Source organism: Streptosporangium oxazolinicum (assembly GCF_039537505.1).
In the GTDB taxonomy this organism is placed as follows: Bacteria; Actinomycetota; Actinomycetes; order Streptosporangiales; family Streptosporangiaceae; genus Streptosporangium; species Streptosporangium oxazolinicum.
The window spans coordinates 57672-114325 of the sequence record NZ_BAABAQ010000014.1 but is presented as its reverse complement, the minus strand read 5'-3'; the positions used below and the strand labels follow the sequence as shown (position 1 = coordinate 114325).

The 56654-nt window shown below is 70.6% G+C and carries 51 protein-coding genes and 1 pseudogene (1 of these 52 only partly in view); 29 read left to right on the top strand and 23 right to left on the bottom strand.

Annotated features, from left to right (window positions below; all coding sequences use genetic code 11):
* A protein-coding gene (locus tag ABD817_RS31680) for a sensor histidine kinase (RefSeq protein ID WP_344921936.1) crosses the window boundary here: on the bottom strand, window positions 1-4 show its beginning. The gene continues 1853 nt to the left of window position 1, outside the view; the window shows 4 of its 1857 coding nt (coding positions 1-4); the start codon lies at window positions 2-4; its stop codon lies beyond the left edge, outside the window.
* Window positions 5-180: 176 nt separating this feature from the next.
* Between ABD817_RS31680 and ABD817_RS31675 the strand changes: the two genes are divergently transcribed.
* Window positions 181-840, top strand: a complete 660-nt coding sequence (locus tag ABD817_RS31675) for a response regulator (RefSeq protein ID WP_344921935.1) — start codon at window positions 181-183, stop codon at window positions 838-840.
* Between the two features lie 43 nt (window positions 841-883).
* Here ABD817_RS31675 and ABD817_RS31670 read toward each other — a convergent pair whose 3' ends face one another.
* Window positions 884-1288: a response regulator gene (locus ABD817_RS31670; RefSeq protein ID WP_344921934.1), complete on the bottom strand. Its 405-nt coding sequence runs from the start codon at window positions 1286-1288 to the stop codon at window positions 884-886.
* A gap of 343 nt (window positions 1289-1631) precedes the next feature.
* Between ABD817_RS31670 and ABD817_RS31665 the strand changes: the two genes are divergently transcribed.
* The 16 genes from ABD817_RS31665 to ABD817_RS31590 all read left to right on the top strand — a co-directional run bounded on the left by ABD817_RS31665 (window position 1632) and on the right by ABD817_RS31590 (window position 21527).
* Window positions 1632-2264 (top strand): IclR family transcriptional regulator, encoded by a 633-nt coding sequence (locus ABD817_RS31665; protein WP_344921933.1) that lies wholly within the window; start codon window positions 1632-1634, stop codon window positions 2262-2264.
* 242 nt (window positions 2265-2506) lie between these two features.
* Window positions 2507-3823, top strand: coding sequence for a Na+/H+ antiporter NhaA (gene nhaA, locus ABD817_RS31660; RefSeq protein ID WP_344921932.1), 1317 nt, complete (start codon window positions 2507-2509; stop codon window positions 3821-3823).
* Between the two features lie 185 nt (window positions 3824-4008).
* Window positions 4009-4821 carry a phytanoyl-CoA dioxygenase family protein gene (locus ABD817_RS31655; protein WP_344921931.1) on the top strand — a complete coding sequence of 271 codons (813 nt, stop codon included), beginning with the start codon at window positions 4009-4011 and terminating at the stop codon, window positions 4819-4821.
* Between the two features lie 162 nt (window positions 4822-4983).
* A complete protein-coding gene (locus ABD817_RS31650) occupies window positions 4984-5886 on the top strand; it encodes an AraC family transcriptional regulator (protein WP_344921930.1) in 903 nt (300 codons plus the stop codon).
* A gap of 149 nt (window positions 5887-6035) precedes the next feature.
* Window positions 6036-7205, top strand: a complete 1170-nt coding sequence (locus tag ABD817_RS31645) for a homogentisate 1,2-dioxygenase (RefSeq protein WP_344921929.1) — start codon at window positions 6036-6038, stop codon at window positions 7203-7205.
* A 71-nt stretch (window positions 7206-7276) separates the two neighbouring features.
* A complete protein-coding gene (locus tag ABD817_RS31640; RefSeq protein WP_344921928.1) occupies window positions 7277-8173 on the top strand; it encodes a hypothetical protein in 897 nt (298 codons plus the stop codon).
* Window positions 8173-9309 carry a fumarylacetoacetase gene (gene fahA, locus ABD817_RS31635; protein WP_344921927.1) on the top strand — a complete coding sequence of 379 codons (1137 nt, stop codon included), beginning with the start codon at window positions 8173-8175 and terminating at the stop codon, window positions 9307-9309. The genes ABD817_RS31640 and fahA overlap by 1 nt, the downstream gene beginning before the upstream one ends.
* A gap of 218 nt (window positions 9310-9527) precedes the next feature.
* The gene (locus tag ABD817_RS31630) at window positions 9528-9965 is read left to right on the top strand and encodes an NfeD family protein (protein WP_344921926.1); all 438 of its coding nucleotides are present in this window, start codon (window positions 9528-9530) and stop codon (window positions 9963-9965) included.
* Between the two features lie 4 nt (window positions 9966-9969).
* Window positions 9970-11067, top strand: coding sequence for an SPFH domain-containing protein (locus ABD817_RS31625; RefSeq protein ID WP_344921925.1), 1098 nt, complete (start codon window positions 9970-9972; stop codon window positions 11065-11067).
* A gap of 227 nt (window positions 11068-11294) precedes the next feature.
* Complete coding sequence (gene tdh, locus ABD817_RS31620; RefSeq protein WP_344921924.1) at window positions 11295-12323, top strand: L-threonine 3-dehydrogenase; 1029 nt, start codon at window positions 11295-11297, stop codon at window positions 12321-12323.
* 117 nt (window positions 12324-12440) lie between these two features.
* A complete protein-coding gene (locus ABD817_RS31615; protein ID WP_344921923.1) occupies window positions 12441-13613 on the top strand; it encodes a glycine C-acetyltransferase in 1173 nt (390 codons plus the stop codon).
* Between the two features lie 245 nt (window positions 13614-13858).
* Window positions 13859-15565 carry a S1 family peptidase gene (locus ABD817_RS31610; RefSeq protein WP_344921922.1) on the top strand — a complete coding sequence of 569 codons (1707 nt, stop codon included), beginning with the start codon at window positions 13859-13861 and terminating at the stop codon, window positions 15563-15565.
* Between the two features lie 276 nt (window positions 15566-15841).
* Window positions 15842-17347, top strand: a complete 1506-nt coding sequence (locus tag ABD817_RS31605; protein ID WP_344921921.1) for a S1 family peptidase — start codon at window positions 15842-15844, stop codon at window positions 17345-17347.
* A gap of 331 nt (window positions 17348-17678) precedes the next feature.
* Window positions 17679-19184 carry a S1 family peptidase gene (locus ABD817_RS31600; RefSeq protein ID WP_344921920.1) on the top strand — a complete coding sequence of 502 codons (1506 nt, stop codon included), beginning with the start codon at window positions 17679-17681 and terminating at the stop codon, window positions 19182-19184.
* Between the two features lie 372 nt (window positions 19185-19556).
* The gene (locus tag ABD817_RS31595) at window positions 19557-20510 is read left to right on the top strand and encodes a YVTN family beta-propeller repeat protein (protein WP_344921919.1); all 954 of its coding nucleotides are present in this window, start codon (window positions 19557-19559) and stop codon (window positions 20508-20510) included.
* 108 nt (window positions 20511-20618) lie between these two features.
* Window positions 20619-21527, top strand: a complete 909-nt coding sequence (locus ABD817_RS31590; protein ID WP_344921918.1) for a LysR family transcriptional regulator — start codon at window positions 20619-20621, stop codon at window positions 21525-21527.
* Between the two features lie 146 nt (window positions 21528-21673).
* Here the strand turns inward: ABD817_RS31590 and ABD817_RS31585 are convergent, their stop codons facing one another.
* Together ABD817_RS31585 and ABD817_RS31580 are read right to left on the bottom strand one after the other, a co-directional pair.
* Entirely contained in the window at window positions 21674-22414 is a 741-nt protein-coding gene (locus ABD817_RS31585; RefSeq protein WP_344921917.1) for an aspartate/glutamate racemase family protein, read from the bottom strand.
* Window positions 22414-23994 (bottom strand): NCS1 family nucleobase:cation symporter-1, encoded by a 1581-nt coding sequence (locus tag ABD817_RS31580; RefSeq protein WP_344921916.1) that lies wholly within the window; start codon window positions 23992-23994, stop codon window positions 22414-22416. Before ABD817_RS31580 ends, ABD817_RS31585 begins: the two co-directional genes overlap by 1 nt.
* 344 nt (window positions 23995-24338) lie before the next feature.
* On the opposite strand from ABD817_RS31580, the gene ABD817_RS31575 reads away from it, so the two are divergent.
* Entirely contained in the window at window positions 24339-24959 is a 621-nt protein-coding gene (locus ABD817_RS31575) for a helix-turn-helix domain-containing protein (protein WP_344921915.1), read from the top strand.
* Window positions 24960-25205: 246 nt separating this feature from the next.
* Window positions 25206-25580: a hypothetical protein gene (locus ABD817_RS31570; protein ID WP_329086781.1), complete on the top strand. Its 375-nt coding sequence runs from the start codon at window positions 25206-25208 to the stop codon at window positions 25578-25580.
* 166 nt (window positions 25581-25746) lie between these two features.
* On the opposite strand, the gene ABD817_RS31565 is transcribed toward ABD817_RS31570, so the two are convergent.
* The 3 genes from ABD817_RS31565 to ABD817_RS31555 form a co-directional block, all read right to left on the bottom strand.
* Window positions 25747-26817, bottom strand: coding sequence for a TerC family protein (locus ABD817_RS31565; protein WP_344921914.1), 1071 nt, complete (start codon window positions 26815-26817; stop codon window positions 25747-25749).
* A gap of 668 nt (window positions 26818-27485) precedes the next feature.
* Window positions 27486-28223: an SRPBCC family protein gene (locus tag ABD817_RS31560; protein WP_344921913.1), complete on the bottom strand. Its 738-nt coding sequence runs from the start codon at window positions 28221-28223 to the stop codon at window positions 27486-27488.
* A 1-nt stretch (window position 28224) separates the two neighbouring features.
* Window positions 28225-28854, bottom strand: coding sequence for an ArsR/SmtB family transcription factor (locus tag ABD817_RS31555; protein WP_344921912.1), 630 nt, complete (start codon window positions 28852-28854; stop codon window positions 28225-28227).
* A gap of 53 nt (window positions 28855-28907) precedes the next feature.
* Between ABD817_RS31555 and ABD817_RS31550 the strand changes: the two genes are divergently transcribed.
* Window positions 28908-29234: an ATP-binding protein gene (locus ABD817_RS31550; protein WP_344922104.1), complete on the top strand. Its 327-nt coding sequence runs from the start codon at window positions 28908-28910 to the stop codon at window positions 29232-29234.
* Window positions 29235-29253: 19 nt separating this feature from the next.
* On the opposite strand, the gene ABD817_RS31545 is transcribed toward ABD817_RS31550, so the two are convergent.
* Both ABD817_RS31545 and ABD817_RS31540 read right to left on the bottom strand, forming a co-directional pair.
* Complete coding sequence (locus ABD817_RS31545) at window positions 29254-29790, bottom strand: histidine phosphatase family protein (RefSeq protein ID WP_344921911.1); 537 nt, start codon at window positions 29788-29790, stop codon at window positions 29254-29256.
* A 102-nt stretch (window positions 29791-29892) separates the two neighbouring features.
* Window positions 29893-30267 (bottom strand): annotated as a pseudogene (locus ABD817_RS31540) (ATP-binding protein); the annotation flags it as partial.
* A 504-nt stretch (window positions 30268-30771) separates the two neighbouring features.
* On the opposite strand from ABD817_RS31540, the gene ABD817_RS31535 reads away from it, so the two are divergent.
* A complete protein-coding gene (locus ABD817_RS31535) occupies window positions 30772-31356 on the top strand; it encodes a DUF3995 domain-containing protein (RefSeq protein WP_344921910.1) in 585 nt (194 codons plus the stop codon).
* A 138-nt stretch (window positions 31357-31494) separates the two neighbouring features.
* On the opposite strand, the gene ABD817_RS31530 is transcribed toward ABD817_RS31535, so the two are convergent.
* Window positions 31495-31950 carry an ATP-binding protein gene (locus ABD817_RS31530; RefSeq protein ID WP_344921908.1) on the bottom strand — a complete coding sequence of 152 codons (456 nt, stop codon included), beginning with the start codon at window positions 31948-31950 and terminating at the stop codon, window positions 31495-31497.
* A gap of 224 nt (window positions 31951-32174) precedes the next feature.
* On the opposite strand from ABD817_RS31530, the gene ABD817_RS31525 reads away from it, so the two are divergent.
* The 5 genes from ABD817_RS31525 (at window position 32175) to ABD817_RS31505 (ending at window position 34419) form a co-directional block, all read left to right on the top strand.
* Entirely contained in the window at window positions 32175-33011 is an 837-nt protein-coding gene (locus ABD817_RS31525; RefSeq protein WP_344921907.1) for a helix-turn-helix domain-containing protein, read from the top strand.
* A complete protein-coding gene (locus ABD817_RS31520) occupies window positions 32999-33211 on the top strand; it encodes a DUF397 domain-containing protein (protein WP_344921906.1) in 213 nt (70 codons plus the stop codon). Before ABD817_RS31525 ends, ABD817_RS31520 begins: the two co-directional genes overlap by 13 nt.
* Before the next feature lie 29 nt (window positions 33212-33240).
* A complete protein-coding gene (locus tag ABD817_RS31515; RefSeq protein ID WP_344921905.1) occupies window positions 33241-33444 on the top strand; it encodes a DUF397 domain-containing protein in 204 nt (67 codons plus the stop codon).
* 418 nt (window positions 33445-33862) lie between these two features.
* Complete coding sequence (locus ABD817_RS31510) at window positions 33863-34072, top strand: hypothetical protein (RefSeq protein WP_344921904.1); 210 nt, start codon at window positions 33863-33865, stop codon at window positions 34070-34072.
* Between the two features lie 2 nt (window positions 34073-34074).
* Window positions 34075-34419, top strand: coding sequence for a DUF1036 domain-containing protein (locus ABD817_RS31505; protein WP_344921903.1), 345 nt, complete (start codon window positions 34075-34077; stop codon window positions 34417-34419).
* 161 nt (window positions 34420-34580) lie between these two features.
* On the opposite strand, the gene ABD817_RS31500 is transcribed toward ABD817_RS31505, so the two are convergent.
* From ABD817_RS31500 to ABD817_RS31490, 3 genes are all read right to left on the bottom strand, one after another.
* A complete protein-coding gene (locus ABD817_RS31500) occupies window positions 34581-36521 on the bottom strand; it encodes a GTPase family protein (RefSeq protein ID WP_344921902.1) in 1941 nt (646 codons plus the stop codon).
* A complete protein-coding gene (locus ABD817_RS31495; RefSeq protein ID WP_344921901.1) occupies window positions 36518-38377 on the bottom strand; it encodes an ABC transporter in 1860 nt (619 codons plus the stop codon). The genes ABD817_RS31500 and ABD817_RS31495 overlap by 4 nt, the downstream gene beginning before the upstream one ends.
* Window positions 38378-38636: 259 nt before the next feature.
* The gene (locus ABD817_RS31490; RefSeq protein WP_425583428.1) at window positions 38637-39323 is read right to left on the bottom strand and encodes a response regulator transcription factor; all 687 of its coding nucleotides are present in this window, start codon (window positions 39321-39323) and stop codon (window positions 38637-38639) included.
* A 132-nt stretch (window positions 39324-39455) separates the two neighbouring features.
* Between ABD817_RS31490 and ABD817_RS31485 the strand changes: the two genes are divergently transcribed.
* Complete coding sequence (locus ABD817_RS31485; protein ID WP_344921900.1) at window positions 39456-39821, top strand: iron chaperone; 366 nt, start codon at window positions 39456-39458, stop codon at window positions 39819-39821.
* A gap of 74 nt (window positions 39822-39895) precedes the next feature.
* Here ABD817_RS31485 and ABD817_RS31480 read toward each other — a convergent pair whose 3' ends face one another.
* From ABD817_RS31480 to ABD817_RS31465, 4 genes are read right to left on the bottom strand one after another with little or no spacing between them, the layout of a single operon-like run.
* A complete protein-coding gene (locus tag ABD817_RS31480; protein ID WP_344921899.1) occupies window positions 39896-40486 on the bottom strand; it encodes a hypothetical protein in 591 nt (196 codons plus the stop codon).
* Window positions 40487-40535: 49 nt separating this feature from the next.
* The gene (locus ABD817_RS31475; RefSeq protein WP_344921898.1) at window positions 40536-41801 is read right to left on the bottom strand and encodes an ABC transporter permease; all 1266 of its coding nucleotides are present in this window, start codon (window positions 41799-41801) and stop codon (window positions 40536-40538) included.
* The gene (locus ABD817_RS31470) at window positions 41798-42616 is read right to left on the bottom strand and encodes an ABC transporter ATP-binding protein (RefSeq protein WP_344921896.1); all 819 of its coding nucleotides are present in this window, start codon (window positions 42614-42616) and stop codon (window positions 41798-41800) included. Before ABD817_RS31470 ends, ABD817_RS31475 begins: the two co-directional genes overlap by 4 nt.
* Window positions 42613-43785, bottom strand: coding sequence for an efflux RND transporter periplasmic adaptor subunit (locus tag ABD817_RS31465; protein ID WP_344921895.1), 1173 nt, complete (start codon window positions 43783-43785; stop codon window positions 42613-42615). The genes ABD817_RS31470 and ABD817_RS31465 overlap by 4 nt, the downstream gene beginning before the upstream one ends.
* A 147-nt stretch (window positions 43786-43932) precedes the next feature.
* Here ABD817_RS31465 and ABD817_RS31460 point away from each other — a divergent pair, with 147 nt between their 5' ends.
* On the top strand, window positions 43933-45915 hold the full coding sequence (locus ABD817_RS31460; RefSeq protein WP_344921894.1) for an efflux RND transporter periplasmic adaptor subunit: 1983 nt from the start codon (window positions 43933-43935) through the stop codon (window positions 45913-45915).
* Window positions 45916-46068: 153 nt separating this feature from the next.
* Here the strand turns inward: ABD817_RS31460 and ABD817_RS31455 are convergent, their stop codons facing one another.
* From ABD817_RS31455 to ABD817_RS31440, 4 genes are all read right to left on the bottom strand, one after another.
* Complete coding sequence (locus ABD817_RS31455; protein ID WP_344921893.1) at window positions 46069-47457, bottom strand: ATP-binding protein; 1389 nt, start codon at window positions 47455-47457, stop codon at window positions 46069-46071.
* A 63-nt stretch (window positions 47458-47520) separates the two neighbouring features.
* On the bottom strand, window positions 47521-48228 hold the full coding sequence (locus tag ABD817_RS31450) for a response regulator transcription factor (protein WP_344921892.1): 708 nt from the start codon (window positions 48226-48228) through the stop codon (window positions 47521-47523).
* Between the two features lie 34 nt (window positions 48229-48262).
* A complete protein-coding gene (gene lhgO, locus ABD817_RS31445) occupies window positions 48263-49453 on the bottom strand; it encodes an L-2-hydroxyglutarate oxidase (RefSeq protein ID WP_344921891.1) in 1191 nt (396 codons plus the stop codon).
* Between the two features lie 39 nt (window positions 49454-49492).
* Complete coding sequence (locus ABD817_RS31440; RefSeq protein ID WP_344921890.1) at window positions 49493-50518, bottom strand: NAD-dependent epimerase/dehydratase family protein; 1026 nt, start codon at window positions 50516-50518, stop codon at window positions 49493-49495.
* 327 nt (window positions 50519-50845) lie between these two features.
* Here ABD817_RS31440 and ABD817_RS31435 point away from each other — a divergent pair, with 327 nt between their 5' ends.
* Window positions 50846-51223, top strand: a complete 378-nt coding sequence (locus tag ABD817_RS31435; RefSeq protein WP_344921889.1) for an STAS domain-containing protein — start codon at window positions 50846-50848, stop codon at window positions 51221-51223.
* A gap of 147 nt (window positions 51224-51370) precedes the next feature.
* Here the strand turns inward: ABD817_RS31435 and ABD817_RS31430 are convergent, their stop codons facing one another.
* Together ABD817_RS31430 and ABD817_RS31425 are read right to left on the bottom strand one after the other, a co-directional pair.
* Window positions 51371-55222, bottom strand: a complete 3852-nt coding sequence (locus ABD817_RS31430; RefSeq protein WP_344921888.1) for an SCO7613 C-terminal domain-containing membrane protein — start codon at window positions 55220-55222, stop codon at window positions 51371-51373.
* A 166-nt stretch (window positions 55223-55388) separates the two neighbouring features.
* Window positions 55389-56597: a hypothetical protein gene (locus ABD817_RS31425; protein WP_344921887.1), complete on the bottom strand. Its 1209-nt coding sequence runs from the start codon at window positions 56595-56597 to the stop codon at window positions 55389-55391.
* Window positions 56598-56654: the final 57 nt, after the last annotated feature.

Genomic DNA, 56654 nt, shown 5'->3' with positions numbered 1-56654 from the left:
GCATAGAGACTAAGATACTCGCATGTCAAAGGGGTGATTGGCGGTTCTCCTCCGGCCGTGTTCCGTCCTGGCGGCGCGCGTACGGCCACCCGGAGCAGTCGAGATGCGATTTCTTTGACCCCGCATGACCATTCCTGTAACGAAATCCGGCGGGAAATACATGGGGAAGGGGCGAGAGAGGTGAGCGAGGACCGGATACGAATAGCGCTGGCGGACGACGACGTGCTTTTCCGCGAGGGGCTGGCGAGCCTCATGTCGCGGTCGGGCTTCGAGGTCGTCGGCCAGGCCGGAGACGCGGTGGAGATCCTCGACCTCGTCCGGCTGCACCGGCCCGATCTCGTCATTCTCGACATCCGAATGCCCCCGGCCCACACCAACGAGGGTCTTGACGCGGCGCGGGTGATCCACGAGGAGTTCCCGGAGACGGGGATTCTCCTGCTGTCGGCGCACATCGAGGTGGAGGAGGCGATGGAGCTTCTCGCCACGGGGCACCGGGTCGGCTACCTGCTCAAGAGCCGGGTGACCGGTGTGAACGACTTCGTGGAGACGCTTGAGCGCATCGCCCAGGGCGGCTCGGTCGTCGATCCGAGTCTCGTGCGGGAGCTCATCAGGACCCACCGCAGGGACGATCCGCTGGAGCTTCTCACGGCGCGCGAGCAGGAGGTGCTGTCCCTGATGGCCGAGGGCCGCTCCAACTCCGGCATAGCGCACAAGCTCTGGATCACCGAGGGGACGGTCGAGAAGCACGTGCACAGCATCCTGTCCAGGATGCGGATATCGGGGACGGAGGACGACCATCGTCGCGTTCTCGCCGTACTGACCTTTCTCGACGCCCGCTGAGAGACCCGCTCGACGGTGCTTTGACGGGGCCGGAGCCGGTAGGTCACGGGAGGCGCGCGGGTCCGTTGGGATCCTCTTCCCCGTCGGCTTTTCGGAGAATCTCGCGGATGGCCGCCCCGGAGAGGGCCGACTTCGAGAGGAACGCGACGGCGGGACTGGCCGCGATCATCTCCGCGAGGTCCTTCTCCGCGTACGTCGAGATCAGGATGACGCGCGGAGGAGGGCGGAGTCGCGCGGCCACGAGCCGCCGGGCCACCTCGAAACCGTTCTCCTCACCGAGATCGACGTCGACGAGCGCGACATCCGGCCGGACGTCGTCGATCTGCCGGAGAGCGTCGCCACTCGCGGAGGCCGTGCCGACCACGGTGATCCCCTCCCCTTCGAGTAACGCGCGGGCGGCACTGCGGAAGTGATCACTGTCGTCGACGATGAGACAACGTATGGCCACACGTCGAGGATCCCAGGAAAACGGCTCCCGGACATTGCAGCTAGCGGGAAACCCGGGGGCTTGTCCACACCGGCCTTCCGCTCCGCGCCCGAGCGGTGGGGTTTCCGGCCCTGAGCGACGACGACCGGAGCGTGGTTCCCGTGCGACGGGCTTCCCGGATACCGGGACGCTTCCAAGCCAGCGGGACGTCCAGGGCCACCGGGAACACGGCAGACCTGAGGAACCGGGCGATGACCGGAACACGCTCCCAGCCCAGCGAGGCGTCCAGGGCCACCTGGAACACGGCGAGCCCGAGGAACCGGGCGATAATCGGGACATGCTTCCAGCCCAGCGGGCCTCCTAGATGCCGGCCGAATCCTCGCAGACCCTGGAGCGCGGCCTGCGGCTGCTGCGCCTGCTCGCCGACGGGCGGCGGGGCCGTACCCCCACGGAGCTGGCGGCGGAGCTGGAGCTGAGCCGCCCGGCGGTGTACCGGCTGCTCACCACCCTCCAGAGCGAGGGCTTCGTCCGCAGGGACGGCGACGGGCGGGTCCATCTGGGCTTCGGGGTCCTCGTCCTGGCCCGTGCCGTGCAGCCGCTGCTGCGGGAGGGCGCCCTGCCGACCCTGCGCAGGCTGGCGGAGGAGGTCGGGGCGACCGCGCACCTGACGGTGGCCGAGGGCGACGACGGCCTGGCCGTGGCGGTGGTCGAACCCTCCTGGACGAACATGCACGTCGCCTACCGCGAGGGCTCCCGCCACCCGCTGGGCCGGGGCGCCGCGGGGCTGGCCATCCTCGCCCTGCGCGAGGGCCGTACCGGCTATCTGGTCTCCGAGGGCCAGCTCCAGGAGGGCGCCAGAGGCGTCGCCGCCCCCGTACCCGGCCTCCCCTGGCTGGAGGCGTCGGTGGGCGTGGTCGCCTTCACCCGGCTCGACCCGGGCACCGTGGGTCCCCGGGTCGCCGCCGCCGCCGCGGAGCTGTCCGGCTCGCTGACCTGACGGCCCTTCCACACCGGGGGCTCACTGTCGGGAGCCCGGCACCCGCGCGCCGGGCCCCGGTGAACCCCTGGGTGCTGGGCCCCGGTGAACCCCTGGGTGCTGGGCCCCGGTGAACCCCTGGGTGCTGGGCCCCGGTGAACCCCTGGGTGCTGGGCTCCGGTGAACCCCCGGGTAGGGTGAACGCTGGTGCGCCGGGAAGTCTGGTCGGCAGTGGCTGACCCGACCCCTGAAGTGGAGCACTCATGAGCGGCACCTCACCCGGTACGCCTCGCCTGTTCAGCCGGGGTTCGTGGGACGAGGCCCGCCGCGTCGCGGACATCCTGCGCGGGGAGACCGTCGGCGGAGCGCTGCTGCTGGCCGGTGCGGTGGCGGCGATGATCTGGGCGAACTCCCCGTGGTCGGGATCCTACGAGGCGCTGCGCGCCGTCACGGTCGGACCCGCGGCCCTGCACCTGGATCTGAACCTGGCGGCCTGGGCCTCCGACGGGTTGCTGGCGATCTTCTTCTTCGTGGCCGGGCTGGAGCTCAAACGCGAGTTCGTCGCCGGTGACCTGCGCCAGGCGCGGCGGGCCGCGGTGCCGGTCGCGGCCGCGTTCGGCGGCGTGATCGTCCCGGCCGTGCTGTACCTGCTCGTCACCCTCTCCACCGGCGCCGACGGCGGCGCGGCGAGGGGCTGGGCGATCCCGACGGCCACCGACATCGCCTTCGCACTGGCCGTGCTCGCGGTCATCGGCCGGTATCTGCCCACGGCGCTGCGTACCTTCCTGCTCACCCTGGCCGTGGTCGACGACCTGCTGGCCATCGTCATCATCGCGGTCTTCTACACCGCGAACCTGTCGTTACCGGCGCTGCTGGGCGCGCTGGTGCCGCTGGCGGTCTTCGCCGTACTCGTTCAGCGCCGGGTGCGCGCCTGGTGGCTGCTGCTGCCGCTGGCCGTCGCGACCTGGGCGCTGATGCACGCCTCCGGGGTGCACGCCACCGTCGCCGGGGTGCTGCTGGCCTTCACGGTGCCGGTCGTCCGCAGTGAGCGGGCCGGTGGCCCGGACGCCGGGCCCGGCCTGGCCGAGCGTTTCGAGCACCGCCTGCGACCGCTCTCGGCCGGGGTGGCGGTGCCGGTGTTCGCGTTCCTGTCGGCGGGGGTGAGCCTCGGCGGCCTGAGCGGCCTGGCCACCGCCCTGGCCGACCCGATCGCGGTGGGCGTCGTCATCGGGCTCGTGGTCGGCAAGCCCGTCGGGATCATGATCGCGACCTGGCTGGTGGCCCGCTTCACCCGCGCGGACCTGGACGAGAGCCTGGCCTGGGTGGACGTGGGCGGGCTGTCGGTGCTGGCCGGGATCGGATTCACCGTCTCCCTGCTCATCGGGGAGCTGGCCTTCGGGTCCGGCAGCGAGCGCGACGCCCACGTCAAGGTGGCGGTCCTGACGGGCTCCCTGATCGCGGCCCTGGCGGCGGCGATCATCCTCCGTCTGCGCAATCGCGTCTACCGGCGCATCCACGAGGCCGAGACCGTCGACCGCGACGGCGACGGCATCCCCGACGCCTACCAGCGGCGTCCCTGAGCACGCTCAGGGAAGCGGTTCCAGGAACTCAAGCCGGTTGCCGTGGGGGTCCTCGCTAGGGATCGGCGAGGTCGCCGATCGGCCGGGAATCGCGTTCCAGCGGGCGACGGGCTCGATGGACACCCGACAAAGGTGGTGCGGAAGATGTCGGGTGATCGGGACCGGTGTCGCCGCACGATGGAGGCATGGACGACACGACCTTGGTATCCCGCTTCCTCCGCGACGGCTTCGTGAAGCTGGAGGGCGCCGTCGCGCCGCGCGTGGCCGCGGACTGCGCGCGGCTGCTGTGGCGGGAGACGGGGTGTGACCCGGACGATCCGGCGACGTGGACGCAGCCCGTGCACTGGGTGGCCGGTATGGCGCAGGGGCCGTTCGCCGCCGCGCCCAACTCCCCGTTCCTGCAGCACGCGTACGACCTGCTCGTCGGCGCGGGACGCTGGGAGCCGCGCTACTCGCTGGGCACGTTCCCGCTGCGATTCCCGCACGAGGAGGAGCCGGACGACGCGGGCTGGCACATCGAGGGGAGCTACCTGCCGGAGGGCGAGAACTGGTATTTCACGAATGTGCGCTCCCGGGGCCGGGCACTGCTGATGCTGTTCCTGTTCAGCGAGGTCGGTGAGGAGGACGCCCCGACCCGTATCCGGGTCGGCTCACACCTCGACGTGCCGAAGGTGCTGGAGAAGTACGGGGAGGACGGGGCGAGCGGGCTGACCCTCGCGCCCGATCTGGTGGCGGCGTCCGACCACCGGCCGCTCGCCCTCGCCACCGGCTCCCCGGGCGACGTCTTCCTGTGCCACCCCTTCCTGGTGCACGCGGCGCAACCGCACCACGGGGTGCGGCCGCGCTTCATGGCCCAGCCGCCGCTGATGCCGTCCGCGCCGTACGAGCTGGAGCGGGCCGACGGCGCGTACTCACCCGTGGAGATCGCGATCCGCCGGGGCCTGGGGCAGGACACCCCCGGTCCGGACGGGGACGGCACCGACCTCAGCGCTGGGTAGGCGTACTTCATCCGTTCCTGGAACCGGTGTGGCCCGGTACCCGGGCCGCACCCACATGTGATCGGCACCATCCAGCCGGCAGGAGTGGCCTACGCACCACCCCGGTGATCGTCTCCGGCCGAAGCACTAGCGTGGTGGTCTCCGCGAGGAAGGAGACCCGGCATGCTGGAGCGGCTGAACCAGGCCATGGAGCACATCGAGCGCCGTCTCGACCAGGACGTCGACGTGGAGGAGCTGGCACACATCGCGGCCACCTCGGAGTACCACCTGCGCCGGATGTTCTCCGCGCTCGCGGGCATGCCGCTGTCGGAGTACATCCGGCGCCGTCGGCTCACCCTCGCGGGCGCCGAAGTCCTCGCGGGGCGTGAGACGCTGCTGGAGATCGCGGTGCGCTACGGCTACGGCTCCGGTGAGGCGTTCGCGCGGGCGTTCCGGGCCATGCACGGCATCGGGCCGGGCGAGGCCCGGCGTACCGGCGCCGCGCTCAGCTCCCAGTCCCGGATGACCTTCCGCCTCACCATCGAGGGAAGCAGCAGTATGCGATACCGCCTTGTGGACAAGGCGGCCTTCACCGTCGTCGGGCTCAAGACCCGGGTGCCGCTGGTGCATGCGGGGCCGAACCAGGCGATCATCGACTTTGTCCGCGGGATCGACCCGCAGACCCTGGAGCGCCTGGAGAAACTGTCGGACCAGGAGCCGCACGGCATCGTCGCGATCTGCGACGACCTGGACCCCGGCCGCGCCGAGGGCACCGAACTCGACTACTACCAGGGCGTGATCACCTCCATGGCCACCCCTAAAGCCCCCAAAGCCCCTGAAACCCCCAAAGCCCCTGAAGGCACGACCACGTTGGCCGTCCCGGCCGGCACCTGGGCGGTCTTCACCACCTCCGGGCCGGCGCCACGGGCCATCCAGGAGCTGTGGCGGGACGTGTTCACCGAGTGGTTCCCCTCGAACCCGTACCGCACCCGCACCGGCCCCGAGATCCTGCGCGTCCACCTGTCGCCGGAGAAGACCGAGGCCGACGCCGAACTGTGGCTCCCGGTGGAGCCCGAGCACGGCTGAGTGAGCTGAGTGAAGGGCAAGCCCCGGAGCGGATGCGCCGCGAACCCCCATCACCGGAAGGACGTTTGACATCTCCCCACTCCCTGACAGATGGTTGTTCGTATAGAGGACGCATACGTCCGATAAACGGACAGATCTGGGAGAAGCGGATGCCGTACTACCGGGTCGTGGGGGAGATCCCCCGCAAGCGGCACGTGCAGTTCCGGCGGCCCGACGGCGGGCTGTACGCCGAGGAGCTGATGGGCGAGGAGGGGTTCTCCAGCGACTCGTCGCTGCTCTACCACCGCCACCTCCCCACCGCGATCGTCAAGGCCGAGGCTGTTGAGCCCGACGGGTCGAGAAGGCTCAGCCCCAACGTGCCCCTCTCCCCCCGCCACCTGCGCACCCAGGACCTGCCGACCGGGGGCGACCTGGTCTCCGGGCGCGGGCTGATCGCCGGAAACGCCGACGTCCGCATGTCGTACGCCGCGAGCGAGGAGCCCAGCGGGCTCTACCGCAACTCCATGGGCGACGAGTGCGTCTACATCGCGAGCGGGCGGGTCAGGTTCGAGTCCACGTACGGGGTGATCGAGGCCGGGGAGGGCGACTACGTCGTCGTTCCCACCGGGACGATCCACCGGTGGGTGCCGCTGGGGCGCGTCACGGCCTTCACCATCGAGGCCGCGGGCCACATCCGGCCGCCCAAGCGCTACCTGTCCACGTACGGCCAGTTCCTGGAGCACGCCCCCTACTCCGAGCGCGACCTGCGCACCCCGCAGGAGCCCCTGATCGCCGAGGGCGAGGAGGTGCCGGTGCTGGTCCGCACCCGCGGCGGGCTGACCCGGCTGATCTACCGCGACCACCCGTTCGACGTGGTCGGCTGGGACGGGTGCCTCTACCCGTACGCGTTCAACATCAACGACTTCGAGCCGATCGTGAAGCGCACCCACGCCCCGCCGCCGGTGCACCAGACCTTCGAGGGTCCCAACTTCGTGATCTGCTCGTTCTGTCCCCGGCCGCTCGACTTCCACCCGGACGCGATCCCGATCCCGTACAACCACCACAACGTCGACTCCGACGAGCTGATGTTCTACGCGGGCGGCGACTACACCGCGCGCAAGGGCTCGGGCATCGACGTCGGCTCGGTCTCGCTGCACCCCGCGGGGTTCACGCACGGCCCGCAGCCGGGCGCCGTCGAAGCCGTCATCGAGGCGGTGAGGCAGGGCCACACGCGGACGAGCGAGCTGGCCGTGATGGTCGACACCTTCCGCCCCCTCGACCTGGGCCCGGCCGGGCTGTCGGTGGAGGACCCCGCGTACGCGTGGACGTGGGCCCGTTGACGGACCCAGCCCCGGACGTGACCCCAGACCCGGACACCGTCCCGGGCCCGCCACGGGGTAGGGGCGGAGCCATGAGCGCGGACACGAGACCGGGAGCGGGCGCGACTGTGGACGGCGTGGGCATGGGAACGGCGGCGCTCTTCCGGGCGCTCGTGGACGACGCCGGGCTGTTCCCGCCGACCGGGCTGCCGATGGCCGAGGCCCTGGAGCGGCACAGGAACGACCTGGCGGGCAACGACCCGGTGCTCACCCACCGGTTCCTCTGCCCTGCAGGACGCCTGGCGGAGCTCCGCGACCACCTGACCTTCCCGATCCGGCTCGGCCTGATCCTGGACACCCCCGATGTCCCGCCGATCGAGGACGTCCCCGTCGAGCTGGTCGAGGTGCGGCAGGCGCCGGGCGAGCCCCCCGGGGCCGTGTCGGAGCGGCTGGCCGGACGGCTGCCCGGCGGTGCCCGGCTGTTCGTCGAGGTGTCTCCCGGCGACCGCGCCTCCCTGGTCTCCCTGCCACGCGACGGTACGGGCCCCGGCCTGAAGTTCCGTTGCGGCGGGCTGACCGCCGGAGCCTTTCCCGGCGCCGCGGACCTGGGCGCCCTCATCGCGCACTGCGCGGGGCACGGCGTGCCGTTCAAGGCGACCGCGGGGCTGCACAACGCGGTCCGCCACTTCGATCCCGCGCTGGGCGTCGACCGGCACGGCTTCCTCAACCTGGTCCTCGCGGTCTGCGCGGCCGTGGAGGGCCGCGACCCGGTGCCGGTGCTGAAGCTGACCGACGTCGGCGAGCTGGTACGGCTGGCGCAGGCCGTGCCCGACGACACCTCGGCGCGCGCCAGGGAGTTACTGGTGTCGTACGGGTCGTGCGACACGCGCACTCCGATCGAGGATCTGGTCGCCCTGGGCCTGATCGCCCGGCGTCCGTCCGCCACCACGACCACGGGAACCCCCGGCACAGCAGAGGAGAGCGTGTGATGTCTTGGGGCCTGGAGAACCTGCCCTACGGAGTCTTCTCCCGCCACGAGGGGGAGACCCCCCGCGTCGGCGTCCGGTACGGAGACCACGTGGTCGACCTGGCCGGGGCCCTGCACGACGAGGTGTTCGCCACCGGCTCGCTCAACGCCTTCATGTCCAGGGGCCCGGTCGCGTGGCGGGACACCCGGACCCTGATCCAGAACAAGCTGAGCACCGACCGGGCGGTGGTGGAGCCGCACCTCGTCCCGCTCGACCAGGTCACGCTGCACCTTCCGGTCGAGGTGGCCGACTACGTCGACTTCTACTGCTCGCTGGAGCACGCCTCCAACCTGGGCCGGATGTTCCGCCCCGACGAGGAGCCGCTCAAGCCGAACTGGCGGCACCTGCCGGTCGGCTACCACGGCAGGGCCGGGACGGTCGTCGCGTCCGGCACCCCGGTCGTCCGGCCCTCCGGACAGCGCGGCGCGGGGGTCTTCGGCCCGTCCGCCAAGCTGGACATCGAGGCGGAGCTGGGATTCGTCGTCGGCACCCCGACGGCCCTCGGCGACCGGGCCGGGCGGTTCGAGGACCACGTGTTCGGCGTGACCCTGGTCAACGACTGGAGCGCCCGCGACATCCAGGCGTGGGAGTACGTCCCGCTGGGCCCCTTCCTCGGCAAGTCCTTCGCCACCTCGATCTCGCCGTGGATCACCCCGCTCGCGGCCCTGTCGGAGGCGCGCGTCGAGGGCGGGCGGCAGGATCCCGAGCCGCTCGGCTACCTGCGCCGCGAGGAGCCATGGGGGCTCGACCTGAGGCTGGAGATCTCCGTGAACGGCGAGGTCGTCTCCCGTCCCCCGTACCGGGACATGTACTGGACGCCCGACCAGATGCTCGCCCACATGACCGTCAACGGCGCCGCCCTGCGCACCGGCGATCTCTACGCCAGCGGTACGGTCTCCGGCTCCGGGCCGGGCGAGCGCGGCTCGCTGATCGAGCTGACCTGGAACGGGACCGAGCCGCTGAAGCTGCCCGACGGCTCGGCCAGGACCTTCCTGGAGGACGGGGACACCGTCACGATCACCGCGACCGCGCCCGGACCCGGTGGGAGCGTGATCACCCTGGGAGAGGTGTCGGGGCGGATCGAGCCCTCCCGATAACCCCGGCAGTCCCGACAGCCCCTCCCGGCAGCCCCGGCAGCCCCTCCCGACAGCCCGGATGGCCCCTCCCGACAACCCCGGCAGTCCCGACAGCCCCTCCCGGCAGCCCCGGCGACCGGCCTGAAGGCCGGGCCTGTCAGCGATCCGGTGGAGGACATACGGTGGAGGAAGGAACCTCCCGGACGACCGGAGCGTTGTACAGGTAGGAGGGCCGGAGCATGGAGTATTGGGTCATCTGGTTGATCTTGGCGGTGGCGCTGGGAGTCGCCGAGATACTCACGCTGACCACCGCTCTCGGCCTGCTCGGGGGTGCCGCCCTCATCACCTCCATCGCCGCCGGGCTGGGGCTGCCGGTCCCGCTGCAGCTCGTGGTGTTCGTCGCCTCCCTGGCCGCCGGGGTGGTCGTGGTCAGGCCCATCGCCAAGCGCCAGCTCAGCATGCGGCAGCCGAGGAGCCAGCGGTTCGGGATCCAGGCGCTCGTGGGCAAGACCGCGTACGTCCTGCGCGAGGTGACCGGCAGGGACGGCCGGGTGCGGATCGGCGGGGAGGAGTGGTCCGCCAGGGCCTACGACGAGACCCTGGTGATACCGGCGGGGGCGGTCGTCGACGTCATCGAGATCGAGGGCGCGACCGCGCTCGTGTATCCACGGGAGTGACACCATGGACGCTCTGCTCATAGCCGGACTGCTCATCGTCCTGTTGGCGGTGTTCACCGTGATCCGTTCGGTGCGCATCGTCCCCCAGGCGCGGGCCCGCAACGTGGAGCGGCTCGGCCGCTACCACAGCACCTTGAAGCCCGGCCTGAACTTCGTGATCCCGTACATCGACCGGGTCTATCCGATGATCGACCTGCGCGAGCAGGTCGTCTCCTTCAAGCCCCAGCCGGTGATCACCGAGGACAACCTGGTCGTCGAGATCGACACGGTCCTGTACTTCCAGGTCACCGACCCCCGGGCGGCGGCGTACGAGATCGCCAACTACATCCAGGCCGTGGAGCAGCTCACGGTCACCACGCTGCGTAACGTCGTCGGCTCGCTCGACCTGGAGATGACGCTGACCTCGCGCGACACGATCAACAGCCAACTGCGCGGCGTGCTCGACGAGGCGACCGGCAAGTGGGGCATCCGGGTCAACCGGGTGGAGATCAAGGCCATCGACCCGCCGAAGACCATCAAGGAGGCGATGGAGAAGCAGATGCGCGCCGAGCGGGACAAGCGCGCCGCGATCCTCAACGCCGAGGGCCAGCGGCAGTCGCAGATCCTGACCGCCGAGGGCGACAAGCAGAGCGCGATCCTGCGGGCCGAGGGTGACAGGAGCGCCGCGATCCTCAAGGCCGAGGGCCAGTCGCAGGCCATCGACGAGGTCTTCCAGGCCGTGCACCGCAACGACCCCGACCCCAAGCTGCTGGCGTACCAGTACCTCCAGGTGCTGCCCGAGCTGGCCAGGGGCCCGAACAACACGTTCTGGGTGATCCCCAGCGAGGTCACCTCCGCCATCCAGGGCGTCTCCAAGGCGTTCACCGAGGCGCTGCCGCAGTCGGCGGCCACCCGCGAGGCCCCCAGGGTCAACGAGGCGGCGGCCGAGGAGAGGAAGCTGGCCGAGAAGGCCGCCGCGGAGGCGGTCGCCGAGGCCGCGGAGGCCGACAGCATCGGCGGCGGCCCCCGCCAGCTCAACGCGCCCCCCACGCCCCTTCCCGGCGACGGCCTCCTCGGTACGAAGACGGGAGCGCAGGAGGAGCACCGCCGCTCCGGCTCCTGAATCCTCCGGCTTCTGTGGTCCTTCCACCCGGTGCTCCGGGTGGAAGGACCGTTTTCATGATCGGGGCTGCCTTATCGGCCGGTTTGAGGAGAAATGTGTGGGTAACCCTCTAGGTCTCGGGGTCCGGGCGTGAAGCAACGCTGTGGGCGGGGTTAAGAAAACCGCGATGGACACCCCCGAAGGCGAGCGGGCACAGTGCGTATGGTCGGAGCTGAGGGGGGATCCGCATGAAGGCGCTGGTCAAGGAGAGGGCCGAACCCGGCCTGTGGCTGGCCGACGTACCCGAACCGTCCGTCGGTCCCGGTGAGGTGCTGATCAGGGTGCTGCGCACCGGGATCTGCGGCACGGACCTGCACATCCGGAGTTTCGACGCGTGGGCCCGGCAGACGCTGCGGACGCCGCTCGTCGTCGGTCACGAGTTCTGCGGCGAGGTCGTCGAGGTGGCGCCGGGCGTGGAGGACATCACCCCCGGTGACCTGGTCAGCGGCGAGGGGCACCTGGTCTGCGGCAAGTGCCGCAACTGCATGGCCGGACGGCGGCACCTGTGCCGCAGCACGATCGGGCTGGGGGTGAACCGCGACGGCGCCTTCGCCGAGTACGTGACGCTCCCGGCCTCCAACGTCTGGGTGCACCGGGTCCCGGTCGATCTCGACGTGGCCGCGATCTTCGACCCGTTCGGCAACGCGGTGCACACCGCCCTGACGTTCCCGATGGTCGGCGAGGACGTGCTGATCTCCGGCGCCGGGCCGATCGGGCTGATGGCCGCCGCGGTCGCCACCCACGTGGGCGCCCGCAACGTGGTCGTCACCGACGTCAGCCCGGAACGGCTGGAGCTGGCCCGCAAGCTCGGCGTCACCCTGGCCCTGAACGTCGCGGAGACGCCCGTCCGGGAGGGCATGGACGGGCTGGGCATGCGCGAGGGCTTCGACGTGGGCCTGGAGATGTCCGGCAACCCGAAGGCGCTCCGCGACATGATCGCCTCCATGTCGCACGGCGGGAAGATCGCGATGCTCGGCCTGCCCGCCGAGGAGTTCGCCGTCGACTTCGCGACGATCGTGACCTCGATGATCACCCTCAAGGGCATCTACGGCCGGGAGATGTACGAGACGTGGTACGCCATGTCCGTGCTCCTGGAGAAGGGCCTCGACCTCTCCCCCGTGATCACCGACCGCTTCTCCTACCGCGACTTCGACGCGGCCTTCGACACCGCCGCCGGAGGCAGGACCGGCAAGGTCATCCTGGATTGGACGGCCTGATGCCCGGCCCTCGCCACGACTTCGACGCCGGCTGGACGGCCTGATGTCCGGCTCCCGCCACGACTCCGACGCCGTCCACAGCGGAACCGGCAAGATCACCTCGGATTGGACCGCCTGATGTTCGACAATCTCCGCGACGACTTCCGCACGACCCTGAACGAGATCACCGAGGCCGGGCTGCTCAAGCCCGAGCGGGTCATCACCACCCCGCAGCGCGCCGGGATCGCGGTCGCGGGTGGTGGCGAGGTGCTCAACTTCTGCGCCAACAACTACCTCGGCCTGGCCGACCACCCCGAGGTGGTCGCCGCCGCCCAGGAGGCCCTCGACCGCTGGGGTTTCGGCATGGCGTCGGTCCGCTTCATCTGCGGCACCCAGGAGGTGCACAAGGAGCTGGAGGCGCGGCTGTCGGACTTCCTCGGCCAGGAGGACACCGTCCTGTACAGCTCGTGCTTCGACGCCAACGGCGGCGTGTTCGAGACGCTGCTCGACGACCGCGACGCGGTGATCTCCGACGCCCTCAACCACGCGAGCGTCATCGACGGCATCCGCCTGTCCAAGGCGCGGCGCCTGCGCTACGCCAACCGCGACCTGGCCGAGCTGGAGGCGCGGCTCAAGGAGTCCTCCGGCGCCCGGCGCCGGCTGATCGTCACCGACGGCGTCTTCTCCATGGACGGCTACGTCGCGCCGCTGGACGAGATCTGCGACCTGGCGGAGCGGTACGAGGCCATGGTGATGGTCGACGACTCGCACGCCGTCGGCTTCGTCGGCGAGCACGGCGGGGGCACCCCCGAACTGCACGGCGTGCGCGACCGGGTCGACATCCTCACCGGCACGCTCGGCAAGGCTCTCGGCGGGGCCAGCGGCGGCTACGTGGCGGCGCGCAAGGAGATCTGCGAGCTGCTCCGCCAGCGCTCGCGCCCCTACCTGTTCTCCAACTCCCTCGCCCCGGTGATCGCCGCCGCCTCACTGCGCGTCCTCGACCTGATCAGCGGCTCGGACGAGGCCCGGACGAGGCTGCGCGCCAACACCGAGCGGTTCCGCACCGGCATGACCGAGGCCGGGTTCGAGATCCTGCCCGGTGACCACCCCATCGTCCCGGTGATGATCGGCGACGCCGCCGAGGCCGCCGCGATGGCCGAACGCCTGCTGGAGCTGGGCGTCTACGTGATCGGCTTCTCCTACCCCGTGGTCCCGCACGGCCAGGCCCGCATCCGGGTCCAGCTGTCCGCGGCCCACTCGGCCGAGGACGTCGACCGCGCGCTGAAGGCCTTCGCCACGGCCCGCGGCTGAACGCCCACGGCTGACCCCTCACGGCCGCACGCCCGCTGAACACCTGCGGCCGGGCACGCACGGCCGAACCCACCGGAAATCGTGGTCCGCGTGGCGTATGGCTTCCGTGACCGTGACCGGCATCGGCTGAATTAAGGTTGTGCGTTGCCCACGTAGCATGATCAACCGGTGATGTGCGGCGTTCTCCCCTCTTGCTCAAACAGCTGAGCCTCCTGCTTGGACAGCCGAGGTCGAGGAGAGACCGAATGCCCCGCAGACACGCCGCCATCACGGGATGCGCCCTGGCGATCACCGCCCTCACCGCGACGGCCGCCCCGACCGGCGCCCGGCCTTCGACCACCAACCTCGCGACCACCGCGACCACCGCAACCGCCGTGACCGCCATGACCACCGCGACCGCCGTGACCACTGCAACTGCCGTGACCACCGCGACCACCGCCGCGATGAAGCCCCCGCCGGGAATGCTCACCGCCCTTCAGCGCGACCTCCACCTCACCGCGAAACAGGCACAGGCCCGGCTGCTCAACGAGACCCACCAGGCGGAGGTCGAGGCACAGCTCCGCAGAAGGCTCGGTGACCGTTTCGGTGGCTCGTGGCTTGTCGGAACCGTCGCGGAGACTCTCATGGTGACCACCACCGAACCCGCCGATCTTCCCCATATCGCCGCCGAGGGTGCCCGGGGCAAGGTGGTCGCCCGGTCGCTGCTCCACCTCAAGGCGCTCAGGACGCGGACGGACGACGTCCTGGCCGCTCACCCGCTCGCCGGGGGGCATGTGCGTTACGTCGACGTACGGGCCAACCAGGTCGTCGTCCTGTCCGACAAACCGGCGGCGACCAAGACCGTCCTCAAGGCCGCCGGTATGCAACCGGCCGCGGTGCGCGTGGTGTCCTCCCATGAGCTCCCCCTGCCCCTGTCCGATCTGGTGGACGGCTCCGATCTGGTGGACGGCTCCGATCTGGTGGACGGCTCCGATCTGGTGGACGGCTCCGATCTGGTGGACGGCTCCGATCTGGTGGGGGGCTCCGATTTGGCGGACGGCTCCGATCTGGTGGGGGGCGAGGCTTACTACGTCGGTGCCACGACCCGTTGCTCGGTCGGCTTCCCGGTGGTCCGTGGTCTTCAGAACGGTTTCGTCAGTGCCGGTCACTGTGGCACGGCGGGGATGGCCACCACCGCCGGAACCGGCCGGGTCGCCCAGGGGATCTTCCAGGCGTCGATGTTCCCGCTCCACGACTTCGCCTGGATCGCGGTGAACAAGGACTGGACGCCCAGGCCGGTGGTGAACAGCGGCAGCGGGGCCACCGTGAACATCGCCGGTTCCAGGGTGGCCATCGAGGGGGCGTCGGTCTGCCGGGCCGGTTCCGCCACCGGCTGGCACTGCGGCGTCATCCGGCACCGCAACACCAGCGTCGTCTACAGTCAGGGCACCGTCACCGATCTGACCCGGACCAGCGTCTGCGCCGAGCCCGGCGACTCCGGCGGCTCCTTCATCTCCATCGACCAGGCCCAGGGGGTCACCTCGGGCGGCTTCGGAGATTGCAACTCCGGTGGCACCACCTACTTCCAGCCGGTCAACGAGATCCTCACGACCTACGGCCTGTCCCTGGTGACCATCAACGGTAATCCTCCGCCGCCGAGCACGGGCACCTGCACCGGCTATCCGCACACCGCCGAGGGCACGCTCCCCGCCGGGAAAGCCGCCTATCGGCTGATCGACTACCAGTCGACCGCCGACGGCGTCCACTTCGCCTGCCTGGCAGGTGTCGGTGGCACCGATTTCGACCTCTACCTGCAGAGGAAGGACGGCCAGGAGTGGGTCACCGTCGCCACCGCCGAAGGACCGACCCCCAACGAGAAGATCGACTACACCGGTGCGGCCGGCTACTACCGATACCGCGTGGTCGCCTCCAGCCGCTCCGGCGCCTATCTCCTGGGATACAAGGTGCCGTGATCCGCCCGGCGGCCCTCACCGGAAGCCCGGCGGCCCTCACCGGAAGCCCGGCGGCCCTCACCGGAAGCCCGGCGGCCTTCACCGAAAAACCGGCGCTCTTCGTTGGAAACCCGCTGCTCTTCGCTGGAAATCGTTGTCAGCGTGGCGTTTGGCTTCCGTGACCGTGACCGGCATCTGCTGGATTAAGGTTGTGCGTTGCCCACGTAGCATGATCAACAGTTGGTATGTGGCGTTCTCCCCCTCTTGCCTGGACAGCCGAGGTCGAGGAGAGACCGAATGCCCCGCAGACACGCCGCCATCACGGGATGCCTCCTGGCGATCACCACCCTCACCGCGACGGCCCTCCCGGTCGCCGCCCGGCCCCTGACGGTCGGTGTCGCGGCTACCAAGGCCACGACCACCGCCGTGGTGAAGCCTCCGCCGGGGATGCTCGCCGCCCTTCAGCGCGATCTCCATCTCACCGCGGAGCAGGCCCAGGCCCGGCTGCTCAACGAGACCCGTCTGGCGCCGGTCGAAGCGGAACTCCGCGCGAAGCTCGGTAGCCGTTTCGGCGGTTCCTGGTTCACCGGAACCGTCGCGCAGACCCTCGTGGTGACCACCACCGACCCCGCCGACCTCCCCCAGATCATCGCCGAGGGCGCCCAGGGCGAGGTGGTCACCCGGTCACTCCCGGATCTCCACAGGGCCCTGACTGTCACCAACTCGTCTCTGTCCAATACCGGGGGAAAGGTGCGCTTCATCGATGTGAAGAACAACAGAATCGTCGTCCTCACCTCGGACGCCCTCGCCACCGAGGACGAGATAGAGGCCAGCGGTGTGAGCGGGCGCGTCGTGCAGGCGGTGCAGTCCGACGAGAGCCCGCGACTCCTCGGCAACCTGGTGGGCGGCGACGCCTACTACATCGGCACCGCGTCCCGCTGCTCGGTCGGGTTCTCCGTGACCAAGGGGACCCAGAACGGTTTCGTCAGCGCCGGTCACTGCGGCACGCAGGGCAAGGCCACCTCCGGGTTCAACCGGGTGCCACAGGGGGTCTTCCAGGGGTCGACCTTCCCGGAGGGTGACTTCTCCTGGGTCGCGGTGAACAACGATTGGACACCCAAACCGTGGGTGGGCAACGGCGCGGGTGACGTGGTGAACGTCGCCGGCTCCAGGGCGGCCATCGAGGGCGCGTCGGTCTGCCGGTCCGGTTCCACCACCGGCTGGCACTGCGGCACCATCCTCCAGCTCAACACCAGCGTCGTCTACAGTCAGGGCACCGTCTCCGAGCTGACCCGGACCAACGTCTGCGCCGAACCCGGCGACTCCGGCGGCTCCTTCATCTCCATCGAACAGGCCCAGGGCGTCACCTCGGGCGGCTCCGGAAACTGCGACTCCGGTGGCACCACCTACTTCCAGCCGCTCGGTAAGATCCTCACCACCTACGGCCTGACCCTGCTGACCACCGCCCCTCCCTTCGCCACGGGCGCGAGCACCTGCACCGGCTACCCGCGTACCGCCGAGGGCACGTTGACCGAGGGCAACTCCACCTACCAGCCGCGCGGTCGTCACTACCGCTCGACCGTCGCGGGCGTCCACACTGGCTGCCTGAACTCCAACGACAGCACCGACTTCGACCTCTACCTGCAGAAGTGGACCAGGCCGCGCTGGGTTACCGTCGCCACCTCGGAAAGCCCGAACCCCGACGAGAGCATCACCTACACCGGCACGACCGGCTACTACCGATACCGCGTGGTCGCCTCCAGTGGCTCCGGCCCCTACAGCCTGGGATACAGCACGCCGTGACCGGCCCGAGTCCCACCTCCCGCCACTCCCGCAGACGCAGAAGACCCGGGACGGCAGGAGGCCCCGCACGGCAGGAGGCCCCGCACGGCAGGATGCAGAAGACCCACGACGGCCAAGCACCGGATCGACGGTGGCCCCGGCCGGGCCCCGGGACGCTCCGGCGAGTATCGAGTGAGCATCGCCGGAGTCGCACCCGCGTGGCGTACGGCTTATGCAGCCATGACCGGCAACGGCTGAATTAAGGTTGTGCTGCCCGCATCGCGTGATCAGCCGGTGGTGTGAGGTGCTCTCCCCCCTCTTTCTTGGATAGTCGAGGTCGAGGAGAGACCGAATGCCCCGCAGACACGCCACCATCACGGGATACCTCCTGGCGATCACCGCCCTCACCGTGACGGCCGCCCCGGCCATCGCCCGGCCCCTGACGGCGGATGCCGCGGTCGTGGTGAAACCGCCACCGGGAATGCTCGCCGCCCTTCAGCGCGACCTCCATCTCACCGCGGAGCAGGCCCAGGCCCGGCTGATCAACGAGATCCGTCTGGCGTCGGTCGAGAAGCGGCTCCGCGAGGAACTCGGCGAGAACTTCGGCGGCGCCTGGTTCACCGGAGATCTCGCACAGACCCTCGTGGTGGCCACCACCGACAAGGACGACACTCCCCGGATCGTCGCCGGGGGTGCCCGCGCCGAGATCGTCAGCCGGTCGTTGGGGCAGCTCAACGCGGCCCTCGACACGATCGACGAGGCTCTGTCCGACCACATGGCCGGGCCGGTGCGCTATGTCGACGTGCGGAGCAACCAGGTCGTCGTCCTGTCCAATGTGCCGTCGACGACCCAGAACGTCATCGCGACCAGCGACGTGGACCCGGTCACGGTGCGGGTGGTGTCCTCCATCGAGCGGCCCCAGCTCCTGTCCGACCTGGTGGGCGGCAACGCTTACTACATCGGCACCTCGGAGCGCTGTTCGGTCGGGTTCTCCGTGACCAAGGGGACCCAGAACGGTTTCGTCAGCGCCGGTCACTGCGGTAAGAGGGGCAGCACCACCAGCGGCTTCAACCATGTCGCACAGGGCGTCTTCCAGGGGTCGACCTTCCCGGCCAGTGACCTCGCCTGGGTCGCGGTGAACAACAACTGGACACCCAAACCGTGGGTGGGCAACGGCTCGGGCGGGACGGTGAACGTCTCCGGTTCCAGAGTGGCCATCGAGGGCGCGTCGGTCTGCCGGTCCGGCTCCACCACCGGCTGGCACTGCGGCACCATCCAGCAGCTCAACACCAGCATCACCTATCCTCAGGGCACCGTCGCCGAACTGACCCGGACCAACGTCTGCGCCGAACCCGGCGACTCCGGCGGCTCCTTCATCGCCATCGACCAGGCCCAGGGCGTCACCTCCGGCGGCTCCGGAGACTGTACCTCCGGTGGCGTCACCTACTTCCAGCCGATCGGCGAGATCCTCACCACCTACGGCCTGACCCTGCTGACCACCAGCGGAGCCACCCCACCGCCACCACCTCCGCCGACGGCCCCCGGCACGTGCACCGGCTATTCGCGGACCATCACCGGCACGCTGACCAACGGCCAGTCCGTCTACCAGCCCAACAACCGCTACTACCAGTCGACCGCCGGCGGCCTCCACACCGCCTGCCTGGACGGCGTCGACAGCGCCGACTTCGACCTCCACCTGCAGAAGTGGGACAACCGGAAGTGGGTCACCGTCGCCACCTCCGAAAGCCCCACTCCCGACGAGAAAATCACTTACACCGGCACGGCCGGCTACTACCGATACCGCGTGATCTCCTTCAGCGGTTCCGGCGCCTACACCCTGGGATACAGCGCGCCATAACCCGCGTCCCGGGAAGGCGACCCGGAACATGGACGAAGCAAGGTGGAATCAGGGCGGAGTCCCGCGAGACTCCGCCCTTTCGTCCGTACGAACAGAAACGAGCAGAAACGAAGTACAGTCGTCACCCGCACGCCATAAGGGCGTGAGTCAACCAAGGCCGCCGTCGAGCGATGAGTCGATCAAGCGAATGGCCGCAGGAGTTCAAGTCGGTGCGTCGTTTTCCGGACACAACGTCATACGAGCGTAGAACGGAACCCCATGGCGTCGATGGAGGTTCCGGTGTTTCGGCTTTGGATGAGAAACGCACTTGAGAATCACCGTCGGAAACCATCCGGTCGATTCCAGGTCCGTCCGCCCATAGCCGCGACGTCCATGGCCGTGGTGGCCATCGCGGCGGAGTTGGTGATACCGGCGGCCATGGCCACCCCGGCCGCGGCGACCACGCCACCCGCGAAGTTCATCTACGTGGCCAACACGCAGTCGGACACCGTGTCGGTGATCAACGCCACGACCAACGAGGTCATCACCGCCATCCCCGTCGGACGCAACCCTCTCGAAGTGGCGGTCTCTCCCAGCGGTGCCCGCGCCTACGTGACCAACCAGGGGTCGGACGTCGTGTCGGTGATCAACACCGCGACCAACAAGGTCACCGCCGCCATCCCCGTCAACGACTACCCGCTGGGGATCGCGGTCTCTCCTCGCGGCACCCGCGTCTACGTGGCCAACACGCAGTCGGACATCGTGTCGGTGATCAATACCGCGACCAACAAGGTCATCGCCACCATCCCCGTCGGACACCACCCCTTCAGGGTCGCGGTCTCTCCCAACGGCACCCGCGCCTACGTGACCAACCAGGACTCGGACTCCGTGTCAGTGATCAACACCGTGACCAACAAGGTCATCACCACCGTCCCCGTCGGACGGAACCCCTTCGGGGTCGCGGTCTCTCCCGACGGGGCCCGCGTCTACGTGACCAACCAGGACTCGGACTCCGTATCGGTGATCGACACCGCGACCAACCAGGTCACCACCACCATCCCCGCCGGACGCCACCCCTTCAGGATCGTGATCTCTCCCAACGGCGCCCATGCCTACGTGACCAACCTGGACTCGGACTCCGTGCTGGTGATCGACACCGCGACCAACGCGATCACCACCACCGTCCCGGTCGGACGCAACCCCTTCGGGGTCGCGGTCTCCCGCAGCGGCACCCGCGTTTACGTGACCAACCTGAGCTCGGACTCCGTATCGGTGATCGACACCGCGACCAACGAGGTCATCGCCACCGTCCCCGTCGGCGACGGCCCCTTCGGAGTCGCGGTCTGAAGCCCCGTCCGACGCCCCGGCCCCGGCAGGACAGGCCAGCCCAGCTCGCCAATCGCCTCTGACGAACCTGCGTCGCAGCTCACAGACGACCTCGGCGAGAATGAACGCGTGATAGACACCCGGCGGCTCAGGACCCTGCGTGCGGTGGCCGACCACCGCACGGTCACCGCCGCCGCGGCGGCGCTGCACCTGACCCCCTCGGCGGTCTCCCAGCAGCTCGTCGCCCTGGAACACGAGGTGGGCCACCGGCTGCTCGACCGCGACGGCCGAGGCGTGCGGCTCACCGCCGTCGGACGCATCCTCCTCGACCACGCCAACGAGATCCTCGCCCAGCTGGAGCGGGCCGGGGCCGACATCGCCGCCTACACGGCCGGTACGGCGGGCGAGGTGAAGGTGGCCTCCTTCGCCACCGCGATCGGGCTCGTCGTGGCTCCCGCGGTCGGGGCCCTGCGGGGCAAGGAGCCCGGCATCCGGGTGCGCGTCCTGGACGCCGAGGGCGACCAGAGCCTCACCATGGTCCTGGACGGCGCGGTGGACGCGGCCGTGGCCGTGGAGTATCGCGGGGCTCCGGCCGAGGACGACCGGCGGCTGTCGCGCATCCCCCTCTACTCCGAGCCGTTCGACGTGGTGCTCCCCCGGGGCCACCGCCTCTCCGGGGACGAGGTGACGGTCGCGGACCTGTCGGGCGAGACCTGGATCGGCCCCTACCCGGGCAATCCCTGTCACGACGTGATCGCGCTGGCCTGCGAGCACGCGGGCTTCACCCCCGAGTTCGCCCACTCCTCCGACGACTTCAGCGCGGTGGTCGCGCTGGCCGCCGCCGGGGCCGGGGTGGCGATGGTGCCGCGCCTGGCCCTGCGCGGCACCGACCTGTCCGGCGTGGTGATCCGCCCGGTGCCCGGCCCCGAACGCCGCGTCTTCACCGCCGTACGCCGAGGCGCCGAGCGCCATCCCCTGCTCGTCCCCCTGCTGAACGCCCTCCAGGACACCGCGACGACACTGCGCCCCGCCCCGTGACACGGACGCCCGGTGAGACTCGCCCGATGAGACCGCGGAAGCCTCCGGTGCGCGCGGAACGCCGTGTTGCCCGTCGTCCCCGCCCTTGAGCGCCAGCCCCGGCAGGACGCCCGCGTCCGACACCCCGGCGTCGGTAGCAGGGGATTTCAGACGGAGAAGTCGCGGAGCAGGCCCGTGTACCTCTTGGGGCCCGGAGGGGCGAACTCGCCCCGGGTGCTCGTCCGCAGGCCGAGGGAGACCAGCGACTCGACGAGCTTGGTCGCCACGGCCACGCCGTCGATCACCGGGACGCCGACGGCGCGGGAGACGTCCGCGCAGAACGAGGCCATGCCCGCGCAGCCGAGGACGATCGAGTCACATCCGTCCCGCTCCACGGTCTCGGCGCAGAGAGCGGCCACCACCTTCCGCGCGTCCGAGGACGGGTCGTCCAGCTCCAGTACGGGGATGTCGCAGGCGTGCACCCCCCGGCACGCGCCCGCGAAACCGTACCGGGCGGCGAGGTCCCAGGCCCGGCCCGTGGTCCTGGCGAGGGTCGTCACGACGCTGAAGCTCCGGCCGACCAGGGTGGCGGCGTGCATGGCCGCCTCGGCGATCCCGACCACCGGCCCCGAGGCCAGCTCGCGGGCGGCGTCGAGGCCGGGGTCGCCGAAGCAGGCGATGACGTACCCGTCCGCCCCCGCCACCTCGCCCGCCGCGATCTCCGCCAGCAGGCCCGGCACGGACAGGGCCTCGTCGTAGTGGCTCTCGATCGACTCGGGGCCCATCGCCGGGTTCACGGCCGTGACGACGGTGGACGGTGCCGCGACCGCTCGGGCGCACCGGCCGATGTTCTCGGTCATGGCTCGGGCGGTATTGGGGTTGATCACCCAGATTTCGGTACGGGTCATCAACCGGCCAGGGTCGTGCCGTCCGACACCCGTTCGGCGTCGCGGTCGAGACCGCCGATCCTCGGCGACATCCGCTCCAGCACGGTGAACGCCACGAACCCGAGCCCGCAGCCGACGAACCAGCTGTAGTCGGCGATCCAGGTCACGTCGGCCGTGGTGAGCCCCAGGTCCAGCAGCATCTTCGGCACGAGCACCGACGCGATCGCGGGGACCCCGCTGAGCACCGTCGCCCAGACCGCGTTGGGGTTGTAGCCGCCCCGGAAGAAGTAGCGACCGGCCGGTTCGAGGGTGAACAGGTCGTCCACCCACACCCGCTGGCGGCTCACGATGTAGTAGCCGGAGATCAGGATCCCGAACAGCGGCCCGATCAGGGCACCGAGGATGCCGAGCGTGTAGTGGATGGCGTCCGGGTTGCTGTACCAGTTCCACGGCGTGAGCAGCACGGAGCCGACCGCCGCGATCATGCCGCCGGTCCGCCAGCTGATCTTCTGCGGGTTCACGTTGGAGAAGTCGAACGCCGGGGAGATGAAGTTCGCGACGATGTTGATGCCGATGGTCGCGATGACGAAGGTGAGCCCGCCCAGCAGGATCGCGAACGGCGTGTCGATGCGCTCGACCGTGTGGATGGGGTCGGTGATGAGCTCGCCGAACACGGGCACGGTCGCCGACGCGGTGATCACCGTGAGCAGCGAGAAGAACAGGAAGTTGACCGGCAGCCCGAGAAGGTTGCCCTTCTTCACCGACGCGAACGACCTCCCGTACCGGGAGAAGTCACCGAAGTTCAGCATCGGCCCGGAGAAGTACGAGACGACGAGGGCGATCGCGCTGAGCATGACCGGGATGGACGCGCCGAAGTCGAGGTTCTCGCCCTCGGAGAGGTCGAGGCTGATGTTCTCCCAGCCCGCCTGGCCGACCAGGTAGACGGCGAGCACGACCATGACGACGTACACGGCGGGTCCGGCCCAGTCGATGAACCGCCTGATCGCCTCCATGCCCTTCCAGAACACGGCCGCCTGGGCCACCCAGAGGATGGCGTAGCAGATGTAGCCGAGCGGGGACAGGCCGAGGAAGCCACCCTCGTTCAGCGACGCCGACGCGGGCCAGAACTTGAGGAAGATGATGATGAGCGACTGGGAGGCGAGGTAGGTCTGCACCCCGTACCAGGCGATCGCGATGAGCCCGCGGATGACGGCGGGGATGTTCGCGCCGCGCACCCCGAAGATCGCCCGGTTGATGACCGGGTACGGCACGCCGGTGACCTGGCTCGGCTTGGCGACCAGGTTGCAGAACACGTTCACGATGACGATGCCCGCGAGCAGGGCGAACAGGACCTGCCAGCTCGCCAGCCCGAGGGCGAACAGGCTGCCCGCGGTGACGTAGCCGCCGACGCTGTGCACGTCGGACATCCAGAAGGCGAAGATGTTGTACGAGGACCACGTCTGCTCGCGGAGCGGGGCCAGGTCCTCGTTCGCGAGCCGGGGATCGTATCCGGGCTTGACGAGACCGGCGCCGACGGGCATGCCTGCCGCCTCGACGACGTCGTGTAGTTTCGGCTGGGACGGTGCGCTGTGTTCGGTCATGGTCGGCTTCCGTGGGGGGTACGGTGCGGGAACCGGTGTGTCCCGCGTGGGCGTGCCAGGGCGGAAGGTGCTCGGGATCGACCCGGGTGATCGGCCCGGAGGATCGGCTCGAAGAATCGGCTTCGGAGGATCGGCGAAAATGGCGTGTCGGCGGAGCCGCGGCAACCACTCGAAGCCGTGTGAAGGGCCGCGCGACGGACGGTGTCCGAGGTCGTTACCGGGGCTGTGGCGTGGACTGTTAAGTGGTCACTTAACAGCTGTCGTCAATGTATGCCTTGACACCCGAGCCCTAATTTCGCCCGCGTAAAGGCCTTGTGACAATTGGTGTGGAGGCCGTGACAGCCATGACCCCGGAACCCGGCACGGAGATCGAGGCGATCACGAACGAGCACCTCGGCCGGAGGCTCCGCGAACTGCGGCTCCGGTCGGGGATGTCGCTGCGCGCCCTGGCCCGCGAACTCGGCATCTCGGCCAGCGCGGTCTCCCAGATCGAGCTCGGCACGATGCGGCCGTCCGTCAGCAGGCTCATCGCCTTCGTGTCCGCGATCGGCGTGCCGCTCGCGGCCGTGTTCGACACCTCGGAGGTGGCCGGTGCCGCCCCGGCGGGGCCGGACGCACCCGCCGGCCGGTTCGCCATCCGGCGCTCGTGGGAGGTCGCCCCCATCCGGCTCAGCGGCGGCGTCACCTTCCGCAGGCTCTCGCCCACGCCCTCACCCGACGTCGAGTTCTTCGAGTCGACCTATCCGCCGAACTCGACCTCCAACGCCCACGGCCACTTCCTCAAGCACGAGGGCTACGAGGTCGGGACCGTGACCCGGGGCGAGCTGACCATCGACTTCGAGTCGGAGGTCGTCACCCTCGCCGAGGGCGACTCCATCACCTTCCCGTGCAGCCGCCCCCACATCATCGGCAACCGCTCGGAGACCGTCACCGCCGTCGCGACGTGGCTCATCGTCCACCACTGACCTCCGTACGGCCACCGGGCCCGGCTCGCCCCGCGCCCATCCGGAGACCAGAACGGTTCATGGGGGGCAGCACATCCTTCGGTGAAGGTCTCCCCTCGGCTGAATCGCCCGAGGAAGCGGCGATCACCCGAAAAACATGCTTTATCGTGACATTTCGGACCACGGACTCGGAGTGAGGGATCCCCCGGTTCACCGGCCGCCGTCGGGCCGCGCCGTACGGGATCGGGCCGACCTATCCTGGGAGGGGTGGAAGAGAACCGGGCACGACGCATCGTTGACGCGCTGCGCGATCGTGGCATAGACGGGCATTTGGCAAGGGTCGGCGTGTACCAGTTCGGGATACGCGTGTCGCTGCCCGACGGGCGTGAGGCGGAGTGGGACACCGACGGCACCGCGGGCCTCGAAGCCCAGGTGATGCGCAACGGGATGCTGGTCGGTTTCGTCCCCGTCATCGAGGGGTCCGAGGACTTCGACGAGCAGCAGGTCCTCGACGCCATCGCGCGGACCGACTACGACCAGCCCATCGCGCGGCAGCGCGCGCAGGCACCACCACCCGCCGAGCCCCTGCCCCGCATCGGCGGCGTCTTCCGCCGCTTCTTCGACGGCTTCCGCTACCGGTAACAGCGACCTGACGGTCGCTTCTTCGACGGCTTCCGCTACCGCTGACGGTCGCTTCCTCGACGGTTTCCGCCATCGGTGACGGCGACCTCGGCCGCACCCGCCACAAGCCGGTGCCACACGAGGGTGCGCCGTCACCGCGCCTTCCGAGAAGGTCCCGTCTGTGATGTCAGGGTGTCGGCCGCGAGCGGGTTTCGCGTTCCGCGGGGGAGAACTCGCGTTCGGCGGGTGGGGAGGTGGGCTTCGCGTCGCGGCGGTTGGCGTGCACGCTCGTGATCGTGACGGTGAGCAGGACGGCGATGATGAACCCCAGTGAGGCCAGGGTGGGGATTTCCGGGATCCATGTCCAGATGCCGTGTGCCCAGTGCAGGACGAGTTTGATCCCGATGAAGGCCAGGATGAGGCTGAGCCCGTGGTTGAGGTGGCGCAGCTTCGTCAGGACGCCCATGAGCACGAAGTAGAGCGCCCTTAGACCCAGCAGGGCGAAGGCGTTGGTGGCGAAGACGATGAAGGGGTCCTCGGTCACGCCATAGACGGCGGGCACCGAGTCGACGGCGAAGACGATGTCGGTGGCGAAGACGGCCACGATGGCCAGGGCCAGCGGGGTCAGGGCGCGGCGGCCGTTGTGGCGGACGGTCAGGCGGGAGCCGTGGTAGTCGTCGGTGACCGGCATGAAGCGCCGCAGCAGCCGGACCGAGCGCATGGCGGAGATGTCGACCTTCTGGTCCTCCCCGCTGAGTGCGTCCTTGAGGATTTTCCAGGCGGTGATGATCAGGATTCCGCCGAAGAGCAGGAACGCCCAGGTGCCGCTTTGCAGGACGGCCGCCCCCAGGGCGATGAAGATCGCGCGTAGCACCAGCGCGCCGACGATGCCGTACAGCAGGACTCGCTGGGCCAGTGCGGCCGGGACCGCGAAGGCCGACAGCAGCAGCATGAACACGAACAGGTTGTCCACCGACAGTGACTTCTCCACCACGTAGCCGGTGAAGAACTCCGTCGCCACGCCGGATCCGAAGGCCCCCCACACGTAGACGCCGAAGATCAGCGGCAGTGCCAGGTAGAAGATCGACCAGCCCACCGCCTCGCGCATCCGCACCTCGTGCGGGCGCCGGGTCACCGCGAAGTCCACGGCCAGCAGTAACAGCAGGCCGGCCACGGTGATCGTCCACAGTTGCGGTGAACCGATCGTTTCAAGATCGGCTGTTGACAGAGCTGATGACAGGACTGTCTCAGCGGGCATGAACCCTCCTCGAACGCGCTCGGCTGTTCGAGGTCTCCTTCGCCCGTGCCCACGGGCGGCCGTCCGGGGACGTTGCGAAACGTCCGTACTGACCGGATCGGCTCTTGGGAAGTACTCCCCTCGTGGTCCTAGGTTAGACCGGCCCACGGGTGGCCCTCTACCCCGGGGATATTTGACTGGGGCCCGAGCCGCGCGAATAGTGGAATCAGCACGGAGGGGAGTACCCACCGTCCGACACCCCGATCGTCAGCACGGTCCCCGTACGCAGGGGGCCCGGCGGGGTGGCCTCCGGGGGATCCGGGGGTGTGGGAAGACCTTCGTCCTCGTCGTCACGTGATCATCGCGAGGTCGGAGGAGGACTCGATGTCGATCACCGCGCTTCTCGAAATCCTGCTGGGCGTCCTGCTGACGATCTCCGCGATCGCCACCGTCGCCGTGCTGTGGCCGGGCAGGCCACGGCCCCGGCCACCGTCCCCCCTCGACCCGCCCCCTCGATGCCGTCCGCCGGTGACCGGCAGGAGGCGCCGCCCAGGCGCGGCGGGCCGAAGTCGCCGACCACACCGTACGTCCGCCGCCCGCCGCCCCTCGATGAAAGGGCGGCGGGCGGCGGCTCAGGCGGACGCCTCTTCGAGGACCCGTGCCTGGACTGCGGCGGAGGCCCTAGCGGTTCAGGCGTAGACGGACGCGAGCCACGCGCCCCAGGTCCGCTCGGCGTCGGCCTGGTCGATGTCGGCGAAGATGTGGTGGCCGGTCATGATCACGCCGCCGCCCCCGACGAACCGCAGCAGCGCGTCGTCGGTCCGCACCCCCAGGAAGCCGGGGGCGAACACCGTGTCGACCACGCCGTCGACGGTCTGGCCATCGACCGTGAAGTGCACCTTGTCACCCTCCTTGACCTGCTCGGTCAGGCCCACGGCGCGGGTGAGACCGGCCCAGACCAGCTCCTCGTCGGACTGCTGCGGGCCGAACGCGGCGACCGGCACGGCGGTGCGGCCCGGGAAGTGCTCCAGGTAACGTGCGAGGGTCTGCAGGTAGAGCGGGTTGCCCTTGCGGAGCGCGTCGTACTCCGCCTCCCAGTCGCCGGTCAGGATGCCGCTGTGCACGAACCGCAGCACGGTGCCGCCGCCGTCACGGCCCTCGACGAGATATTCGAACGCCATGAACGCGCCGTCCTCGGCGGGCTCCGAGCGGTAGCCGAACCGGTGCGGCGGCTCCCAGGCGGTGACTGTGGACTCACCGGTGTAGTTGGGCATCACCATGGACGCCTTGCCGCCCTCGCGGGGCTCGATCTCGTTCTTGCCCATGAACCACGAGTCGACGCCGGGGCCGGTCGCGATCGCCTCCCAGACCTGCTCGGGGGTGGCCTGGAGGTCGACGTCGTGGGTGAGACGGAATTCGTGCGACATATCAGGACTCCTTGGTGTCATTGCCGCCCGCGTCGATCTGCGGTGCGGTGTCCGAGCGCAGGCTCGGGTGGATGGCGATGATGACCCGGTGGTCACGGCCACCGGGGGTGTGTTCGTCGTGATAGCGGCTCGCCAGCGTGGTGATCGTCGCGGTCAGCTCCCGGGTGAACGCGGCACGGTCGGTGGCCGAGGCGAACCGGACGCTGCCGTCGAGCGCGAACGTCGTGGCCGCCCTGCCGACGCGGGCGGCGCCGCCGAGCAGCGCGCCCACCTCGGTGACCAGCCGGGCGGCGATGGCCAGCAGCCAGCGTACGGAGAGCCGGTCGGGTGAGCGGGCCGGGTCGGGCTGGAGCGCGGAGAGCGCCGACGGCGAGATCACGAACGACGCGGCGACGGCCCGCAGCACCCGTTCGGTGACGTTGCCCCTGCGCCGCTCCTCGACCAGCTTCACCAGGCCGTGGGCCTGGAGGATCTTCAGGTGGTAGTTCACCTTCTGCCGGGGCATCCCGATGATCGCCGCCAGGCTGGTCGCCGAGTGCGGCTCCACCAGCAGCGCCAGCAGCCGCGCCCGGATCGGGTCGAGCGCCGCCTCGGCGGCCCCGGCCTCTTCGATCACCCCGACTTCGAACATACCCCGACGATACTTGCCGACGACTTCTACTGTCAATACAAAAAAAATTGTCGGTGCGACCGGGCGGTGCACCGGCGCGCGACCGCTGGGCAACCTCTGGGGCGACACAATCGCTGGGGCGACGACCCGCTGAACTCGCCCGCCGTGGCGCTGAGCTACTGTTTCAGATGCTCACCGAACGCGAGGAGAGAACCGGCGTCGCCATCGCCTCCAACGAGAGCTTCTCCGGCTGGACCAAGGCTTTCACCGACCCGCGTCTGTGCTCGGCCATCGCCGACCGGCTGGCCTTCGGCGGCAACGTCGTCGAGACCGGCACCGAGTCCTACCGCCTGGCCCAGGCCCGCGCCCGCGTCACCGCACAACATCTCGCGACCGGTTGATCCGCGGTTCGGTTGCCCATCAGGCCAGTCGGTACTCCCATCCCTCGCGCCAGCCGAAGTCGGCATCCACCAGCTCTTCCAAGGACACGCTGTTGATGAGGTGGTCGAACGCCCACCGTGTCGCGACGTGGCCGATCACCAGGACCCGCGTATCGGACCAGCGCAAGGACAGGTCACCAAGGAAGCGGCCCACACGATGCACCGCCTGCCGCCAGCTCTCTCCCCCCGGATAGGGCTTGTCGAGGTGCTCGGACCTGCTTCGGTGCAGCTGAATCGCGAGCATGCCGTTGTTGTCACCGTAATCGCACTCCCGAAGCCGCCAGTCATGCAGGATCGGAATGTCGGTGTCGGCGAATGCCAGGGAGGCGGTCTCGACCGCCCGGGTGAGATCGGAGGTGAAAACGGCGGCCAGGCCGTCTTCTCGCCGTCGCTCGCCCAGTTCCACGGCCAGGTGCCGTCCTCGCTCGGACAGGCGTCCGGGCAACCATCCGGTGGCGACCCCTCGATCGTTGTCCTGGCTCCACGAATGCGTCTCGAAAACGATCTCTGTCGGCATGACGTCACGCTAACGCTGCTCTTGACGCATCTCCTCGTTCTTCTCTCAAAGCGGATAGTCATCACTCGGCAGGGCGCAGAAGGCACGGCGCCTTCTGTCCTGCTAAGCGGTCCCGTCGTTGGATTCGTGGTGGTGGGGTGGGTTGGCGGGGAGGTCGCACCATACGATTCGACCTGGTCCTGGGTTTCGGGAGCGGTGGCCCCAGTTTCCTTCCGACAGGGCGCTGACGATCGTGAGGCCCCGGCCGCCCTCTGTCAGGAAGAGGGCCGGGTCCGGGCGGACGTGCGGGTCCTCGGCGGTCAGGCCAGCGTCCGCGACCTCGACGCGCAGCAGGCCGTCGTACGTCACCAGCCGCAGGACCAGCGGGGCGGCACCCGGCCCGGCGACCCCCTGCCGGGCGTGCCGGACCGCGTTGGTCACGAGCTCCGACACGGCCAGCCGCGCGTTCTCGTAGGCGGGATGATCCTCCCCGAGCCATTTGCGGACTTCTACACCTACCTGTTGCCACGCGGCCCGATGGGCTGACCACCGCCGCGCTCGGCGAACCGCGGTGGCGCATCGGCGCCTCCACTGCCACCGGCATCGCCCTCATCACCCCGCACGAGGCGTGCCGCCACATGGCCGCCGGCGACGACAGCGCCACCGATCTTCTGACCACCTGGGCGCGCGAGTGGCACGAACGGGGCGAGCCTGGCCTTGACCAGATGCGGGCCGTCCTTCACCCGGCCCAAGGAGGCTGGGCTGTCCGGGTTGTCTCACCTGAATCCGGCGACGCCTGAGCAGGCGAATCCGTGACCCGGGAGACTTTCCATCTCCCGGTACGTCTGACCGTACCCGCTCTCTGCTTCAGGACGTACGACTCTGTGCGCGATACGAGTCACGTACTGTGCCGCTCGTCTCCGACACTTCCGGTCCTGGGCGGTATCTCGCACAGCGGAGGCGTTCGCCTCTCCCCTTGATGGCTGGGGCAGAATCACGGCCATGAATCTGCGTCTTGGCACCACGAGCCACCCCGCCAGATGGCTTGGGTACGCCGCTGCCGTGTGGGGGTTCGTGTTCGCCGTTCCAAGCTTCTATTGGGCGATGGGCGGTTTGGCCGGGACCGCGTCCACGATCTCACCGTCACTGGTCAAGCTGGCGCAGGAGCAGAACCCCGGCTTCCTCGCGGTGTTGTGGGTGACCGGCGTGCTCAAGGTCGTCGGCGGGCTGCTGGGCCTGGCTCTGGTGCGCCGCCGCGCCTGGGGGCGTGGCGTGGAATGCCTCCTGCAGCTGATGGCGTGGGGCGCGGGGGTACTTCTCGTCTGGCATGGAGCGCTGTTCGTCGGGCAGGGACTGCTCGTCCAGGCGCACGTCATCGAGCTCGCCCCGGAGATGCTGTCGATCAGCCGCTGGTACACCTACCTGTGGGGACCGTGGTTCGTGTGCGGCGGGATCGCCTTCATCGTGGCCGCACGCGCTCGTTTGAGTACGATGGCCGACCGCCGGGGTGCCACGATCGCGGGCATGGTCGGCGGACTCGGCGCGCTGGCCCTGTCCGCCGCGTCCCTGATAGCAGGAATTGGATAATCCGTCTGGGATCGCCCACGGTACAACTCGGTCCCTACGACCGATCTCCGCTGTCGCGCACCGACTCGTCACTCATCTGGACCTCATCGGCCGTCACCCAACCGAACGGCACACCACCGCCGGTACGACCAGATCATCCTAAGCGGTCCCGTCGCCGGATTCGTGGTGGTGGGGTGGGTTGGCGGGGAGGTCGCACCATACGATTCGGCCTGGTCCCGGCTCTCGGGAGCGGTGGCCCCAGTTTCCTTCCGACAGGGCGCTGACGATCGTGAGGCCCCGGCCGCCCTCTGTCAGGAAGAGGGCCGGGTCCGGGCGGACGTGCGGGTCCTCGACGGTCAGGCCCGCGTCCGCGACCTCGACGCGCAGCAGGCCGTCGTACGTCACCAGCCGCAGGACCAGCGGGTGGGCGCCCGGACCGGCGACTCCCTGCCGGGCGTGCCGGACCGCGTTGGTCACCAGCTCCGATACGGCCAGCCGCGCGTTCTCGTAGGCGGGATGATCCTCCCCGAGCCATTTGCGGACTTCGTCGCGCGCCCGTGAGGCGGATTCGGGATTGCCGGGCAGACATATCTCGCTAAAGATCTCCGGGGTCATTGGCTCGCCCCCCCCCCGGCCGAATTCGACCGGTTCTCCGTCTCGCCCAGGCCATTGGCCGAGGCACCGCCGTGTCTTTGACGTGGCTCTCACACGGTCGCAAACGGCCGGGAAACCGGAACGGAGAATCGTGTTCGCGATGTGTTCACAATCGCGGGAACCCTCTCGCGCAACAGTACGAACACCCAGGACAATGGACCGAACACAACGGGAGGAGCCCGGAAATGAACGTCCCCCTGGAACCGGATCCATACGTGTCCCCGCGCATTCAGTTCGGTACAGAGCTACGCAAATTCCGACTTTTGGCGGGATTTACTCAGCAGAAACTCTGCATCCCGCTCCACGTCTCGGTCAGCCACCTGAGCATGATCGAGAACGGCCACCGGGCGCCGACCGTGGAGCTGGCGCGCGGGGCGGACCACCTCCTCAACACGGGGTCGGCGCTCACAGCCCTACTCGACCGCCTGAACCGCGCCGCGACCCAGCTTCCCCTCTGGTTCCGCCCCTGGCTGGAGTTCGAACGCGAGGCGGAGGCCCTGCGCATGTGGGAGCCGCTGATGGTTCCCGGCCTCCTCCAGACCGAGGACTACGCGCGAGCCATCCTGAGCCGCGAACCCGGCGTCGACGACGAGCAGATCGAAGAAAGCGTTACGGCCAGAATGGACCGGCAGAACATCCTGAAACGGTCGATGCCCCCCATGCTCTGGATCGTCCTGGACGAGGGCGTTCTCCACCGGCCCATCGCCAGCCCGGAAGTGATGAGGGGCCAGTTCGAGCACCTTCTTGAGGCCGGGGAAAATCTGCGCGTCTCCCTCCAGATTCTCCCCTACAAGGCGCACAGCGTGGTCGGCCTGCTGGGCGGTTTCGTCGTCGCGGAGATGTCGAGAAGCGCGGCCCCCGTGGCCTACATCGACTCCCAGAGCACCGAGGATCGAGTAACCGATCGGCCGGAGGAGGTGAAAGGGCTAGCATTCAGGCACGACGTGATCCGGGCGGATGCTCTGTCCCGGCACGATTCACTCGGCATGATCAAGGAGACGATACGGGGATGGAAGACCTGACCCAGGAACTCGGCAACGCCCAGTGGCGCAAGTCCACCCTGTCGGGAAGCGACGGGAGCAACTGCGTCGAGGTCGCGAGCCTGTCCGGTGGGCACCGAGGCGTCCGCGACAGCAAGGACCGCAACGGCCCCGCCCTCATCCTCACCCCACACCAGTGGACCGCCTTCCTCACCACCCTGAAGAACGGCGACCTCACCTGACCTCACACCATCATCCGGGAGAAGACGACATGCCTCAGGAACTTCGCAACGCCCAGTGGCGCAAGTCCACCCTGTCGGGAAGCGACGGGAGCAACTGCGTCGAGGTCGCGAGCCTGTCCGGTGGGCACCGAGGCGTCCGCGACAGCAAGGACCGCAACGGCCCCGCCCTCATCCTCACCCCACACCAGTGGACCGCCTTCCTCACCACCCCGAAGAACGGCGACCTCACCTAGACGATCGGCCTCCGCGCCCGGCCGCTCGGATGACCCCGGTGATGACCCCGGTTTCGCCGGGGCGATGAAGCACGTCCGGAGCACCGGCCTCTTCCCGGCCCAGGATCCCGGACCCCGATGACGACGTTCCCCCGTGCCCCGTGCCGGGGGCGTCCGCCGATCCGAGAAGGGCGCCCCCGCAGGCGAAACCCGGCAGGCCCCGAGGGCGCCGACCCGCAGGCCCGAGGGCGCAGATCCGCAGGCCCCGTTCACCCGCGTCGCGCGATGATCTTCCACGCCGGGCCCGCCGTCGCATCGAGACCATCCCGTCGCCCGCTTCACGTGCTTGGAAATGAAAACGATTCTTTACATGGCCTTGGAGGTGACTGTATGTTGTCAAGCAATCACTCTGCGGACTCGACGAATGTAGGTGAACCACATGCCGGACAACGGCACTGAACGCCCTCCCGATCCCCGGGTGGCGTTCGCGGGCGCGACGGAGGCCGACACGGGCGAGACGAACGAGCGGCCCGGGGCGGCCGACCGCGCCGCCGTCGTCGCGAAGACCGACGACCACCTGCCACCCCTCGCCGACGAGCCGATCGACGACAGGCCCCTCGCCATGCGGTTCACGGAGCCGGAGGAGTAGAGATGCAGCTGCACTTCCGCAACCGCTACACCTCCAAGGTGTGGGTCGCGGTCATGTTCTACAGCCCCGACGGCTGCCGCGACTACGGCCAGTGGGGCACCCGGGGCTGGTGGCCCATCGATCCCGGCGGTGAGGCGTTCGTCCTCAACACCGACAACCGCTACGCCGCCTATTACGCCGAAGCGGCCAACGGAGCCGTCTGGACCGGCCCTTACGGCCCGATATACGTCTATCAGAACGCTTTCGACTCCTGCATCAACATCGGCAGCACCTCCGCCAGGCTCGTCGGCACCCGCCTGGTCGACCTGAACGGCTATTCGAGTTACTACGTGAATCTCACTTCCTGACGCGCTCCCCCGCGTGACGCGCCGACCGGCCCCGACCGGTCCCGCGCGACCGCGAGGCGGACGCGGATGAGCGCCTCCTGAGAGACGGATACCGACCCCTCCTCAGGATTCGTCCCCCTGCGCACGGGAGGCGCTCGATCCCCAGCCGACCGCCCCCCTGACTACTTGCGGGCGCCGTCTCCGGCCACCGCGACCGCCTCGGTGAAGTGCTGATACCGGGTCAGCTCCTCCTCCACGGGGTCCAGCACCAGCTCGCGGCCGACCTTGTCGACGCTCGATCGCAGCGCCTTCGCCGCCCTGCGGGCCCGGCGTCGTCCGCCGAGCCAGGCGGCCACCCGGGAGAGCAGCGCGATCAGCAGGCCGAGCAGGACACCCCCGATCAGCAGCGTGGTGGGCCAGGGCAGCTCTCCCACGGTCGGCATGTAGAGCTGCGGAAGCCGGAGATAGTCCAGACCGACGAGGGCGAGCAGCCAGATCACTCCGGCGAGCATCGTCGCGAGCACCAGCCACTGCGCCAGACCGGCCACCCGCCACCACAGGGGCCGTCTGGAGACCCCCAGCGAGGTGCTGGCCACCGCCTTGTCCAGGCCGTCCTCCAGCTCGTCCCCGTGTGACCTCGCCGCCTGCCGTACGGCGGCGGCCCACGGCGCGGGAAGCCCCGAGGCGGCGGCCCCGGCGGCCTCGCGGATCGCGGTGTCCATCCGGGAACGCTGGACGACGGTCGCGACGGGGATGGACGTCCTTCCGACGACGCTGCCCGGCTCCAACGGCTCCCCTGACGCCACCGGCTCCGCTGCGGAACGGCTCCCGGCGTCCAGGCGGAGGCGGCGGAGCGGATCGGGCCGCAGACGGCGGATCCACCGGGTGGGCGGCCATCCGGTGGCGGCGATCGAACGGTGCCGGTGGGACTTGGCCACGGCCTGGACGACGACCGGCACCCCGGCGGCCTGCGACAGCGCGTCCCTCAGCGGCCTCGCCAGGCCGTCCGGCCTGCTCTCGACGCCGGGAGGGGTCTCGCCGGGGGCGACGCCGGACGCCTGGAGGAGCGCGTCGGCGGCCATGCCCGCGTCGGCGGCGAGGCGGGCGGACCAGGACCGCCGGTCGGCGACCCGGGAGGTGAGCAGCGAGCGCAGCTCGGGGACGCCCGCGCCGGTACGGGTGGACACCCCGACCACCGGGACACCGGTCAGGCCGTCCTCGTCGAGGAGCCTCCGGAGGTCCTTCAGGCACCGCTCGGCGGCGGCCGGGGAGAGCCGGTCGATCTGGTTGAGGACGACGACCATGACCCCCCGGTGCCGGGCCAGCGGCCGGAGGTAGCGGTCGTGGACGGCCGCGTCGGCGTACTTCTGCGGGTCGAGCACCCACACCAGCAGGTCGACCAGCTCGACGAGCCTGTCGACCTCCATCCGGTGCGACGGCTCGATCGAGTCGTGGTCGGGCAGGTCCAGCAGGATCAGCCCGGCGGCCTCCCCGTCCATCCCGGAGACACCGGACGCCCGCTCAAGGACATCGGGCACCTGCCCGGAGACGGCGGACGCCCCGGAGACAGCGGACGGTTGAACGGAGGCGCCGGAGGGCTGAACGGAGGCGTCCGACGGCAGGACGGCGGCAGACGCCGGATTGCCGGAGGCGAGCGGGACACCCGCCGTCCCGGACCCGCTCGCCCCGGCCGACCGCCCGGTGCCGGACCGGGGCTCCTCGCCGTTCCCGTGCCACGGGTCCTGAGCGGCCCGGCCGGAGGCGTCGAGGAGCTCGTGGCGGCGGGGGATCTCCAGCCAGTCGAGCAGCGGCCCCGCCCCGGCGCCCTCCCAGAGGGCGGCCTGGGCGGTCGAGGTGGTCGGGCGGGTGACGCCGACCGTGGCGAGCGAGGTGCCCGACAACAGGTTGAACAGCGAGGACTTGCCGCTGCCCGTGGCTCCCGCCAGCGCGACCACGGTGTGGTCGACCGACAGGCTCGCCCGTACCCCGGCGCGGGAGATCACCGAACGCGCGGCGGCGACCGCGTCGGCGTCCAGCCTCCCGTCGGCCAGGTCGGCGGCGCGTGACAGCGCCGCCAGCCGGTCGTCCAGCGAGACCGTCTTCTCTCGTCGCAGCAGCTTCACGCCTGGCCCGCCTCTCCCGCGCCGGTGGCGCGCGGGACGCCGTCGGTCGCGCGTGGAAGGTCGTCGGGCGGTCGCCGGGACTCCTCCACGGCCATCGGGACGGAACCCGCCGGGAGGACGGCCCGCCGGTCCGCGACGGGGAACTCGCGCAGGTGCTCGCGTACGGCGTCGGAAGTGGCGCGGAGGGCGGGGGCGGTGCCCTCGGGGGGCTGGACGGCGTCCAGCAGGTCGGTGAAGCGGTCGGCGTCCTGGCCGAGGAGGATCACCACCCGGGCCCGCAGGTCGGAGCGGGCCTTGACGGTGAGGTCGCGGACGGCCTGGTCGCCGAAGACGGCCTCCAGGACCTTCTGGCTGAGCACGCTGGTGCCTCCGGCGATGCCGACCTCGATGCCGGTCAGGCCGCCGGTCGAGGCGAACACCGCGATCATCAGCAGCAGCCCGGCCCCGTTGAGACCGAACGAGGTGACGCGGGCGGTGGTGCGTTTGTCCGCCCCCTCCTCGCGGACCAGGTCGAGCACGTACGACTGCCAGCCCCTGACGGCCTCCTCGGCCCTGGCGGGCAGGTCGGCGGAGGCGCGGCCGAGACGCCCGGCGACGGCGACCCCCTCGCGTTCGAGGAGGGCACGCCCCGAGGGGTGGGAGGACCACGACTCCAGCAGGCGCTCTGCGGCACTGTCGGCCGAAGCCCTGATCAGCGCCTCCACCCCGCTCTCCAGCGCGGTCCGCAGCTCGCTCTCGGGCGCGGGCCGCCCGGTGACGAAGGCCACCACCCGGTCCCTGAACCTGCCGACCCGGCTCTCCAGGGAGCGCATCAGGTCGCCGGTCCCGATGAAGTCCTGCCAGCGGGCCAGGACCTCGCCGCGCAGCAGCGACCCGTCCCGCATGCCCTCGTCGAAGGAGGCGAGGCCCACGGCGTAGGCGGCGTCCGCCATCGAGCGGAGCTCCTCGGCCCCGGTGTGCTGGCGGTCGACCGCGGAGGCGAGCGCGGGCACGCGGGTGGAGAGGCTCTCCAGCGCGCCGGACAGGGTCTGGCGTACCACCTCGGCGCGGGAACGGGAGTCGGCGGCGATGGTGACGAGCCAGTCGGCGATCGGCTGGACCGCCTGGCGCGGCAGGCGGGCGTTCTCGTCGGGCAGCACCAGCTCGGGCACCTCGAACAGGTGCGTCCCACCCAGGCCGTTCGCCTCCAGCAGCCGGTCCAGGTCCTTGCGCACCACGCCCATGGCCTCGGGAGGGACCCTGGACAGGACGACGGCCAGGGCCGTGCTTCGCTCCCTGGCCGAGCGCAGGAAGCTCCAGGGGACCTCGTCGGCGTACCGGGCGGCGGTGGTGGTGAACAGCCACAGGTCGGCGGCGGCGAGCAACTGGGCGGCCAGCTCGCGGTTGGCGGCGACGATCGAGTCGATGTCGGGGGCGTCGAGCAGGGCCAGCCCCGGCGGGACGGCGGCGGCGGTGACGACCCGGAGCGTGCCGGGCTCGCCCCTGCCGCTCCCGGTGACGCGCGGCAGACCGGGCAGGACGTGCTGGGCGGTGAACCACTCGCGGTCGACGGGGCTGGTGACCAGGGTGGGGGCCATCGTCGTGGGACGCAGCACGCCCGGCTCCGAGACGTCCTCGGCGACCAGGGAGTTGACCAGCGTGGACTTCCCCGCCCCGGTGGAGCCGCCGACGACGGCGAGCAGCGGGGCGTCGATCGCGCTCAGCCGTGGGATCAGGTAGTCGTCGAGCTGGCCGGTCAGCTCGCGCAACGCCCGGCGGTCGGCCGCCACGTCGCCGATCGCGAGGGGGAAGAGCTCGCGGTCGAGGTGCCGCCGCAGCTCCCGCAGCGTCTCCAGAAGACCGTCGTTGTCGCCCATAGGTCGATCCTGCCCTGCGAGCGCCCCTCTAGACGCGTTTGGCCCCACCGCTCGACCGGGTTACGGGGGCGAACTCGGTAAAGCGGTGGGGCCCAGCCCTCGGACCTCATCCGGGGCCACTGTGAGCTCGTCTCCCCCGCAGCTGGAGGCGAGCCCGAGCCCATCGGATGCTTCCGAGGTGATCGGGGGTCGTGCATTGTCTATTTGAACACACAAAACTCAGAAACGGGTCAGCTGAAGCTGAATATCGGCTGAAAGTTCAATCACTGTGGGGCGGTCGCAGCACATAGCCCACTCCGCGGAGGGTGTGGATGAGCCGGGGCTCGGCCGTGTCGACCTTCCGGCGCAGATAGGAGACGTAGGACTCGACGACCCCGGCGTCACCGCCGAAGTCGTAGTTCCAGACGTGGTCGAGGATCTGCGCCTTGGACAGCACCCTGCCGGTGTTGACCATGAAGTAGTGCAGGAGCTTGAACTCGGTCGGCGACAGCCGCACCGGGACGCCGGAGCGCCAGACCTGGTGCGCCTCCTCGTCCAGCTCCAGGTCACCGACCTGAAGGCGTACGGGCAGGTCGAGGTCTCCCCTGGTACGGCGGAGCACGGCCCGGATGCGGGCGAGGACCTCCTCCAGGCTGAAGGGCTTGGTCACGTAGTCGTCGGCCAGCCGCAGCCCGGCCACCTTGTCGTCGGTGCCGTCCCGCGCCGTCAGGAAGAGCACGGGCATCTGCCCGCTCATCTCCCGCAGCCGCCCCGCCACCGCGAAGCCATCCATGTCGGGCAGCATCACGTCCAGCACGACCAGGTCGGGACGGATGCGCTCGGCGAAGTGCACGGCCTCCCGGCCGTCCACCGCGGTCACCACCTCGAACCCGGACAGGCGCAGGCTGGCCGAGAGCAACTCCCTGATATTCGGTTCGTCGTCCACGACCAGCAATCGGGCTTCCACTCTGTCCAGCACACCCCGAGGCTCGCCCACCTCTCTGGAACGCAGCTCAGCCAGGGCTGAACGTTTCCTGAGAACCCTCTCAGGACGTGTTTGGGATGTAGCTCAACGTCCCGTTTCACGTACGCTCGGGTCATGGTGCAAAGCCAGGCGACAGACGTGGACGGCTACCTCGCCGAAGTGCCCGAGGAACGCAGGGAGGCCCTGGTCCGGCTGCGTGAGCTGTGCCGTGCGGAGCTGCGGGGATTCACCGAGGTGATGGCGTACGGGATGCCCTCCTACGCGCGAGACGACGTCGGGGAGATCGGCTTCGCGAGCCAGAAGCAGTACATCTCCTTCTATCTGATGCGCGGTGATGTCCGCGAAGCCTTCGCGGAGCGGCTGGCGGGCCATGACATGGGCAAGGGCTGCCTGCGCTTCCGCAGGCCGGAGAAGATCGACTTCGAGCTTCTCCGGGATCTGCTGCGGGCCACGGCGGCCGGACCGGGCAAGATCTGCTGACCGCTGTCTGTTATCCGCTGACCGTTGCCGCTCGTGGGAACCGGTTCACCACCACTTCCAGGGACGGCCCGCGCTCAGCGGCGCCCGCCGCCCTCGTTGATGACGGTCGCGGTCACCGATCCGTCGTCGGCCGTGGCGCCCCGTACGACCACCGAGCCGCCGGGCTTGAGGTCGCCGACCTTGCCCTCCTTCGTGACGCGTACGGATGTCTCGTCCGTGGTGTTCACGGTCACGACCGAGCCGTCCGCCGTCTGGACGTAGACCTTGCCGCCCTCGACCCGCTGTACGGTACCGGAGGTCATCCCACCCCGGCCGCCACCGCCCTGACCGGCTCCCTGGCCTCCCTGGCCTCCCTGACCTCTTTGTCCCTCCTGGCCTCCCTGACGGCCCTGGCCGCCCTGCTGGCCGCCGCCGAAGCCGCCGGGACTCGCGCCTGCCTGTCGCATCGCGCCCGCGGGGATGCCGGACGGGCCGCCCATCGCCTTCTGCGCCTGGATGCCCACGATAACCCCCGCCACGAGCATCACCCCGGCGCCCAGCACGAGGGTGAGCGTCGACAGGCGGCGCGGCGGCCGGGCCGCCAGCTCGCTGTCCAGGTCCCCCCGGAACGGGGAACCCTCCAGGGCTCTCCCCGCCGGAACCGTCTCGTCGGCGTTGCCACCCATGTCTCTTCTCCTTGCCTATGCCGCGCCTATGCCGGGTAAGCCGTACGGGTCACTCGTGACGCAGGGCCTCGATGGGCCGGAGCCTCGCGGCCCGGTTGGCCGGGTAACCGCCGAAGAACAGCCCGATGCCCACGGAGACGCCGAGGGCGAGCGCGATCGAGGACGGTACGAGCACCGGTGAGATCCCGGCGATCGTGAAGCGGGTCCCGGCGAACGCGATCGCGACGCCCGACAGGCCGCCCACCAGGCTCAGCACCGTCGCCTCCAGCAGGAACTGGCCGAGAATGGCGCTTCTGGGCGCGCCGATGGCCTTCCTGATGCCGATCTCCCTGGTCCGTTCGGTGACGGTGACCAGCATGATGTTGGTGATGCCGATGCCGCCGACCAGCAGGGAGATGGCGGCGACCGCGCCGAGCAGGGCGGTGAAGATCCCGACGGTCGAGCTGACGGTCTCCTGCAGGGTGGCCTGGTTCAGGATCCGGTAGTCCGCGACGCCCGTCGGGGTGATGCCGTGCCGCTGGTTGAGTACGGCGGTCACCTCCGCCTGCGCGGAGTCGGTCGCGTCGGCGCCGGTCGCCTGCACGATGATCGAGCCGAGCGCGCCGAACCCGGTCAGGCTCTGCTGCACGGCGGGCAGCGGCACGACGGCCACGTCGTCGGCGTCCTGCATGCCCGACGAACCCGACTCCTTGAGCACCCCGATCACCGTGAACGGCACCCCGGAGACGCTGACCGGCCTGCCGACCGGATCGGCCGTGCCGAACAGTTCCTCGGCCACGGTCCGCCCGATGACCATGACCTTCCTCGCGGCGAGCACGTCGTCGTTGACGAAGTAGGTGCCGCTGTCGACGGGCTTGTTCGTGGCCTCGAAGTAACTGGGGTAGGTGCCCACGAGCTGCGCGATCGTGTGGCTGGAGCCCTCGTGGACGGCGGTGGCCGCGTTCGCGGTCACCACGGGCGACACGCTCCGCACCGAAGGGACCTGCTCGCGGTCGGTCAGCGCCCTGGCGTCCTCCAGGGTGAGCTGCCTGGCCTGGGTACGCGGGCCCTCGTTCTGCTGGCCCCCGGCCGCCCGGCCCCCGCCACCACCACCGCCCCCGCCTCCTCCTCCGGCGAAGGACGCCGAGACGGTGAGGGTGTTGGCGCCGAGCCGCTGGATGGACTGCTGGATGCTCTGCGAGGCACCCTCGCCGAAGGCGACCAGCAGGATCACGGCCGCCACCCCGATGAGGATGCCGAGGGTGGTCAGGAAACTGCGCAGCTTGTTGGCGGCCAGCCCGCGAAGCGCGAACCTCAGGATTTCGAGCCGGCTCACGCGCCGACCTCCGGCGTGCGAGGCGGGAGGCCGCCGACGGGAGCTTCCGACATGTGAGCCTCCGGCACACGGGGCGAGAGGCCGTCGGCGGGAGCCTCCGCCATGCGGGGCGGGAGGCCGTCGGCGGGGGCCTGACGGCGGTCCTCGACGATCCGGCCGTCCACCAGGCGGATGACCCGCTTGGCGTGGGCGGCCACGTCGTCCTCGTGGGTGATGAGCACGATCGTCCTGCCCGCGACGCTCAGCCCGTCGAGGATGCCCAGCACGTCCCCGGTGGAGGCGGTGTCGAGGTTGCCGGTCGGCTCGTCGGCGAGCAGCAGGGCGGGCGCGGTGACCAGCGCCCTGGCCACGGCCACCCGCTGCTGCTGGCCGCCGGAGAGCTCGTTCGGCTCGTGGCGGACCCGGTCGGACAGGCCGACCTGCTCCAGGGCCGCGAGGGCGCGGGCCCGCCGGTCGGCGGCGCCGACCCCGCCGTACGCCATGGGCAGCTCGACGTTGGCGAGCGCGCTCATCCGGGGGATGAGGTTGAACGACTGGAAGACGAACCCGATCTTCCGGTTGCGGAGTACGGCGAGCCTGCGCTCGTCCAGCGAGCCGACGTCGGTGCCGTCGATGCGGTAGGCACCGGAGGTGGGCACGTCCAGGCAGCCCAGGATGTTCATGAGCGTGGACTTGCCGGAGCCCGAGGCGCCCATGATGGCGACGTAGTCGCCCCGGTCGACGGTGAGCGACACCCCGCGCAGCGCCCGGACCTCGGCGTCCCCTTTGCCGTACACCTTGGTGATGTCCGTGAGGGACAGGACGGGGACGGTCATTGGCCGTTCCCTCCCCCGACGGGGCGCATGCCGCCTCCGCCACCGCCGCCACCGCCGTTGCGACCGCCGCCCCCTCCGCCGCCTCCGCCGCCGAAACCGGGGAAGCCGCCCTGCGGGGTGGTCTCCGTGGGCACCGGGCGGACCACCTGGTCGCCCTCGGCGAGCCCGGACTTGATCTCGGTGAGCGCGTCGCCCTTGATCCCGATCTCCACCTGGACGGGCAGCTGGCGGCCGTCCCGCAGTACGGTCACCGTGCTCCGCCCGCCCGCAGTGGAGAGCACCGTGGAGGAGACGGCGAGCACGTCCTCGGCGCGCTGGACGACGACGCCGACCGTGGCCGTCTGGCCGAGCCTCACTTCTTTCGGCACCTCGGTGAAGGAGATCGTCACCGGGTACTGGACCACGTTGTTGCTGGTGGTAGCGGTCGGCTGGATCTGGGTGACCTTCCCGGAGGCGGTGACCCCGGTGAGCGCGTCGAACCCGATGGAGGCCGTCTGGCCGACCTTGAGCTTGGTGACGTCTGCCTCGGTGAAGGTGCCGACGAGTTCGAGCCTGCCGGTGTCGGCGAGGTCGATGAACCCGCCCGAAGCGTTCGCGTTGGCGTTGGTGTTGGCTCCGGACCCGGCTGAGTTGTTCGCGTTGGTCGCGGCCTTGGCGGCGACGCCCGAGGAGCCGCCGACCGTGCCGTTGACGGCGGTGACCGTACCGGCGAACGGCGCCTTGATGACGGTGCCGTCCACCGCGCGCTTCGCGGACCGGTAGGTGTTCCTGGCCGTGACGTACTGGGCGTAGGCCGAGGCGGTCGAGGTGTCGTCGTCCGCGGTGTCGAGGGCGGCGGCGGCCGCGTCCAGGCTCTCCTGCGCCGAGTCGTCGTCCAGCCGGGCGAGGATCTGCCCCGCCGTGACCTTCTCCCCGGCCTTGACGTAGATCTTCTCGACGGTGCCGTTCGATCCGAAGGCCAGCGACCGCGCGCGGGCACTGGCCACGGTCCCCGAGGCGGAGACGGAGGCGGAGACCGTGGCCCGGGTCACCGGCACGGTCCGCACCGCGGCGTTGGCGGATGAGGGCTCGCCGCCGAGGGAGGAATAGGCGATCACCACTCCGCCCAGCAACAGGACCCCCAGGGTCCCGTTCACGATCAGCGCTCCGCGCTTGGTCGACAGCTTCACAGCGCCTGACCCTGGCGTATCAGGCTTGGACCCACCCCGGCGAAGGCTGAAGGTTTCCTGCAGACCGTGCTTTACCTTCTTCGATGCACAGCAAACCTTCAGGGACCTGTGAGCATGCTGTGAATCAGGCGGTCCAGGATGTCGGCCATGAGACCGACCCATCTCCCGAAGAAGCTGCGCGTGGGGGGACTCGCCCTGGCCGCCCTCGTCCTGGTGGGCGCGGGGGTGGTCGTCGCGCTCGACGGCGGCTCCGACCAGGCCCCCCGGGTGGAACTGGCGTCCGCCAGGCGCGGGACGGTGACCGCCGCGGTGTCGGCCGCGGGCAGCACCGTGGACGACGGCACCCGCGACCTGGCCTTCGGCGGATCGGGGACGGTCACGAAGGTCTACGTCAAGGCCGGGGACAGGGTCGGCAAGGGAGACGTGCTCGCCAGGATCGGCTCCGAGCCCGCACGCGAGCGCTACGACGCCGCGAAGGCGCAGCTTGCGGCGGCCGAGGAGGCGCTGGACACGGCGGGAAGCACGCCGGAGAGTACGGGCACGACCGGGGCCAGGCAGCAGACCGGGGACCAGGGCGGGGGGCAGGGCGGGGAGCGTACGGCGGACCGGTCCGGGGGGCAGACGGGATCCGACCGGTCGGGTTCCGACAGGCAGAACGGCTGCGAGCCCACCCCGACGCGGCCCCCGGGAACGGGCGCCACCTCCACCCCGACCGGGACGCCGGGGCCCGCGCGTACGCTCTCACCGTCCCCGGCACCCACGCCGACCGGATCGGCGCGGACGATACAGGTCGTCCCCGCGGGCGGGATCGTGCCCGCCGGGTACCGCTTCACGACGGCACCCACCCCTACCCCCACTCCCACTCCCGTTCCGGCGCGGAACTCCGCGTCCGCGTCCGTACCGGCGCGGCCCTCGGCTTCGCCCTCGGTCTCGTCCTCGGCATCGGCGTCCGCTTCCGCGTTCGGCAAGACCGCCAGGACCGCGAAGCCCGCGACCACACCGACCGCGACGGCGACGGCGACGGCGGGGCCGGGTGGCGGCTCTCCCCGGCCCGCGCCGACGGTCACCGTCACCGTGACGGCCGCTCCGACGGTGACCGTGACGGCCACCGCCATGGTGACGGTGACCGCGAGGCCGGACGGGCCTGGCGGGCCTGGCGGGCCGTCCGCGACCACCGGCCCCGGCCCCACGGATCCGTCCACAGGCCCGTCCTCGGGTCCGTCGACCGGTCCCGGCGAGCATCCCGGGCCGACGGCGAGTCCCACCCGTCCCACCGGCACGGCCGTACCGACCGCCACCGCCCGGCCCACCGCCACCGGATGCCCCACCCCGAAACCGGGGGCGAGCTCGGGAACGGGGACGGACCGGGGCACGTCCCCGAGCAGGAACACCGGACAGAACACCCAGCAGAACGTCCAGCAGGCTCCCCAACAGGGCCCTCAGCAGGGTTCTCAGCAGGACGGCGGGGCCGGGCGGGGGACGCTCACCGTGGAGCAGGCCGAGGCCCGCGTGAAGCAGGCCCAGGCGGAGCTGACCGACGCCACGGAGGAACTCGCGGGCGTGCGGATCGTCGCCCCCGCCGACGGCACCGTCATGTCCGTGGCCGGGGCGGTCGGCGACAGCGCGGGCACCGGCGCCTTCGTCATCCTCGGTGACCTGGACGAACTCCAGGTGGAGGCGCTGTTCACCGAGTCGGACGTCGGCAGCCTGAAGCCGGGGCAGCAGGCGGCGATCACCCTCGCCACGCGGCAGGGGGAGAAGTACACGGGCACCGTGACGGCGATCGCCCCCACCGCGACCACGAGTGACCGGCTGGTGAGGTACGGCGTCACGATCGCGTTCGACGAGCCCCCGGCGGACCTCCTGGTGGGCCAGACCGCCTCGGTCACCGTGACCGTCGCCGAGTCCGGGGAGACGCTCTACGTCCCGGCGCAGGCCGTACGGACCAGGGACGGGGTCTCCAGGGTCACCGTGCAGGGCGGCGCCGAGCGGGTCGTGGAGACGGGGGTCCGCGGCGACCGGTACGTCGAGATCACCTCCGGGCTGTCCGAGAACGACCGGGTGGTACTGCCCGGCGCGGCCGGAGGGGAATTCCCCGACAGCAGCTGGCCGGACCCCGGCACCAGCTGAATTAACCGGATTTAGTGGGACTCGACCGGGCCTGGAGACGAGAGGCGGCCGACTTCAGGGGCGGGAGTCGGCCCGCTCCGGGAGCGAGGCGGCCGGATGGGCCGGAGGGGGAGGTGGCCCGGCGGGGAGGCGACCGCCTGGACCACGCGAGGTTCAGTCGGATTCGGAGGCGAGGGGGAGGATCACCCGGAACGTCGAGCCCTTGCCCGGTTCCGACTCCACGGCGACACGGCCGCCGTGGGCCTCGACCATCGCGGCCACGATGGCGAGGCCGAGACCGCTCCCGCCGTCCTCGGGAGCGCGCCGCCCCCGGGCGGAGTCCGCGCGGTAGAACCGCTCGAAGACGCGATCCCGCTGCTCCGCGGTGAGGCCGGGCCCCTCGTCGGCGACCTCGATGACGGCCATGTCGCCGTCGCCGGAGAGGATCACCCGTACGGGGGTGCGCTCGGGGGTGTGGGTGAGCGCGTTGGTCATGAGGTTGCCCACGACCTGGCGGAGCCGTACCTCGTCACCGGAGACGATGAGCGCGGAGCCGTCCACCGAGAGCGTGACCTCACGGTCCGGGGCGAGGATGCGGGCGTCGTGGACGGCGTCGGCGGCGATGGCGAGCAGGTCGACCGGGCGCATGACCATCGGCCTCTGCTGGTCGAGCCGGGCCAGCATCAGCAGGTCGTCGACGAGCAGGCCCATCCTGACCGCCTCGGACTCGACCCGGCGCATCAGCGGCGTGGCGTCGATGCCGGGCGCCTGCCGGTAGAACTCGGCGAAGCCCCGGATGGAGGTCAGCGGGGTGCGCAGCTCGTGCGAGGCGTCCGCGACGAACCTGCGCATGCGCTCCTCCGAGCTGCGGGCCGAGGACTCCGACTCGGAACGGGCGCGGAAGGCCGTCTCGATCTGGGTGAGCATGCCGTTCAGCGACCGGCCGAGGCGGCCCACCTCGGTGCGCGGGTCGGCGTCGGGGACGCGGCGGCCCAGGTCTCCGGCGGCGATGGCCTCGGCGGTGCGCTCGATCTCCTCCAGCGGGCGCAGGCTCCTGCGGATGATCACCACACCGACCCCGGCGAGCAGCAGCACCAGGCCGCTCCCGCCGAGCAGCTCCACCAGCGCGAGCTGGCCGACGATCTGCCGTACCTCACCCATGTCCACGGCCACGATGAGGCTTCCGCCGGTGTCCAGCGAGGTCACCCGGACCCGCCAGTCACCGTTCTCGAACGCGTGGACGCCCTGGCCGGGGGGCACGTTCGGCCCCGGTTTGCCCTCCACGTCGATGCCGCTGAGCAGGACGAGGGTCCTGCCGTTCCTGCCTCGGAGCTCCAACCTGGCGTCGGACGGCATCGACTTGCCCATCAGCGCGACGGAGCCCCGGTTGTTCATGCGGCGCAGTGCGGAGTCGACGGTCAGGTCGATCTGGCTGTCGACGCGGTCGATCAGGTAACCGCGCATGATCGAGACGCTGCCGATGCCGATGAGGGCGAGCGCGATCGTGAGCAGGACCAGGATGACGCCGATCAGCTTCACCCGCAGGGGGGTCGCGTTGAGCATCACGTCACCCGCAGGGGGTTCGCGTCGGGCATCACGTCACCCGTGGAGGGGTCGCGTCGGGCATCAGGAGGCCGGTGGTAAGCGCAGCACGTATCCGACACCGCGCAGGGTGTGGATCAGTCTCGGCTCGACATTGTCGATCTTGCGGCGGAGCACGGAGACGTAGGACTCCACGATCCCGACGTCGCCCCTGAAGTCGTAGTCCCACACGTGGTCGAGGATCTGGGCCTTGGACAGCACCCGCCCCGCGTTCGCCATGAAGTAGCGCAGCAGCTTGAACTCCGTCGGCGACAGCGCCACCGCCCTGCCCTCGCGCCACACCTCGTGGCTCTCCTCGTCGAGCTCGACGTCGGCGAAGGTGAGCCGGGGCGGCCTGGCGACGAGGTCGCCGGAGCCGGTACGGCGCAGCACGGCCCGGATGCGGGCCACGACCTCCTCCAGGCTGAACGGCTTGGTCACGTAGTCGTCCCCGCCCGCGGTCAGCCCCCGGATCTTGTCCTCGGTGGCGTCCCGCGCGGTGAGGAAGACCACCGGCGTGTCACTGCCGCCGCCGCGCAGGCGCCGTACGACGTCGAAGCCGTCCATGTCGGGGAGCATCACGTCGAGCACGATGAGGTCGGGCCGGTGCCGTTGGACGGCGGCGACGGCGTCCGTGCCGTTGCCCGCCGTGTTGACACCGAACCCGGCGAACCTCAGGCTCGCGGCCAGAAGTTCGAGAATGTTGGGCTCGTCCTCGACGATCAGCAGACGGGCTTCGGGTGAGTCGGTCACTGGTCTATTTTCACCGGCCCACATGAGAAAGCAGTTAACTGGTCAACACAGAGGCTAACCCCACAATATGCCTGGCAATCGCCAAACTTGACGTGGCGGCCGGTGAGGGGGCGTTACGCACGAGGGCGACGCGGCCGTGCACGTCGATCGCGAAGTCGTCCAGCATGCCGCCCCGCCCGTCCACAGCCTGTGCGCGGACGCCCCCGGCGGTCCTGACCAGATCGGCGCCGGTCAGGGCGGGGACGTAGCGGCGCGCGGCCCGCAGGAAGGATCCTTTACCCATCGAACCGGCCACCTCCCCGATCCCGGTCCGCCAGTGCCTGGCCGCCAGCCGCCGGGTGCCCCGCCAGGCCAGGATCCTGCCCAGGTCGGCGAGGTCGACGTCCCGCCAGGAGTAGCCCTCCAGCGCCAGCGCCATGACCGCGTTGGGGCCGACCAGCACCTCGCCGTCGATCCTGCGGGTCAGGTGCACGCCGAGGAACGGGTAGCGGGGGTCGGGAACCGGGTAGATCAGCCCGCGGACCAGGCTCTTCGCCTCCCCGGCCAGCGCGTAGTACTCACCACGGAAGGGGACGATCCGGACATCACCGGGGACCCCCGCCATCCGCGCGACGGTGTCGGTGCCGAGTCCGGCGCAGACGATCACCCGGTCGAAGTCCAGCGTCCGCTCTCCCGCCGTGACGCTCACCCCGCTCGCGGTCTCCCGTACGGCGCGCACCGGGTGGGACAGCAGCACCGAGCCGCCGCGCTCCTCCACGTCCAGGGCCAGGCGCCGGGCGACGGCGGGGAAGTCGGTGATCGCGGTGTGCGGGGAGTGGACGGCGCCCACGCCGACGGCGTGCGGCTCGATCTCGCGCAGGGCCAGCGCGTCGAGCTCGGCGACGCCGGGGACCCCGTTCGCGCGGGCCCGCTCGGCGATCCCGCGCAGCTCGGGCCGCTCGGGCCCGGTGGAGGCGACGACGAGCTTGCCGACCTCGTCGTACGGGATGCGGTGCTCCGCGCAGTACTCCCTGAGCAGGGCCACGCCCTCCCTGCAGAGCCTGGCCTTGAGCGAGCCGGGGCGGTAGTAGATCCCGGCGTGGACGACGCCGCTGTTGTGCCCGGTCTGGTGGGCTCCGACGCGGTCCTCCTTGTCGAGGACGGTCACGGTGGCCCCGTAGGCCAGCGCCGTCTCCCTGGCCACGGCCAGCCCGACGATTCCCGCGCCGACGATCCCGACCCTCATCGCCGGTTCCTCCTTTGCCCGGTGGAGATGGAGTGCGTGTTACCGCGTGACACTACCCGCCAGTCTCCCGACCTTGTCGGTGGTGAGATGTCCTTCCTGGGCCAGCCAGCGCAGCGCGTCGGCGACGGTCTCCTGGACCGGCCGCAGTCCCACGCCGAGCGCCTCCAGGGTCGGGGTGTCGTACGTGCGGACCATCGTGACCATCATCTCGACGGCGTCCCTGGTCAGCGGGTAGTCGATCTCCTTGATCAGCTTCATCGCGTCGCCCATGGCCGCCGCGCCGCGCAGCACCGACCGGTGGATCCTGAACCTCCGGCAGCGGTTCCCCGTCACCTCGTCGCAGACGTCGGCGAGCTGCGCCCAGGTGAGGTAGTGCCCGCCCAGCATGAACCGGCGCGGCCCCCGCCCCGGTTCGAGGCAGCGGGCGAGCACGACGGCCAGATCCCGTACGTCGACGATGTTGGCGCCGCCCGCGGTGATCGGCCAGCCCTGTTCCAGCCCGGCGCGCAGGCCCTCCACCATCGCGTCCAGCGAGGGCTGGCACGGCCCGGTGACCCCGGCCGGGTAAACGATCGTGATCGGCATCCCCTGGTCCTGGAGCCTCCTGGCGTAGCGTTCGGCGGAGATCTTGCTCCTTCCGTACTCGTTCCTCGGCGTGGCGAGCGGGCTCTCGGTCGTGATCACCGGCCCGGCCGGGGGGACGAAGACGTTAACGGTGGAAATGTGCACGATCGGGTCGAGACCGAGTTCGACGGCCTGCCCAAGGACGTTCTTCGCCCCGATCACATTTGTGCCGTCCAGGTCTATAGCTCGGCCGATGACCCCGATTTCCGCGGCGGCGTGAATGACCGCGTCGCACTGTTCGAGCCCGGCCCGCACGGCCTCCGCGTCGCGGATATCGGCACTGTGCAGGGGAACCTCCCCCGTCACCCCGACGGCGGCCAGCACCTCGCGCGTTTTCTCCGGATCGCGTATGAGAAGAAGCGGCTCATGCCCGTCGGCGAGAAGCGCGGCGACCGCATGCGAGCCGACGAAACCTGATGCCCCGGTTATCAGAACGCGCATGCTCGAAAGTTAGCGGCAATCCTCACCACAGGAGAAGGGATAACCGGCCTGGTTCTTAACCGTCATTGCCAATGCGGGAAACACGTCCAGGCCGGTCAAGGAATACGTGAATATGTCGGGGCAATAAATCGCGATGCGGTCATTCGTTTTCGGTATGAGATCAGGCTCCGCACCGGCTCCCCGGGCGGATGGCGGCCGGTGGGCTCCCACAGCCGTTACGCACATGTCTCCCGCCCGTCGCCCACCCCGGTGGTGCGGAGGGGTATACCTTGATCAGGCCGGATGGCGGCCGAAACCGACCGCGTCACCGGGTGGAGATACGAGGCGATGAGCAGAGAACTCTCCATCGACGTCGATCACCACGGGCACGCGGACTGCGCTGTGATCACTGTCGCGGGTGACATCGACCGTAATTCCAGCGGACTGCTCAGGGAGACCATCGAACAGCTGGTCTCCGACTACCGCCCGCGCATCGTCATCGACGCCGAAGGCATCACCTTCTGCGACTCCACCGGGCTTCGGGTACTTCTGAGTGGCGCGCGGGTCGCCTCGGAGTCGGGCGGATGGCTGCGCCTCGCCGGAGTATCGGACGTCCTCAAACGCCTCCTGCAGATGACCGGCCTCCTCGTCTGGTTCCCCGTCGACCCCGACGTGGCGACCTCTCTCGACCACGCCGCCCGCCGCGACACGCAGTCCCCCGGCTGACCCCCGAACGACTCAACGCATCCGGCTCACCGGCTGAATCCCGAACGACCCAGCGCACCCGGCCAACCACACCGCCCTCCAGCTGACCCCCGAACGACCCAGCGCATCCCACCGACCACACCGTCCACCGGCTGAACCCCGGGCCACCTAACGCATCCGGCCGATCGCGCCCCGCAGGCGTCGTACGTCCCGCAGGCGCGCCTCGTAGGTCGCGCCGACGACCACGAGCAGCAACCCGCCCAGCGCCATCGGCACCCATCGGGGCACCAGCACGACCACCTCCGCGATCCACGGCGCCAGTTCGTGCAGGGCGACGACGGCCACGGTCAGCCCGCCGAGGACCGCCGGGGCCTGGAGCCGGAGCCGGGCACCGGCCAGCAGCACGGCCAGCGAGACCACGCCGAGCAGCAGCGGCCGGAGCCAGCCCGACCCGGCGAGCAGCGCGAACGTGCTGGGTACCAGGCTGGAGACGAGCCCGGGACCGTAGGCGCCCCAGGACGACATCTTCCCTCCGCGCGCCCGCCACCAGCCGAACCCCAGCAGCACCAGCGAGAACGGAACCGTGTACGCCTCGATCACGCTGATGTCGGAGGCGAGCAGCCGCAGCCAGGAGGCCAGCAGCAGGAGGCCCGTTCCGGCGTATCCGGCCCACCGCCGATCGGGCCGCAGCGCCGTACCGGTCATCAGCACGCCCGCCACGGCGCAGGCCAGGCTCGCCAGCGGCAGGTCGGCCGAGGCGAGCGGCAGGCCCGCCCCCACGAGGGCGTACCCCGCCGCCTCCACACCGACCGCGAACGACGCCTTCCTGAACCGGCCCGCCACGACCGCCGCCGCGCAGGCCACGGCGAGCGGGCCGAACGCCGCGTGCCGTACCGGCCAGTCCAGCGCCAGCCCGGCCGCCAGCGCCTCCCCGCCCGCCAGCAGCGTCGCCAGCCCGGCCGCGACCGGTGCCACCACCCGATCCCCGAACATGACCGGCGCCGCCCCCGCTTCCGTCCCCGTCCTGTCCCTCGCCCGGTCACCCAGTACGACCGCCACGGCGATCACCGCCACGGCGGGGAGGACGACCAGGGTCGCGGGCTCGCTCATGAGGGCCCAGGAGACGGCGACGAAGGCGGTCCACAGCGCCGCCACCCCGCCGAAGACCGCGTTCGCCCGGCTCCGCGCCGCCACCCACGCCGTGGGGACGACACCGGCGACGAACAGCCCCACCTCCACCCCGTACGGCAGGGCGACCGACACCGGCAGTGCCACCAGCACCGCAGGCCAGGCGAGCAGCACCGCCCTGGTCGCGCCCCGGCGCCGCGCGACCTGCCAGGAGACCAGCACCGCCGCCACGGCGACGAGGACAACCACCGCCACGAGCGTCGGATGGCCGCCCCCGGGACCTGTCACAGCCGTCCACGGCCGTACGAGGGGGCGGTGGAAACCGAGGATCGCGGTGACGGCGGCGTGCGCGGAGAGGACCGCGAGCACCGCCAGCACGACACTCAGCGCCAGCCCGGCGGACCGCCGGAGATCGCCGTTCTCCCCCGGCGTGCCCTCGGCCGAGGGCCCGGCCGTCGAGCCGACGCGCGGGACGAGGAGCACCGCGAGCGCCGCGAGCACCGCACCGGCGGCCAGGGACAGGGACAGGCCGTCACCCGAGGGAAGCCACCGGGTCCCGGCGGAGACGGCCCACATCAGGCCGGTCGCCGACAGCACACCGGCGACCAGCGAGACCGCCGCCGCCCCACGTACCCGGGCCGCGAACGCCGCCGCGCCCCACGCGACGAGCAGGACACCGAGCGTCGCGTACGTGCTGGACCGCTCGGCGAGCGCGGTGACCGTCGCCACCGTGGACACCGCACCGGCGGCGATCGCGAAGGCCCTCGCCCACCGTGGCCGCCCGGCCAGGGTCATGCCGGTCACGAGGACGACGGCCAGCGCCGACAGGACCGCGAGGTCCACCCCGTGCCCCCACCCGAAGGCGACGGGGGCGACGGCCGTCGCGAGCGTCCCGGCGGCGAGCGCGGCGAACCCCATGGCGGCCCGCCCCCGCGCGGCCGCCAGTGCCGAGGCGACGGCCAGCAGCCCCGCCACGACCGGGAACTGCGGGAACGGCGCGATCAGCTGAGCATCGGCGAAGCCCGGAGATCCCGACCACACATCACCGAGCCGGTTGAACGGGGCGAACAGCGTGAAGATCACATCGTTTACGAAAGGGAGCGCGGTGGCCGCCGCCAGCACCCCGGCGGAGACGGCACCGGCCGAGCGGACCCGTGGCTCGTCCAGGCCGGGCGCGTACAGCATGATCACCACCGTGAGCAGCGCCGCCACCGTGTACGGCACGGCCCACCAGGTGGGCGGCAGCAGCGGCCAGGCGGGGGCCGCCAGTCCCGCCGTCAGCACGAGGGCCGAGACCGCGGTGACGACCGAGAGACGGCCCGTGTCCCGTACCCCCCGCGCGACCGCGAGCCCGATCACGGCCAGCGTGACCAGCAGCAGGGCCTCCCAGAGCGAGACGATCGCCGGAGCGTCGCCGTGGAACGGCGCCAGCAGCCTCAGGAGCGATTCCAGAAGCCCGTGGCACACCCCCACCCCCCACACCACGCCAAAACAGACCGCGACCGTCCTCAGCGCCCCGCGCCCACCGGACGCGCCTCCACGCCCAGACACCTCTCCGCGTCCACCTGGCGCCTCTTCGGACACACCAAGCGCCTCCCCGGGTACGCCGGACGCTTCCCCGAGCACGTCGGACGCGTCTCCGGGCACCCCGGGCACGTTGGGCACCTCCCCGACCACCCCGGGCACGTTGGGCGCGTCTACGGCTACCCCGGGCGCCTCCCCAGGGATGCCGGGCGCCTCCCCGGGCACGCCGCCCCGCCCGAGCCGAACCGGATCATCGGTCGCTCCCTGCGCCCCGTCTCCGGACGCGCCCTCGACGTCGATCTCGGCTCGGGCCGTGCCCTCGGCCCTGTCTCGCTCCGAACCCGTGGGCACCGCCGCCCCGATGCCGAGGGGCCCGGAACTCCGTCCCGCCACGTGGAACACCAGGACGGCGGCGTCGGCGGCGGCCGTCGCGGCGAGCGCGGCGGTGATCCACGACGCCGTCTCGTCGAGAGCGAGCAGCGGGAGCGGGAACTGGGCGAGGACGATCGCGACGGGCAGCGGCAGTCGCAGCGGGAGGAGTCGCGAGTAGCCCGCCATGGCGAGCGCGACCAGGGCGAACAGCAGGGCCGCGTAATGGGGTCCGGACAGGCCGTCGGCCCCGGCCAGCCCCGTCCGCCGGGCCGCGTAGCCGTCCAGGAAGAGCAGCACCGCGCCGAGCATCGCGATGGTCTCGGCGGTGGTGACGAGCCCGCGCCTCACCAGGAGTCCCGGTACGGCGAAGGTCAGCCCGGTGACGGCGGCCAGGATCGCCGCCCGGCCGCCGAGGCCCATGCTCCCCCAGTTGACCACCGTGAACACCACGGCCGCGACGACCAGCAGCAGCCCGCCGAGACCGAGCAGCAGGTTCTGTACGGCCCGGGGCGAGAAGTCCTTCCCCGGCCCTGACACCGCCCTTGGCCTCCCGGCGGGCTCGGGAGCCGCCTCCGACCGCCCGGCAGGTTCGCCACCGGCCAGGCGCGCCTGCTCCTGCCCAGCGCTCTCCCGTTCGGCGGGTTCCCGCCCGCCCTGTGCCTGCCCGACTGGCTCCCGTTCGGCCCGCTCCTGCCCAGCGCTCCCCCGTTCGGCGGGCTCCCGCCTGCCTCGCTCCCGCCCGGCTCGCTCCCGTTCGGCCCGTTCCTGTCCGAGCAGGCCGAGCAGGTGGCCGCGCCGGGTGAGGAGTTCCGCCTCGCGGGCACGCAGCCCCGCGAGGGCACCGTCGAGCCGCCACAACTCGGCCGCCACCGGCCCCCTCAGGGGTAACGCGCAGCGCGGGCAGCGCTCGTGCGCCCCCGCGATGGGGGCCGAGCACTCAGGACAGCCCACCGGTGAGGGGGAACGGAGGCCCGCCGCCGGGTTATCGTCACGCATGGCCCGAAGGATGGCGCAAGCGGCTTGCCGTCCGCTTGCGTCGGATCACTCAACCGGGCCTGAGTATCTCAACGGGTTCCGCAGATCACTCAACCAGGCTGAGTGTCTTCAGCGGATTCCGCGGATCCCTCAACCAGGCTGATCACTCAATCGGGCCTGAGTGTCTTCAGCGGGTTCTGCGGGCGATCAGGGTGATGACGCCGGTGGCGCCTGCGGCGATGGCCAGCCAGAGGAGCACGGCCGAGATCGGCACCCCCGTGTCCGCGTCACCGCCGGTCTCCACCGCGGCCACCGGCGTGGGCGCCGGATCGCCGGGGGTGCCGGAGGTCGGTGTGGAGGCCGCCTGGCGCCGGGCGTATGTGGGTTCGGGAGCCGCCTCGCCGAGGACCTCCCTGGGCAGCGGCACCCGGTAGACCGGGCTGCGGCTTCCCTCGCTGCCGGTCAGCAGGTATCTGCCGTCGCGCGTGTAGGTGATCGACTCCGCCTGCCGCAGCTCCGGCATCGTCACCCGGGCGATCTGCTCCCCCGGGGCGCGGTAGACCGTGGCGGAGAAATAGGTGCGGATCACGAAGCTCGACCCGTCGGGGGCGTAGGCGGCGTCGGTGGCCATGATGGGCGCGGAGCCGACCTTGCGAAGCACGTTGACCCTGTCGGTGCGCAACCGCTTCGGGGCCTGGTAGACGGCACCGGCGAACTGCTTGGTCACGATGTAAAGACGGCCGGTAAGGGGGTGCACCATGATGCCCTCGGCGTTGTGCCCGCCGTCCTCGTAGCGGAACCGGTAGCGCACGGCGGAGACGACGGCGTCGCTCAGCGCGGTAGGCTCCGCCACCTTGTATACCGAAATATCAGGCCATGCCCCTTCCAAGTTGTCGCCGATATCGGCGAACCAGAGCACCCCCCGGCCGGTCCGCGGATCGACGGAGGCCGCCATGCCCTCCCAGTCGCGGGAGGCCGCCCCGCGCAGGGTGAAGGTCGCGCGGGTCCGCCCGTCGGGGCCGACCGCGAAGAACACCGGCCCCGCGGAGCTGTCGTTGTGGGTGTAGTAGACGTCCTTGCCGGTCGGTGAGACCGCCAGCCCGCTCGACTCGGTGATCCGGCTGTCCTTGAAGCGGAAGAGGATCCGCTCCCCTCCGTCCCCCCGGGCCGCCCGCCCCGCACCCGCCCGTACGTCGTGCTCCGCCTCGCGCGCCACGCCCGCCCGCGTGCCGTCCTCGGCGTCCCGTGCCACGCCCGCCCGTACGCCGTACCCCGTGTCCTCCCGTACGCCGTGACCGTCACCCGCCCGCGCGCCCTGCCCCGCGAGGACCGAGGCCGCGGTCAGGCCGACCACCGCGAGCACGCGAACCACGACTTCCCCCGGCTTACTCAGCATTCAGCCATCATGCCCCGGCGGTACGCGCGGGCGGCGCAGACGCGACGGGTCCGGCCG

What these genes read in the sequence shown, in the direction of transcription:
- ABD817_RS31665 (WP_344921933.1), top strand. Translation starts at nt 1,632, where the DNA reads ATGCCGGCCGAATCCTCGCAGACCCTGGAGCGCGGCCTGCGGCTGCTG.
- nhaA (WP_344921932.1), top strand. Translation starts at nt 2,507, where the DNA reads ATGAGCGGCACCTCACCCGGTACGCCTCGCCTGTTCAGCCGGGGTTCG.
- ABD817_RS31655 (WP_344921931.1), top strand. Translation starts at nt 4,009, where the DNA reads ATGGACGACACGACCTTGGTATCCCGCTTCCTCCGCGACGGCTTCGTG.
- ABD817_RS31650 (WP_344921930.1), top strand. Translation starts at nt 4,984, where the DNA reads ATGCTGGAGCGGCTGAACCAGGCCATGGAGCACATCGAGCGCCGTCTC.
- ABD817_RS31645 (WP_344921929.1), top strand. Translation starts at nt 6,036, where the DNA reads ATGCCGTACTACCGGGTCGTGGGGGAGATCCCCCGCAAGCGGCACGTG.
- ABD817_RS31640 (WP_344921928.1), top strand. Translation starts at nt 7,277, where the DNA reads ATGAGCGCGGACACGAGACCGGGAGCGGGCGCGACTGTGGACGGCGTG.
- fahA (WP_344921927.1), top strand. Translation starts at nt 8,173, where the DNA reads ATGTCTTGGGGCCTGGAGAACCTGCCCTACGGAGTCTTCTCCCGCCAC.
- ABD817_RS31630 (WP_344921926.1), top strand. Translation starts at nt 9,528, where the DNA reads ATGGAGTATTGGGTCATCTGGTTGATCTTGGCGGTGGCGCTGGGAGTC.
- ABD817_RS31625 (WP_344921925.1), top strand. Translation starts at nt 9,970, where the DNA reads ATGGACGCTCTGCTCATAGCCGGACTGCTCATCGTCCTGTTGGCGGTG.
- tdh (WP_344921924.1), top strand. Translation starts at nt 11,295, where the DNA reads ATGAAGGCGCTGGTCAAGGAGAGGGCCGAACCCGGCCTGTGGCTGGCC.
- ABD817_RS31615 (WP_344921923.1), top strand. Translation starts at nt 12,441, where the DNA reads ATGTTCGACAATCTCCGCGACGACTTCCGCACGACCCTGAACGAGATC.
- ABD817_RS31610 (WP_344921922.1), top strand. Translation starts at nt 13,859, where the DNA reads ATGCCCCGCAGACACGCCGCCATCACGGGATGCGCCCTGGCGATCACC.
- ABD817_RS31605 (WP_344921921.1), top strand. Translation starts at nt 15,842, where the DNA reads ATGCCCCGCAGACACGCCGCCATCACGGGATGCCTCCTGGCGATCACC.
- ABD817_RS31600 (WP_344921920.1), top strand. Translation starts at nt 17,679, where the DNA reads ATGCCCCGCAGACACGCCACCATCACGGGATACCTCCTGGCGATCACC.
- ABD817_RS31595 (WP_344921919.1), top strand. Translation starts at nt 19,557, where the DNA reads ATGGCCGTGGTGGCCATCGCGGCGGAGTTGGTGATACCGGCGGCCATG.
- ABD817_RS31585 (WP_344921917.1), bottom strand. Translation starts at nt 22,414, where the DNA reads ATGACCCGTACCGAAATCTGGGTGATCAACCCCAATACCGCCCGAGCC.
- ABD817_RS31580 (WP_344921916.1), bottom strand. Translation starts at nt 23,994, where the DNA reads ATGACCGAACACAGCGCACCGTCCCAGCCGAAACTACACGACGTCGTC.
- ABD817_RS31575 (WP_344921915.1), top strand. Translation starts at nt 24,339, where the DNA reads ATGACCCCGGAACCCGGCACGGAGATCGAGGCGATCACGAACGAGCAC.
- ABD817_RS31565 (WP_344921914.1), bottom strand. Translation starts at nt 26,817, where the DNA reads ATGCCCGCTGAGACAGTCCTGTCATCAGCTCTGTCAACAGCCGATCTT.
- ABD817_RS31560 (WP_344921913.1), bottom strand. Translation starts at nt 28,223, where the DNA reads ATGTCGCACGAATTCCGTCTCACCCACGACGTCGACCTCCAGGCCACC.
- ABD817_RS31555 (WP_344921912.1), bottom strand. Translation starts at nt 28,854, where the DNA reads ATGTTCGAAGTCGGGGTGATCGAAGAGGCCGGGGCCGCCGAGGCGGCG.
- ABD817_RS31545 (WP_344921911.1), bottom strand. Translation starts at nt 29,790, where the DNA reads ATGCCGACAGAGATCGTTTTCGAGACGCATTCGTGGAGCCAGGACAAC.
- ABD817_RS31535 (WP_344921910.1), top strand. Translation starts at nt 30,772, where the DNA reads ATGAATCTGCGTCTTGGCACCACGAGCCACCCCGCCAGATGGCTTGGG.
- ABD817_RS31530 (WP_344921908.1), bottom strand. Translation starts at nt 31,950, where the DNA reads ATGACCCCGGAGATCTTTAGCGAGATATGTCTGCCCGGCAATCCCGAA.
- ABD817_RS31525 (WP_344921907.1), top strand. Translation starts at nt 32,175, where the DNA reads ATGAACGTCCCCCTGGAACCGGATCCATACGTGTCCCCGCGCATTCAG.
- ABD817_RS31520 (WP_344921906.1), top strand. Translation starts at nt 32,999, where the DNA reads ATGGAAGACCTGACCCAGGAACTCGGCAACGCCCAGTGGCGCAAGTCC.
- ABD817_RS31515 (WP_344921905.1), top strand. Translation starts at nt 33,241, where the DNA reads ATGCCTCAGGAACTTCGCAACGCCCAGTGGCGCAAGTCCACCCTGTCG.
- ABD817_RS31510 (WP_344921904.1), top strand. Translation starts at nt 33,863, where the DNA reads ATGCCGGACAACGGCACTGAACGCCCTCCCGATCCCCGGGTGGCGTTC.
- ABD817_RS31505 (WP_344921903.1), top strand. Translation starts at nt 34,075, where the DNA reads ATGCAGCTGCACTTCCGCAACCGCTACACCTCCAAGGTGTGGGTCGCG.
- ABD817_RS31495 (WP_344921901.1), bottom strand. Translation starts at nt 38,377, where the DNA reads ATGGGCGACAACGACGGTCTTCTGGAGACGCTGCGGGAGCTGCGGCGG.
- ABD817_RS31485 (WP_344921900.1), top strand. Translation starts at nt 39,456, where the DNA reads ATGGTGCAAAGCCAGGCGACAGACGTGGACGGCTACCTCGCCGAAGTG.
- ABD817_RS31480 (WP_344921899.1), bottom strand. Translation starts at nt 40,486, where the DNA reads ATGGGTGGCAACGCCGACGAGACGGTTCCGGCGGGGAGAGCCCTGGAG.
- ABD817_RS31470 (WP_344921896.1), bottom strand. Translation starts at nt 42,616, where the DNA reads ATGACCGTCCCCGTCCTGTCCCTCACGGACATCACCAAGGTGTACGGC.
- ABD817_RS31460 (WP_344921894.1), top strand. Translation starts at nt 43,933, where the DNA reads ATGAGACCGACCCATCTCCCGAAGAAGCTGCGCGTGGGGGGACTCGCC.
- ABD817_RS31455 (WP_344921893.1), bottom strand. Translation starts at nt 47,457, where the DNA reads ATGCTCAACGCGACCCCCCTGCGGGTGAAGCTGATCGGCGTCATCCTG.
- lhgO (WP_344921891.1), bottom strand. Translation starts at nt 49,453, where the DNA reads ATGAGGGTCGGGATCGTCGGCGCGGGAATCGTCGGGCTGGCCGTGGCC.
- ABD817_RS31440 (WP_344921890.1), bottom strand. Translation starts at nt 50,518, where the DNA reads ATGCGCGTTCTGATAACCGGGGCATCAGGTTTCGTCGGCTCGCATGCG.
- ABD817_RS31435 (WP_344921889.1), top strand. Translation starts at nt 50,846, where the DNA reads ATGAGCAGAGAACTCTCCATCGACGTCGATCACCACGGGCACGCGGAC.
- ABD817_RS31430 (WP_344921888.1), bottom strand. Translation starts at nt 55,222, where the DNA reads ATGCGTGACGATAACCCGGCGGCGGGCCTCCGTTCCCCCTCACCGGTG.
- ABD817_RS31425 (WP_344921887.1), bottom strand. Translation starts at nt 56,597, where the DNA reads ATGCTGAGTAAGCCGGGGGAAGTCGTGGTTCGCGTGCTCGCGGTGGTC.